The 57,521-nt window shown below is 70.4% G+C and carries 51 protein-coding genes (1 of these 51 running past the window's edge); 16 read left to right on the forward strand and 35 right to left on the reverse strand.

The window, feature by feature from the left end; genetic code table 11:
- Positions 1 to 136 precede the first annotated feature (136 nt).
- The 3 genes from F7R91_RS22360 to F7R91_RS22370 form a co-directional block, all read right to left on the reverse strand.
- Positions 137 to 325, reverse strand: coding sequence for a hypothetical protein (locus F7R91_RS22360; RefSeq protein WP_150950880.1), 189 nt, complete (start codon positions 323 to 325; stop codon positions 137 to 139).
- Between the two features lie 186 nt (positions 326 to 511).
- Positions 512 to 1,012: a DUF6082 family protein gene (locus tag F7R91_RS22365; RefSeq protein ID WP_150950881.1), complete on the reverse strand. Its 501-nt coding sequence runs from the start codon at positions 1,010 to 1,012 to the stop codon at positions 512 to 514.
- A 239-nt stretch (positions 1,013 to 1,251) separates the two neighbouring features.
- A complete protein-coding gene (locus F7R91_RS22370) occupies positions 1,252 to 1,659 on the reverse strand; it encodes a winged helix-turn-helix transcriptional regulator (RefSeq protein WP_150950882.1) in 408 nt (135 codons plus the stop codon).
- 90 nt (positions 1,660 to 1,749) lie between these two features.
- Between F7R91_RS22370 and F7R91_RS22375 the strand changes: the two genes are divergently transcribed.
- The 4 genes from F7R91_RS22375 (at position 1,750) to F7R91_RS22390 (ending at position 5,384) form a co-directional block, all read left to right on the forward strand.
- Positions 1,750 to 2,604, forward strand: coding sequence for an SDR family oxidoreductase (locus F7R91_RS22375; RefSeq protein ID WP_150950883.1), 855 nt, complete (start codon positions 1,750 to 1,752; stop codon positions 2,602 to 2,604).
- 138 nt (positions 2,605 to 2,742) lie between these two features.
- Entirely contained in the window at positions 2,743 to 3,717 is a 975-nt protein-coding gene (rarD, locus tag F7R91_RS22380; protein WP_150950884.1) for an EamA family transporter RarD, read from the forward strand.
- A 95-nt stretch (positions 3,718 to 3,812) separates the two neighbouring features.
- On the forward strand, positions 3,813 to 4,283 hold the full coding sequence (locus F7R91_RS22385; RefSeq protein WP_150950885.1) for a VOC family protein: 471 nt from the start codon (positions 3,813 to 3,815) through the stop codon (positions 4,281 to 4,283).
- Positions 4,284 to 4,433: 150 nt separating this feature from the next.
- On the forward strand, positions 4,434 to 5,384 hold the full coding sequence (locus F7R91_RS22390) for a M28 family metallopeptidase (RefSeq protein WP_150950886.1): 951 nt from the start codon (positions 4,434 to 4,436) through the stop codon (positions 5,382 to 5,384).
- Positions 5,385 to 5,396: 12 nt separating this feature from the next.
- Here the strand turns inward: F7R91_RS22390 and F7R91_RS22395 are convergent, their stop codons facing one another.
- On the reverse strand, positions 5,397 to 6,632 hold the full coding sequence (locus F7R91_RS22395) for a tetratricopeptide repeat protein (protein ID WP_150950887.1): 1,236 nt from the start codon (positions 6,630 to 6,632) through the stop codon (positions 5,397 to 5,399).
- 244 nt (positions 6,633 to 6,876) lie between these two features.
- On the opposite strand from F7R91_RS22395, the gene F7R91_RS22400 reads away from it, so the two are divergent.
- On the forward strand, positions 6,877 to 7,416 hold the full coding sequence (locus tag F7R91_RS22400) for a DUF6668 family protein (RefSeq protein WP_150950888.1): 540 nt from the start codon (positions 6,877 to 6,879) through the stop codon (positions 7,414 to 7,416).
- 10 nt (positions 7,417 to 7,426) lie between these two features.
- Here F7R91_RS22400 and F7R91_RS22405 read toward each other — a convergent pair whose 3' ends face one another.
- The 5 genes from F7R91_RS22405 to F7R91_RS22425 form a co-directional block, all read right to left on the reverse strand.
- Entirely contained in the window at positions 7,427 to 8,320 is an 894-nt protein-coding gene (locus F7R91_RS22405) for an ABC transporter permease (protein WP_150950889.1), read from the reverse strand.
- Positions 8,307 to 9,281 (reverse strand): ABC transporter ATP-binding protein, encoded by a 975-nt coding sequence (locus F7R91_RS22410; RefSeq protein ID WP_150950890.1) that lies wholly within the window; start codon positions 9,279 to 9,281, stop codon positions 8,307 to 8,309. The genes F7R91_RS22405 and F7R91_RS22410 overlap by 14 nt, the downstream gene beginning before the upstream one ends.
- A 51-nt stretch (positions 9,282 to 9,332) precedes the next feature.
- A complete protein-coding gene (locus tag F7R91_RS22415) occupies positions 9,333 to 10,574 on the reverse strand; it encodes a LolA family protein (protein WP_150950891.1) in 1,242 nt (413 codons plus the stop codon).
- 273 nt (positions 10,575 to 10,847) lie between these two features.
- The gene (locus F7R91_RS22420) at positions 10,848 to 11,846 is read right to left on the reverse strand and encodes a CHRD domain-containing protein (protein ID WP_225320742.1); all 999 of its coding nucleotides are present in this window, start codon (positions 11,844 to 11,846) and stop codon (positions 10,848 to 10,850) included.
- A 143-nt stretch (positions 11,847 to 11,989) separates the two neighbouring features.
- The gene (locus tag F7R91_RS22425) at positions 11,990 to 13,000 is read right to left on the reverse strand and encodes a polyprenyl synthetase family protein (protein WP_150950893.1); all 1,011 of its coding nucleotides are present in this window, start codon (positions 12,998 to 13,000) and stop codon (positions 11,990 to 11,992) included.
- Between the two features lie 246 nt (positions 13,001 to 13,246).
- On the opposite strand from F7R91_RS22425, the gene F7R91_RS22430 reads away from it, so the two are divergent.
- Complete coding sequence (locus F7R91_RS22430) at positions 13,247 to 15,241, forward strand: CocE/NonD family hydrolase (RefSeq protein WP_150951041.1); 1,995 nt, start codon at positions 13,247 to 13,249, stop codon at positions 15,239 to 15,241.
- Positions 15,242 to 15,697: 456 nt separating this feature from the next.
- Positions 15,698 to 16,180: a transglycosylase SLT domain-containing protein gene (locus F7R91_RS22435; protein WP_150950894.1), complete on the forward strand. Its 483-nt coding sequence runs from the start codon at positions 15,698 to 15,700 to the stop codon at positions 16,178 to 16,180.
- A gap of 3 nt (positions 16,181 to 16,183) precedes the next feature.
- Here F7R91_RS22435 and F7R91_RS22440 read toward each other — a convergent pair whose 3' ends face one another.
- Positions 16,184 to 16,990 carry an HAD family hydrolase gene (locus F7R91_RS22440; RefSeq protein ID WP_150950895.1) on the reverse strand — a complete coding sequence of 269 codons (807 nt, stop codon included), beginning with the start codon at positions 16,988 to 16,990 and terminating at the stop codon, positions 16,184 to 16,186.
- A 357-nt stretch (positions 16,991 to 17,347) separates the two neighbouring features.
- Here F7R91_RS22440 and F7R91_RS22445 point away from each other — a divergent pair, with 357 nt between their 5' ends.
- From F7R91_RS22445 to F7R91_RS22455, 3 genes are all read left to right on the forward strand, one after another.
- On the forward strand, positions 17,348 to 18,412 hold the full coding sequence (locus tag F7R91_RS22445) for a GNAT family N-acetyltransferase (protein ID WP_191971589.1): 1,065 nt from the start codon (positions 17,348 to 17,350) through the stop codon (positions 18,410 to 18,412).
- 56 nt (positions 18,413 to 18,468) lie between these two features.
- Positions 18,469 to 19,749, forward strand: coding sequence for a glycosyltransferase (locus F7R91_RS22450; protein WP_150950897.1), 1,281 nt, complete (start codon positions 18,469 to 18,471; stop codon positions 19,747 to 19,749).
- 89 nt (positions 19,750 to 19,838) lie between these two features.
- Complete coding sequence (locus tag F7R91_RS22455; RefSeq protein WP_150951042.1) at positions 19,839 to 20,594, forward strand: polysaccharide deacetylase family protein; 756 nt, start codon at positions 19,839 to 19,841, stop codon at positions 20,592 to 20,594.
- 11 nt (positions 20,595 to 20,605) lie between these two features.
- Here the strand turns inward: F7R91_RS22455 and F7R91_RS22460 are convergent, their stop codons facing one another.
- From F7R91_RS22460 to F7R91_RS22480, 5 genes are all read right to left on the reverse strand, one after another.
- Complete coding sequence (locus F7R91_RS22460; RefSeq protein WP_225320743.1) at positions 20,606 to 21,604, reverse strand: glycoside hydrolase family 26 protein; 999 nt, start codon at positions 21,602 to 21,604, stop codon at positions 20,606 to 20,608.
- 221 nt (positions 21,605 to 21,825) lie between these two features.
- The gene (locus tag F7R91_RS22465; protein WP_150950898.1) at positions 21,826 to 22,254 is read right to left on the reverse strand and encodes a hypothetical protein; all 429 of its coding nucleotides are present in this window, start codon (positions 22,252 to 22,254) and stop codon (positions 21,826 to 21,828) included.
- Positions 22,251 to 24,236 carry a glycosyltransferase gene (locus tag F7R91_RS22470; RefSeq protein WP_150950899.1) on the reverse strand — a complete coding sequence of 662 codons (1,986 nt, stop codon included), beginning with the start codon at positions 24,234 to 24,236 and terminating at the stop codon, positions 22,251 to 22,253. Before F7R91_RS22470 ends, F7R91_RS22465 begins: the two co-directional genes overlap by 4 nt.
- An 81-nt stretch (positions 24,237 to 24,317) precedes the next feature.
- Positions 24,318 to 26,615 (reverse strand): lipopolysaccharide biosynthesis protein, encoded by a 2,298-nt coding sequence (locus F7R91_RS22475; RefSeq protein ID WP_150950900.1) that lies wholly within the window; start codon positions 26,613 to 26,615, stop codon positions 24,318 to 24,320.
- The gene (locus F7R91_RS22480) at positions 26,608 to 27,831 is read right to left on the reverse strand and encodes a DegT/DnrJ/EryC1/StrS family aminotransferase (RefSeq protein ID WP_150950901.1); all 1,224 of its coding nucleotides are present in this window, start codon (positions 27,829 to 27,831) and stop codon (positions 26,608 to 26,610) included. The genes F7R91_RS22475 and F7R91_RS22480 overlap by 8 nt, the downstream gene beginning before the upstream one ends.
- Positions 27,832 to 28,091: 260 nt before the next feature.
- Here F7R91_RS22480 and fahA point away from each other — a divergent pair, with 260 nt between their 5' ends.
- Together fahA and F7R91_RS22490 are read left to right on the forward strand one after the other, a co-directional pair.
- Positions 28,092 to 29,306 carry a fumarylacetoacetase gene (fahA, locus tag F7R91_RS22485; protein WP_150950902.1) on the forward strand — a complete coding sequence of 405 codons (1,215 nt, stop codon included), beginning with the start codon at positions 28,092 to 28,094 and terminating at the stop codon, positions 29,304 to 29,306.
- A gap of 110 nt (positions 29,307 to 29,416) precedes the next feature.
- Entirely contained in the window at positions 29,417 to 30,355 is a 939-nt protein-coding gene (locus F7R91_RS22490; RefSeq protein WP_150950903.1) for a M56 family metallopeptidase, read from the forward strand.
- A 91-nt stretch (positions 30,356 to 30,446) separates the two neighbouring features.
- On the opposite strand, the gene recQ is transcribed toward F7R91_RS22490, so the two are convergent.
- Positions 30,447 to 32,471, reverse strand: a complete 2,025-nt coding sequence (recQ, locus tag F7R91_RS22495; RefSeq protein ID WP_150950904.1) for a DNA helicase RecQ — start codon at positions 32,469 to 32,471, stop codon at positions 30,447 to 30,449.
- A gap of 198 nt (positions 32,472 to 32,669) precedes the next feature.
- Here recQ and F7R91_RS22505 point away from each other — a divergent pair, with 198 nt between their 5' ends.
- Entirely contained in the window at positions 32,670 to 33,269 is a 600-nt protein-coding gene (locus F7R91_RS22505; RefSeq protein WP_150950906.1) for a Uma2 family endonuclease, read from the forward strand.
- Positions 33,270 to 33,348: 79 nt separating this feature from the next.
- On the opposite strand, the gene nuoN is transcribed toward F7R91_RS22505, so the two are convergent.
- From nuoN to F7R91_RS22575, 14 genes are read right to left on the reverse strand one after another with little or no spacing between them, the layout of a single operon-like run.
- Positions 33,349 to 34,998, reverse strand: a complete 1,650-nt coding sequence (nuoN, locus tag F7R91_RS22510) for an NADH-quinone oxidoreductase subunit NuoN (protein WP_150950907.1) — start codon at positions 34,996 to 34,998, stop codon at positions 33,349 to 33,351.
- Entirely contained in the window at positions 34,995 to 36,566 is a 1,572-nt protein-coding gene (locus tag F7R91_RS22515; protein ID WP_150950908.1) for an NADH-quinone oxidoreductase subunit M, read from the reverse strand. Before F7R91_RS22515 ends, nuoN begins: the two co-directional genes overlap by 4 nt.
- Before the next feature lie 5 nt (positions 36,567 to 36,571).
- A complete protein-coding gene (gene nuoL, locus F7R91_RS22520; protein WP_150950909.1) occupies positions 36,572 to 38,485 on the reverse strand; it encodes an NADH-quinone oxidoreductase subunit L in 1,914 nt (637 codons plus the stop codon).
- 14 nt (positions 38,486 to 38,499) lie between these two features.
- Positions 38,500 to 38,799 carry an NADH-quinone oxidoreductase subunit NuoK gene (nuoK, locus tag F7R91_RS22525; protein WP_028420845.1) on the reverse strand — a complete coding sequence of 100 codons (300 nt, stop codon included), beginning with the start codon at positions 38,797 to 38,799 and terminating at the stop codon, positions 38,500 to 38,502.
- Positions 38,796 to 39,638 (reverse strand): NADH-quinone oxidoreductase subunit J, encoded by an 843-nt coding sequence (locus F7R91_RS22530; protein ID WP_150950910.1) that lies wholly within the window; start codon positions 39,636 to 39,638, stop codon positions 38,796 to 38,798. Before F7R91_RS22530 ends, nuoK begins: the two co-directional genes overlap by 4 nt.
- Positions 39,635 to 40,246, reverse strand: coding sequence for an NADH-quinone oxidoreductase subunit NuoI (nuoI, locus tag F7R91_RS22535; RefSeq protein WP_150950911.1), 612 nt, complete (start codon positions 40,244 to 40,246; stop codon positions 39,635 to 39,637). The genes F7R91_RS22530 and nuoI overlap by 4 nt, the downstream gene beginning before the upstream one ends.
- The gene (gene nuoH, locus F7R91_RS22540) at positions 40,239 to 41,618 is read right to left on the reverse strand and encodes an NADH-quinone oxidoreductase subunit NuoH (protein ID WP_150950912.1); all 1,380 of its coding nucleotides are present in this window, start codon (positions 41,616 to 41,618) and stop codon (positions 40,239 to 40,241) included. The genes nuoI and nuoH overlap by 8 nt, the downstream gene beginning before the upstream one ends.
- Positions 41,615 to 44,119 (reverse strand): NADH-quinone oxidoreductase subunit G, encoded by a 2,505-nt coding sequence (locus tag F7R91_RS22545; protein WP_150950913.1) that lies wholly within the window; start codon positions 44,117 to 44,119, stop codon positions 41,615 to 41,617. Before F7R91_RS22545 ends, nuoH begins: the two co-directional genes overlap by 4 nt.
- Complete coding sequence (nuoF, locus tag F7R91_RS22550; protein WP_191971590.1) at positions 44,116 to 45,465, reverse strand: NADH-quinone oxidoreductase subunit NuoF; 1,350 nt, start codon at positions 45,463 to 45,465, stop codon at positions 44,116 to 44,118. Before nuoF ends, F7R91_RS22545 begins: the two co-directional genes overlap by 4 nt.
- Positions 45,462 to 46,334: an NADH-quinone oxidoreductase subunit NuoE gene (gene nuoE / locus F7R91_RS22555; protein WP_150950915.1), complete on the reverse strand. Its 873-nt coding sequence runs from the start codon at positions 46,332 to 46,334 to the stop codon at positions 45,462 to 45,464. The genes nuoF and nuoE overlap by 4 nt, the downstream gene beginning before the upstream one ends.
- Positions 46,331 to 47,653: an NADH-quinone oxidoreductase subunit D gene (locus tag F7R91_RS22560; protein ID WP_150950916.1), complete on the reverse strand. Its 1,323-nt coding sequence runs from the start codon at positions 47,651 to 47,653 to the stop codon at positions 46,331 to 46,333. The genes nuoE and F7R91_RS22560 overlap by 4 nt, the downstream gene beginning before the upstream one ends.
- Positions 47,650 to 48,414, reverse strand: a complete 765-nt coding sequence (locus tag F7R91_RS22565; protein ID WP_150950917.1) for an NADH-quinone oxidoreductase subunit C — start codon at positions 48,412 to 48,414, stop codon at positions 47,650 to 47,652. The genes F7R91_RS22560 and F7R91_RS22565 overlap by 4 nt, the downstream gene beginning before the upstream one ends.
- Positions 48,411 to 48,965, reverse strand: coding sequence for a NuoB/complex I 20 kDa subunit family protein (locus tag F7R91_RS22570; RefSeq protein WP_056552623.1), 555 nt, complete (start codon positions 48,963 to 48,965; stop codon positions 48,411 to 48,413). Before F7R91_RS22570 ends, F7R91_RS22565 begins: the two co-directional genes overlap by 4 nt.
- Before the next feature lie 14 nt (positions 48,966 to 48,979).
- Positions 48,980 to 49,339, reverse strand: a complete 360-nt coding sequence (locus F7R91_RS22575) for an NADH-quinone oxidoreductase subunit A (protein ID WP_007383963.1) — start codon at positions 49,337 to 49,339, stop codon at positions 48,980 to 48,982.
- A 735-nt stretch (positions 49,340 to 50,074) separates the two neighbouring features.
- On the opposite strand from F7R91_RS22575, the gene F7R91_RS22580 reads away from it, so the two are divergent.
- Positions 50,075 to 50,905: a C40 family peptidase gene (locus tag F7R91_RS22580; protein WP_150950918.1), complete on the forward strand. Its 831-nt coding sequence runs from the start codon at positions 50,075 to 50,077 to the stop codon at positions 50,903 to 50,905.
- A 126-nt stretch (positions 50,906 to 51,031) separates the two neighbouring features.
- On the opposite strand, the gene F7R91_RS22585 is transcribed toward F7R91_RS22580, so the two are convergent.
- The gene (locus F7R91_RS22585) at positions 51,032 to 52,843 is read right to left on the reverse strand and encodes an FAD-dependent oxidoreductase (RefSeq protein WP_150950919.1); all 1,812 of its coding nucleotides are present in this window, start codon (positions 52,841 to 52,843) and stop codon (positions 51,032 to 51,034) included.
- Positions 52,844 to 52,952: 109 nt separating this feature from the next.
- Positions 52,953 to 54,236 (reverse strand): geranylgeranyl reductase family protein, encoded by a 1,284-nt coding sequence (locus F7R91_RS22590; RefSeq protein ID WP_150950920.1) that lies wholly within the window; start codon positions 54,234 to 54,236, stop codon positions 52,953 to 52,955.
- A gap of 98 nt (positions 54,237 to 54,334) precedes the next feature.
- Between F7R91_RS22590 and F7R91_RS22595 the strand changes: the two genes are divergently transcribed.
- Both F7R91_RS22595 and F7R91_RS22600 read left to right on the forward strand, forming a co-directional pair.
- Complete coding sequence (locus F7R91_RS22595; protein WP_150950921.1) at positions 54,335 to 54,859, forward strand: GNAT family N-acetyltransferase; 525 nt, start codon at positions 54,335 to 54,337, stop codon at positions 54,857 to 54,859.
- Positions 54,860 to 54,942: 83 nt separating this feature from the next.
- On the forward strand, positions 54,943 to 55,281 hold the full coding sequence (locus F7R91_RS22600; RefSeq protein WP_225320744.1) for a PASTA domain-containing protein: 339 nt from the start codon (positions 54,943 to 54,945) through the stop codon (positions 55,279 to 55,281).
- Positions 55,282 to 55,356: 75 nt separating this feature from the next.
- Here F7R91_RS22600 and F7R91_RS22605 read toward each other — a convergent pair whose 3' ends face one another.
- From F7R91_RS22605 to mqnC, 3 genes are all read right to left on the reverse strand, one after another.
- On the reverse strand, positions 55,357 to 56,052 hold the full coding sequence (locus F7R91_RS22605; protein ID WP_150950922.1) for a demethylmenaquinone methyltransferase: 696 nt from the start codon (positions 56,050 to 56,052) through the stop codon (positions 55,357 to 55,359).
- 79 nt (positions 56,053 to 56,131) lie between these two features.
- Positions 56,132 to 56,737, reverse strand: a complete 606-nt coding sequence (locus tag F7R91_RS22610) for a hypothetical protein (RefSeq protein ID WP_150950923.1) — start codon at positions 56,735 to 56,737, stop codon at positions 56,132 to 56,134.
- Between the two features lie 7 nt (positions 56,738 to 56,744).
- Positions 56,745 to 57,521, reverse strand: partial view of a cyclic dehypoxanthinyl futalosine synthase gene (mqnC, locus tag F7R91_RS22615; protein WP_150950924.1) — the 3' portion only. It continues 423 nt past the right edge of the window; the window shows 777 of its 1,200 coding nt (coding positions 424-1,200); its start codon lies off the right edge, out of view — the gene reads right to left on this strand; the stop codon is at positions 56,745 to 56,747.

Consider the following 57,521-nt stretch of genomic DNA (forward strand, 5'->3'; position numbering starts at 1 on the left):
TGGCCTCCCGGCCGACCAGCAGGGGCACGGTCTGACCTCAGAAGTCACGTGCTTCAGGCGATGAAAGTGCTCACCTGCTGGCGGCTACGGCACCGAGTCTCTACGCCCCGGCAAGTCCCATTAGGCGTGGGGGAGGTCAGACGTCGGGGATGTCCCGCTTGGCGCGTACGAGGGTCTCGCGGGTGATGACGACGATGCGTTCGTAGTCGGCGCGGGCGGCGTCCGCCGGGAGCAGGGCGTCGAGGTCGTCGGTCCGGTCCGTGCCGATCACGGCGAAGCTGCCGTCGCTCAGCTCGAACAGATCGGGACAGGTCTCGCCCGACATGCTTCCTCGCTGGCGGGGCGAATCCCCGAGGCGGCGGACGATACTGACGGCGGGGAGTTCGCTGTACACGCAGGAGCCCTCTGTCTATGGCCGAGCGGAATGAAGTCCAGCCCTGGGATGGGAAGGTGAAGCGTCGCCCGGCAAAACTTATCAGGCTCCCCATAGGCCACGGGGGGCAAACCTGGTTCACTCGGAAGGGCCCACGACCCACCATTCATCGGGACCGTCGGCGAGTTCCTCCATCATGGCGTCGACGGCCTGCCCCACCCTCGCCTCCAGCGACTGGCGCGGCAGGCTCTTGCGGTGGTCGCCCGTCATCTCCCAGTACTCCTGGAAGACACGGTTCACGCACCACACCCGCAGGTGGCCGATGAGTTCGTTCCAGTCGACGGCACCCAGGCGATGGTTCAGCACGATGGCGCTGTAGTGCGCGTTGACGAACAGCAGTTGCCGGCGCTTGCTCGCCGACACGCCCTGGAGCGTGCTCAGGGCCTCCGACAGCGCCGGATCGGCGAGCGCACGCCCGGTCTGCTCCGCCATGAAGCGATGCAGCTGGATCAGGTTGGCGTTGCGCATCTCCTCGGTGAGGACCGTGAGCTGCTTCAGCAGGCTCTCCAGGAGCTCCTCCTGCCGTCCGCCCCCCGTTGCAGAACCGATCCTTCGCGCATCCGGATTCTCTGTGGCCAAGGCGGAACCCCCGAGTCAGGCGTCCGGCCGCCGGTCGGCTGTCTCGTGGGCGGCACGAGGACCGGCGCGCGGGTGGGCACAGCGTCCCGCCCCCAGCATGCCGGGCGGCACCAGTCGGCGCGGGAGGCGGACGGGGGGCGCATGGATGGACGTACGCTCAGGCCACCCAACGCCGCCCTGCCTTGTCTCTGCCCAGCCAGCGCCGCCCGCATTCGCCCGGCCGGCCCGAGGCGCCCGCGTCAAGCCCGTTCAGAGCCCTCTTTCCGCGCGTCGTACCCCTCCCGCGCCTTCTGCACTGCCCCCATCCGCTCCTCCGTCCACAGCGCAAGGCCCCGCACCTGCTCGGCCGCCTCCCGGCCCAGGTCGGTCAGGGAGTAGTCGACTCTCGGTGGGATCACCGGCTTGGCGTCGCGGTGGACGAGGCCGTCGCGCTCCAGCGTCTGGAGGGTCTGGGTCAGCATCTTCTCGCTGACCCGGCCGATCGCCCGGCGCAGTTCGCTGAAGCGGTACGGGCGCTCCAGGAGCTCGATGAGGACCAGCACTCCCCAGCGGGACGTGATGTGCTCCAGCACCAGGCGGTACGGGCACATCGCCTCGCCGGTGTCGTACTTGCTGTCCTTGCCCACTGCCTGGGTACTTACGGCCATGACAGTACCTTACTTCAAAGTGGGTACTTTCGCTGAGTTAGCGCATCTCCTACGGTTAGCGCAGACGCATCCCACAAGGAGTCCTGAATCATGAGCATCGTTGTCACCGGCGCCACCGGACACCTCGGCCGCCATGTGGTCCGGCAGCTGCTGGAGAAGGTTCCGGCCGACCGGATCACCGCCGTCGTCCGCAGCAAGGAGAAGGCCGCCGACTTCGCCGCCCGCGGTGTGCAGCTCGCGGTCGCCGACTACAACGCTCCCGAGACCTTCGACGGCCTCTTCTCGGCCGGCGACAAGGTGCTGCTGATCTCCGGCAACGAGTTCGACAAGGGCCGTGTCGGCCAGCACAAGGTCGTCATCGACGCCGCCAGGAACGCCGGTGCGGCCCTGCTCGCCTACACCAGCGCCCCCGGCACCCTGAGCGCCGCGCTCGCCGACGACCACCGGGGCACCGAGGAGGCCCTGCTGGCCTCCGGCGTCCCCTACGCCCTGTTGCGCAACGGCTGGTACAACGAGAACTACACCGAGAACCTCGCCCCGGTCCTCCAGCACAACGCCGTCGTCCAGGCGGCCGGCGAGGGCAGGGTCGCCTCCGCCGCCCGGGCCGACTACGCGGGCGCCGCCGTCGCGGTGCTGACCGGCGAGGGCCACGAGAACCAGACGTACGAGCTGGGCGGGGACACCGCCTGGGGCTTTGCCGAGTACGCGGCCGAGCTCAGCAGGCAGACCGGCAAGGAGATCGCCTACCACGCGGTCCCGGTCGAGGCCTTCACCGAGATCCTGGCCGGCGCCGGGCTGCCCGCGCCCTTCGCCGCGATCCTGGCGGGCGTCGACCTGTCCATCGAGAAGGGCGAGCTGGGCACCGTCACCGGCGATCTGTCCCGGCTGACCGGCCGCCCGACCACGCCGATCGCCGATTCGATCGCGGCCGCGCTCAAGAGCTGATCACCCCTTCCACGGGTACGTACCCCCGCCTGTCATGACCGTATGGCGATACGGGCATGACAGGCGGGGGTGTTCGGCGTTACCTTCTTGAAGGCTGCGCGAGAGCAGCAAGGTGAGTGATGAGGTGCGGAGGTACCCGTGACCGGGAAGTCGAAGGGTGAGCGGCGGACAGGCCTGCTGAACGGCTTCGCGGCATACGGGATGTGGGGGCTCGTCCCCCTCTTCTGGCCCCTGCTCAAGCCCGCCGGAGCGGTGGAGATCCTCGCCCACCGGATGGCGTGGTCCCTCGTGTTCGTCGCGGTGGCGCTGGCCTTCGTGCGCCGCTGGGCCTGGGCGGGCGAGCTGCTGCGGCAGCCGCGCCGGCTCGGGCTGATCGCCGTGGCGGCGGGCGTCATCACCGTGAACTGGGGCGTCTACATCTGGGCCGTGAACGCCGGCCATGTGGTCGAGGCCTCGCTCGGCTACTTCATCAACCCCCTGGTCACCATCGCGATGGGCGTGCTGATCCTGAAGGAGCGGCTGCGGCCCGTGCAGTGGGCGGCGGTCGGCGTCGGCTTCGCGGCCGTGCTCGTGCTGACCATCGGATACGGGCAGCCACCGTGGATCTCCCTGACCCTCGCCTTCTCCTTCGCCACGTACGGCCTGGTGAAGAAGAAGGTCAACCTCGGCGGCATCGAGTCGCTGGCTGCCGAGACGGCGATCCAGTTCCTGCCCGCGCTCGGCTATCTGCTCTGGCTCACCGCCCAGGGGAGGTCCAGCTTCACCGGCGAAGGTCCGGGGCATGCGGCGCTGCTCGCGGCGACCGGAATCGTCACCGCGCTGCCCCTGGTGTGCTTCGGTGCGGCCGCGATCCGCGTGCCGCTGTCCACGCTGGGGCTGCTGCAGTATCTGGCGCCCGTCTTCCAGTTCCTGCTCGGTGTTCTCTACTTCCATGAGGCGATGCCGGCCGAGCGGTGGGCCGGATTCGGGCTGGTGTGGCTGGCGTTGACGTTGCTGACGGCGGACGCGTGGCGCGCTGCGCACGGTGGAGCCGGCGCGCACGGGCAAGCCCAGCCCGGCTCCGGTCGACGCCTGATCCTGGGGGCTCCGCCCCCCGGGCGCCGTTCGGCCTGAACGGCCTCGCCCTCAAGCGCCGGACGGGCTGTACAGGCTTGCCCTACGACGAGTTCCGGCCCTTTCCGGTCCCCCGGCCGCTATAAGTGGTCGGCATGACGCAGACACCCGCACCCACCCCCGTGCACTGGAAGCTCGTCGTCGACTCGGCCGACCCGCATGCGCAGGCCGACTTCTGGGCCGCCGCGCTCCACTATGTGGCCGAGGACAACAGCGCCCTCGTCGAACGGCTGCTGGAACTCGGTGCGCTGCCCGGTGCGGCCACCGTGGAGTTCCACGGCCGGGCGGCCTTCCGGGACCTGATCGCCGTACGGCATCCCGATGACCCCTACGACAAGGACAGCGGGACCGGGCTCGGACGCCGGCTGCTGTTCCAGCGGGTGCCGGAGCCGAAGACCGTCAAGAACCGGCTGCATCTCGATCTGCACCCGGGCGAGGGCCGGCGCGAGGCGGAGGTCGAGCGGCTGCGGGCGCTCGGGGCCGGTGTGCTGCGGCGGGTGAAGGAGCCGGCCGGGGAGTGGGTCGTGATGACGGACCCGGAGGGGAACGAGTTCTGCGTGCACTGAGCGGCCTGCACGCGGACCGCGGTGTGGCCCGCTATCCGAACGCCCTGTCCGGATAACGCTCTTGACGGAGAGTCAGTTTCAGCTTCACCATCCTGGCACCCCATTCACTGTGGAATCCCTGTGATTCCCAAGGAATTCGGAGCCCCCCACATGAAGCTCTCCGTTTCCGGGCGGGCGACGGCTGCCGCTGCCGTCGCCGCCGTCACCCTGCTGGCCGGCGGATCCATAGCCGACGCGGCGCCCGCCTCCCGGACCCCGGTGGCCGCCGCGCCCGACCTGCCCGTCGCCAACATCAAGGCACACCTGACCCAGCTCCAGTCCATAGCCACCGCCAACGGCGGCAACCGGGCGCACGGCCGCGCCGGCTACAAGGCCTCGCTCGACTATGTGAAGGCCAGGCTGGACGCGGCCGGGTTCACCACCACGGTCCAGCAGTTCACCTCCTCCGGCCGTACCGGCTACAACCTGATCGCCGACTGGCCCGGCGGCGACACCAACCAGGTGATCATGGCGGGCTCCCATCTCGACGGCGTCAGCGCCGGGCCCGGCATCAACGACAACGGTTCCGGCTCGGCGGCCGTCCTGGAGACCGCGCTCGCGGTGTCCCGGGCCGGCTATCACCCCGCCAAGCACCTGCGATTCGCCTGGTGGGGCGCGGAGGAGCTGGGCATGGTCGGCTCCCGCTACTACGTCAGGAACCTCTCCTCGGCGAACCGCGCGAAGATCAAGGGCTATCTGAACTTCGACATGATCGGCTCGCCGAACCCCGGCTACTTCGTCTACGACGACGACCCGGCGATCGAGAAGACGTTCAAGGACTACTTCACCGGCCTCGGCATCGCCACCGAGCCGGAGACCGAGGGCGACGGCCGCTCCGACCACGCATCCTTCAAGAACGTGGGCATCCCCGTCGGGGGCCTGTTCAGCGGGGCCGACTACCTCAAGACGGCGGCGCAGGCGGCCAAGTGGGGCGGTACGGCGGGACGGGCCTTCGACCGCTGCTACCACTCGTCCTGCGACACGACGGCCAACATCAACGACACGGCGCTGGACCGGAACGGCGACGCGGTCGCCCACGCGGTGTGGCAGCTGTCGTCGTAGCCGGCGTTCGCGTCAGCTTCCCGGAGAGTCCTGCACCGTGCGGGCGCGTTCCGCCAGGCGGGTCATCCGGGACCGGGCCGACTCCAGTTTCTCGATCTCGTCGGCGGCCGGGCCCTCCTCCGCGGTGAGCTCGCTCCACAGGGCGATCAGGTCCACGCCCAGGTCCAGGCCCTGCACGGGGTTGCGTACGGCGCGCCAGGCGGTGGCCGCGCTCTGGATGTTGCCGTACGCGGCCTCGGCGTCCCGCTCACGGCGGTGGATGCGGGCGAGGTCGAGGGAGAGGCGGAAGGAGCGGACCGGTTCGTCGGCCAAGTAGGCGATGTAGGCGGTGAGTTCGCACAGCCGCAGCACCTCGGGGTGCTCCGGCCCCAGCGTCCCGGACGCCTCCGCCACGGTCCGCTCCGCGAGCTCCGAGGCTGCCTCGATCCGGCCCGCCTTGACGGCCTCGTTGATCCGCGCGACCGGCTCCGCGAGAAGCGCGGCCCCCTCACCGGCGGCGCTCAGCGTCCCGTCCCCCAGCACGGCTTCGGCCACGGCGTCGAACCCCCTGGCGGGGGTGGGCTTGGGATCGGGGTCGAGGGCCGGGTCGTGGCGAGGGGTGGGAGGGGGCGCGAGGACGGAGGCGGAGCCGGCCGCGGCCCGCGCCGGGGCGGACTCGGGGATCGGCTGCGGGGCGGGCGGCCACTCCTGATGCAGGGCCGGAGCGGAGTACGGGGCCGGCCAGGTGTGCGTCTGGGAAGCCGGTGTTCCGTCCATCACCGGCGGCGGCCCGAACGTTCCCGTCGGTGCCGCGACCGTGCCGGGTGGGGTGGGGTCGGCCGGGTCCGGGAGCGCTCGCAGGGGAAACGTCGGGGACGGCTCGACGGACGCCTGCGGCTCCGCTTCCCGTACCGGCTCGGGGACCGGGTGCATCACGTGTGTGGGCTTGTCGCGCTGCTCCCCCGGCGGTGCCACCCGTACGGGATCGGCGGCGAACTCGCTGGAGCCGTCCGGATTCACCCGGAGGGGTACGACGTACCCGGTGCGTTCGTCGTGAACCGTGGCAAGGACGGCGTGGCCCATGGCGAGCGCGACACGGTGGAGATGGCTCAGGACGGCGTGCTGGATCTCCTTGCCGGCGGCCGCGACGACCGGTACGCCGCCCACCGACGCGCCGCCCGCCCCCGTGACGCGGACGTCGATCGGTGCGGCTTCTGCGATGGCCGGGCCGGCGGGTGCCCGCTTCGGGTCGCGGCTGAGTCGAGACATCGGTTCCCTCACTCGGATGCGTCGGGGAGTCGCCGTACAGCGCGCTCAGTGTCCATGGTGCTCCCTCCCGCCGCCGGGTGGGCGCTCCCTCAGCGTCAAGATCGGGTCGTACGACTACTGTTGAGTTTCGCCCCTTGCCCGCGATTCCCACGTCACCGTGGCGTCACAGACTCGTTCCAGGAACTCACGCCCTGTCAAGGGCGGCGCGCGGGCGGCGGGCCTCGCGGAGGGAGGAGCACGCGCCATGCGGACGGAGGGCGGGCCGGGTCCTGAGATCTGGCTCCGCGGGCCGGTGGACGCGGAAACCGCGGAGCCGGAGGCCGTACGGCAGCGGGGCGGCCTCCCTCACGCCGCCGTCCGGCGCTACTCCTGGGTCGGCACCCATGGCGGGGCGGGCGTCTCCACGCTCGCCGCCGTCTACGGCGGTCACGACTGCGGCCGTGAATGGCCCGGCCCCGACGCCCCGCACTCGGTGCTGCTCGTCGCCCGTACGCACGCCGCCGGACTGGCGGCGGCCCTGCGCGCCGTGGAGGTGTTCCGGCGCGGGGAGGCTCCGGCGGGGCTGGACCTCGATGCCGTGGTGCTGGTCGCGGACGCGCCGGGGCGGCTGCCGCGCCCTCTGGTCCACCGGGTGAACGTGATCGACTCGGTGATCGACGTGTACCGCGTGCCCTGGGTGCACGCCTGGCGCCTGGGCGAGCCGGGCACGGGGCCACCCCGTGGGACGGAGCCGCTGGTCCGTCTCACCGGGGCGGCCAGGAGCCGCGGAGCCGCTGACGAGTGAGCGGACACGGCTACGTCGTCACGTCCTTGCCCGCGAAGCGTGCCCAGGCAGCCGAGCCGAACACCGCCGCGTACAGGGCCTGGAGGCCGAGGTTCTTCACCAGGTCGTCCCAGTAGACCGGGTCGCGCATGAGATCGGCGAAGGACAGCCAGTGGTGGGAGAACAAGTAGGGATGGATCGCGTGCAGCTGGGGGATCTGGTCGAGGATCTGGACGGTGATCAGCAGGCCCACCGTCGTCGCCATCGCCGCGATGCCGCTGTTCGTCAGGGTGGAGACGAACAGGCCGAGCGCCGCCAGGCCGATCAGTGACGCGGCGACGACCAGGGCGATCAGCACGGCCCGGACCAGGCCGTCGGCGAAGCTGATCCGCGTTCCCGAGATGGTCGTCAGCTCGCCGAGCGGGAACAGCAGGGCGCCGACCGTCAGCGCCGAGACCGCGACCACCAGCGTGGCGACCAGGCAGAAGGACATGACGGTCGCGTACTTGGTGAGCAGCAGACGGGTGCGGCCGGCGGGGGCGACCAGGAGGTAGCGCAGGGTGCCGGCGTTCGCCTCGCCGGCGATCGCGTCGCCCGCGACGACGCCGACGGCCATGGGCAGGAAGAAGGGGAGGGTCGCGGCCAGCGCGGTGAAGACCAGGAAGAGGCCGTTGTTGGTGATCTGCGAGATGAACGCCGGGCCCTCGCCGCCCGAGCCGCCCGCCGCCGAGCCGTCGCTCGTCTCGATCTTCACGGCGATCCCGACCAGGACCGGTACCGCGGCCAGCACAGCGAGCAGCGCGAGCGTGCGCCAGCGGCGGAGGGTGGTGAACAGTTCGCTGCGCAGCAGTCCGAGGGTCCACAACGGGCTCGTCCTGCGCGGGACGTCACGGACGACTTCGCGGACGACCTCAGCCTGCGACATCGAACCCCTCCCCCGTGAGTGCCACGAACGCGTCCTCCAGCGAGGGCCGTTCCACGCCGAAGCCGCGGACCCGGACCCCGGCCGTCACCAGCGCGGCGTTCAGCTCGGCGAGGTCGCGGTCCGGGGGTTCGGCGGTCACCAGGTCGTCGGTGACGACGACGTCCGTGGCGCCCTGTTCCTTGAGCACCCGGGCCGCCTCCCCCGTGTCCGGTGTGGTCACGGCGAGCCGGCCGCGGGTGCCCGCCGCGAGGTCCGCCACCGGGCCCTGCGTGATCAGCCGGCCCTGGGCCATCACCGCGGCATGCGTGCACACCTGCTCGATCTCGTCGAGCAGGTGCGAGGAGAGGAAGACGGTCGTGCCGTCGGAGGCCAGCTCCCGCACCAGGGCGCGGATTTCGCGCATGCCCTGCGGGTCGAGGCCGTTGGTCGGTTCGTCGAGCACGAGGAGTCTGCGCGGCTGGAGCAGCGCGGCCGCGAGGCCCAGGCGCTGCTTCATGCCCAGCGAGTACGCCTTGGCCTTCTTGCCCCCGGCCGCCGCGAGCCCCACCCGGTCCAGCGCGGTGGCGACGCGGGTGCGCCGGGTGCGCGGATCGGAGGTCGGGTCGGCGGCGTCGTACCGGATGAGGTTGTCGCGGCCGGAGAGGAAACCGTAGAGGGCCGGTCCCTCGATGAGGGCGCCGACGTGCGGGAGCACGGCACGCGCGGCGCGGGGCATGGGACGGCCCAGGACGTGTGCCGTGCCCGAGGTCGGTCCGATCAGGCCCATCAGCATGCGGATGGTGGTGGTCTTGCCGGAGCCGTTCGGACCGAGGAAGCCGAAGACGCTGCCCGCCGGGACGGTCAGGTCGAGACCGTCGACGGCGAGCTGTCCGCCGCGGTAGCGCTTGGTGAGCGCACGGGTGGCGATGACGCTGTCACCCGCGCCCTGCGGATCCGGCTCCGTGGCGGACGGTTCGTCCATCGGCTCCCTCGATTCGTCGTACGCCGCTGGGTACCTGCGTGCGTACGGTACTCACCGTGCGGCGTCGGCCGCCTTCACCAGCGCCTCCTTGGTGACCGCTCCGGCGTACACCGTGCCGTCCTCCGTGACCAGGGCGTTGACCAGGCGGGTCGAGAAGACCGTGCCCTTGCCGAAGGTGCCGGTCACCTTGTCGCCGAACGAGCCGAGGAAGCCGCCGAGGTCACCGCCGGCCTCCTCGCCCGAGGGGATGCCCTCGCCGCCGGAGTCGTAGGTGGCGATGGCGGTCCAGCCCTCGCCGATGACCTTCATGCCGTCGCCGTCGAGCTCCTTGCCGAGCTCCTGGTCGAACTCCCTGCCGAAGTCGTCGCCGGACTTCCTGAAGTCCTCGGGCGCCTTCGCGGGCGCGTCGTTCTCCTCCGTGACCTTCGCGCCCTTGGGCGGGGTGAAGTCGAAGGTGGAGGCGGCCGGCCTGGCGAAGCTGACCTGGGTGAACCCGGCGTCGATCACGGCGGCGCCGCCGCTCGCCGGGGTGAGCGTGAACTTCAGCGGCATCCCGGTCTTCGCGTCCACGGCCACGCTGATCGCGCCGATGGTGGAACCGGAGTCCTTCGGCTTGATGACGAGCCGGTACGCGTCCCGTCCGGCGACCTGCGCGGTGCCGTCGACGGTGATGGAGGTGGTGTCGTCGGCCGCCTTCAGTGCCTCTTCGGTGAGGTCCTTGGGCGTGGCCGGGACCTCCTCCTCGTGCTCGTCCCGCGCGTCCGCGCCGTCGGCCGCGGTGGAGTGGTAGACCTCGTTGGCCTTGCTGTCGTAGCCCCAGACGTCCTTGCCGTTGTGGATGACGCTGTATTCGGCGGCGTCCTCCAGCAGGGAGAGCTTCTGCCGGTCGGGGCCGTCCGCCGCGACGCGCAGGGTGTGTGTGCCGGAGGCGAGCTCCATCAGCTTGGCGGACGGGTCGGCGGTGGACTCGTCGCCGCCGGACTGCGTGGCGCCGGACAGCAGGCCGCTCTCCAGGCCGCCCAGGTCGGGCAGTCCGAGATCGGTGCTGATCTTCACGGTGCCGGACAGCTGCTGTACGTCCGACGCGGCGATCTTCTCGACGAGTTGCTGTGCGCTGATCTTCGGCAGGTCGGGATCGCCGGAGTCGGCGAGCGCGGGGACGAGCCCGATGGTCGCCGCAGCCAGCCCCACCACGGTGACCGGGACGACGTACCGCGCCGCCCTGCGCCGTCCGGCGCGGAGGTCCTCGGTCTCCCCGGTGCTCGTGCTGTCATCGGATTCGTACGGTGCCATGTGTGCCTTACCTCCGTCGTCGGCGGCGGCCGCCCGTCTCGTCTCTTCCTCGCACCAGGTCCTGTCGGCCTAGTCCCACCCTGAGCCGCCATTCTCACCCGAATCGGTGAGGAGTGGTGTTTTCCGTTGTCTCCATCTGACCAAATCGGCGCAGGGGATTCGTCAGCCCGCGGGATCAACTCCGTGTACATCTGCGGTATGACGTGAGAGGGCGGCGCCTCCCCCGACCCGTAGGGGTCGTGCCGGGTGACGCCGCCCTCACCAACTGACGGTTCAGCGCTGGATGAACACGTAGTCCGCCTGGTAGGGCACACCGACGATGGTGCCGGGCGTGCAGGAACCGGCCGGGGCGACGCCGCCGACGGTGTTCAGCCGCAGGATCTCCGCGGTGCCGGCGAGCAGGCCGTGGTGCTTACCGGACTGGGTGGCCTTCAGGTCCAGTTCGGGGATGTTCTTGTCCCCGTTCGGGGTCTTGGAGATCAGCGAGCCGGTGACCGCGCTGTGGTCGGGTGCGATCCACTGCGGGGTACCGGAGTTGGGCTTAACGAAGGAGTGCGCTATGTGGCCGCCGAGCCGGGCCCTGACGTCCCGCTGGGCGAAGGCGTATCCGCCACCCTCGGCGGGCTTGCACTGGTAGATCTGCTTGCCCTTGACCACGGACGCCTGGAAGTTGGCGAGGGCGTGCCGGAAGTCGAAGGCGGTGGTGACCTTGTGGAGCTGGCCGCGGACGGCGCCGCCCGGGAACTCGGCCGTGTGCAGGTTGGCGTAGAACGAGCCGGGGTCGGACTTCAGTGCGGCGAGCAGGGCCGGGTCCTCGACCTTGACGGTGCCGGTGACGCTGTGGTGCCTGGTGTTCTCCAGCAGCTTGGTGAAGTCGATCTTGACGCCGCCGTTGGCGCCCTTGGCGCCCTGGTGGATGTGGAGCAGGGTCGGCTTTCCGGTGCGCCGCCAGGTCACGGCGACGGACACCTTGTTGCCCTTGACCCTGATGAACTCGAGCGCGGCGCCGTCCTTGTCCCCGACGGCCGGGCCGCCCGCCACGGGCACCTCGTTGGTGCCCCGGAGACTGGCGGCGAGGATCGTCCCGCCGCTGCCGCCGGCGGCGGTTCCGCTCTGGGTGACGATGGCCTGGCCGCCGTGGCCCGCGTGATCGGCGCGGATGCCCTGGGCGGCGAAGGCGGGAACGACGGCGGCGGCGACCCCGCCGGCGGCGGCCACCGCGACGGCGGTGACGACAAGGCTCTTACGGCGCTTCCAGAACGTCGTGTTCATGCCCATGATTCTTTTTTCTCCCCGTATGTCAGCCGACGCCCCCTGCGTCGACTTCTGGGCATGAATACGGAAGGGATCTCAGATTGGACTCAGTCCACAAGTGTGACGTGCGTCACGCCGGGTTACCCGCCCGCACAGCCACGTCAGCCGGCTCGGTGCACCACCGCGTCGCACAGCTCCAGAAGCGCCGCCTTCGCATCGCACTCCCGCAGCGGAGCCAGGGCCGAGCGGGCCTCCTGGGCGTAGCGCACGGTGTCCCGGCGGGCCTGCTCCAGCGCCGGGTGGGACCGCAGCCCGGCCAGCGCCTCGGCATGGCGGGCGTCGTCGGTCAGATCGGAGTCGAGCAGCTCGCACAGGGCGATGTCCTCGGCCAGGCCCAGCCGGGCCGCGCGCTCGCGCAGGCGCAGCACCGGCAGCGTGGCGATGCCCTCGCGCAGGTCCGTGCCGGGGGTCTTGCCGGACTCGTGGGAGTCGGAGGCGATGTCCAGGACGTCGTCCGCGAGCTGGAAGGCGACGCCGAGCCGCTCGCCGTACTGCGTCAGCACGTCCACGACCGTCTCGTCGGCGCCCGACATCATCGCGCCGAAGCGGCACGACACCGCGACCAGCGAGCCGGTCTTGCCGCCGAGCACGTCGAGGTAGTGGTCGACCGGGTCACGCCCGTCCGTCGGCCCGGCCGTCTCCAGGATCTGCCCGGTCACCAGGCGTTCGAACGCCTCCGCCTGGACACGGACCGCCTCCGGCCCGAGGTCGGCCAGGATGTGCGAGGCACGGGCGAACAGGAAGTCACCCGTCAGGACCGCGACCGAGTTGCCCCAGCGGGTGTTGGCGCTGGCCACACCGCGCCGGACCGCCGCCTCGTCCATCACGTCGTCGTGGTACAGCGTCGCCAGATGCGTCAGCTCGACCACCACCGCCGACGGCACGACCCCCGGCGCGTACGGGTCCCCGAACTGGGCGGCGAGCATCACGAGCAGGGGACGGAACCGCTTCCCGCCCGCCCGCACGAGGTGCTGTGCGGCCTCCGTGATGAAGGGGACCTCACTCTTGGTGGCTTCGAGCAAACCCTCCTCGACGGCCGTCAATCCAGCCTGGACATCGGCTTCCAGAGCCTGGTCCCGCACGCTCAGCCCGAACGGCCCGACGACGGTCACGAGGGGTCTCCTGTCTGCTGGTGTCTACCGGCGATTACACGGTTTGTCGATAGGTCGCTGCCATCACTCAAGTCAGCGTATCCGGTCACGTTTCGATCACCACGAGCGCCCACCTCCCGTGGTGCGGACTTCGCCCGACCGGGAGTGCCCCCGTCAGGCCGGGCGGTTCCCCCTCACGACCGGTATGTTTTCGATCACCCGATATGGACGGACTTCTGTAGATTTGCATGGAAGTAGTGGAACGTGGTGCACATCCGTACGTCCTTCCCTCATGAGACGGCCCATGAGGACCTGCGCATCCCGCTCCCGGACGGGACCCTGCTCCACGCGCGCGCGTGGCGCCCCCTGACGGACGAGCCCGTGCCGGCGCTTCTCGAGTACCTCCCGGGCCGGCTGTCCGACGCGACCGCACCCCGCGACCGGCAGCGCCACCCCTGGTACGCCGGACACGGCTATGTCTCCGTCCGTGTCGACGCCCGCGGGCACGGCAACAGCGAGGGCGTGCCGGCCGACGGGCACTCGGTGACGGAGTACTCCGACGGGGCCGAGGTGGTGACATGGCTCGCCGCGCAGCCGTGGTGCGACGGCAAGGTGGGCATGTTCGGCGTGTCCCGTGGCGGCTTCGACTCCCTTCGGACCGCGGCCCTCGCGCCCGAGCCGCTCAAGGCGGTCGTCACGGTCTGCTCCACGGACGACCGCTATGACAACGACGGGCACTACATGGGAGGTTCCGTCCTCGCGGCCGGCATGCACACCCGGGCCGTCGGACACCTCTCCTCCGTCTGCCTTCCGCCGGACCCGCTGTACGCCGGCAAGGCCTGGCGGGAGCAGTGGCTCGGGCGCCTGGAGTCCGTCGAGTCGTTCCTCCCCACCTGGCTGGAGCGCCAGATCCGGGACGAGCACTGGCGGCGCGCAGGCGTCCGCGAGGACTACGGCGCGATCCGGGCCGCCGTCCTCGCCGTGGGCGGCTGGCACGACCCGCACCGCGACACGGTGCTCCGGCTCGTCGAGCACCTCCCGCCCGACCGTGTCCGCGGCCTGATCGGCCCCTGGTCACACCAGTACCCCGACCGCGGACTGCCCCCGGGCCCGGCGATCGGCTTCCTCCAGGAGACCCTGCGCTGGTGGGACCACTGGCTGAAGGGGGCCGACTCCGGGGCCATGGCCGAGCCGCTGCTGCGGGCCTACGTCAGCGACTCGCATCCCCCGGCGACCCGGTACGAGACCCTGCCGGGCCGCTGGGTCGGCGAGCCGTCCTGGCCCTCCCCCCACGTGACGACCGTCAGGTACGCCCTCCGGGGCGCCCCGCTGCCCGTGCGTTCTCCGCAGCACACCGGTGTCGACGCCGGACGCTTCCTGCCCCTCGGCGAGGAGGCCGACCTGCCTCCGGACCAGCGGGAGGAGGACGCGCGCTCGGCCTGCTTCGACTTCGAGGTGGGCGAGGAGACCTGGATCCTGGGGCGGCCGGGGGTACGGCTGCGGCTGACCTGCGAGGTGCCGCGCGGACAAGTGATCGCCCGGATGTGCGACGTGGCCCCCGACGGCGCCTCGACGCTGGTCACCCGGGGCGTGCTCAACCTGTCGGCGCGACAGGGGCCGGAGCGGGCGGTGCCGTGGACGCCGGGTTCCACGGAGGAGGTCGCCTTCGAGCTGCAGGGCATCGGCCACGCCTTCCCGGCCGGCCATCGCATCCGGCTCGCGGTCTCCTCCGCGTACTGGCCGTGGATCTGGCCCCAGCCCGGCTCGGCGGCGGGCTTCACGCTGGACCCCGCGGGCAGCTTCCTCGAACTGCCGGTCCGCGGCCGCGAGTCGGGCGGAGCAGTCAGGTTCGAGGAGCCGGAGCAGGCGGAGCCGCTCGGTGTGAACTCTCCCGGGACGCTGGACGAACCGCGTCCGCAGCGGCTGGTGGTGCGTGACGTGGCCAAGGGCGAGTGGCGCCTTGAGGCCGATCCGTGCCGGGACGGCACGCGTATGTACCCCGACGGGCTGGAGACCACCGAGGAAGCGCTGGAGACATACACGATCAGTGAGTCGGACCCCCTGTCGGCCCGCACCCGCTGCGACTGGTCGATCCGGCTGCACCGCCCCGAGACGGCGTGGGACACGACGGTCCGCACGCGCTCGGAGATCACCTGCGACGCGGCGGAGTTCGTCACCTCCGAGGAGGCGGTCTGCACCGAGGGCGGCGAGGTGGTCTTCCACCGGACCTGGGAGACGCGGATCCCACGGACGTCTGGTTGACAATGAGTTGGGCCCATTGCCCGATTTGCCACTCTTGTTCATGCCGGTGACTTGCCTCACGTCGCCGCGCGAGCCGACTTGAGCCTCTCCGCGGACGACTCACCTTGACCGCCTGCGAGTTGATGCTTGGCAGTCGCAAAGGATCAAGCGCCCCAAACACCTCAGGCCAAGGTCAATAGGGGCGAGTTGTGCATCAGCCACTTGTTCCGGACATGTGCCCTCGCATACGTTCCGGGCCGTCGGGCGGACGCCGAATCCTGCCGCCGCCCGGCCCGAGCACCGACCACCACACTTCACGTACGGCAGGAGCGGGGGACCCAGGTAAGTCGCCGCACCGGACGCCCCAGGGCGTACCGGGACGGCTGGGGGTGAAGTCGCGGCCCTCTCGGGGCGCGGCCGGGCAGCTCCCGCCCGAACCCGACAGCTCACCTCGCAGGCACCGGAGAGGAACCCGCCATGTCCGCAGCCGGTCAGCCCCGCCGCACCCGCACAGCCCGCCTCGCCCGCAAGCTCGCCGTCGCCGGTACCTCGGTCGCCGTGCTGACGCTCCCGCTGATCGGCGCGACCACCGCGTCCGCGGCCACCCCGCCCGTGACCACCGCCACCTCGCTGGGCTACGCCAACGACCTCGACGGCTGGATCCGGGCATCCCTCCTGGTCATGGCGGGCCACGGGATTCCGGGGACGTACGACGGCATCCATCGCAACATCATCCGCGAGTCCTCGGGCAACCCCTACGCCATCAACCTCTGGGACTCCAACGCGGCCGCGGGCACCCCGTCCAAGGGGCTGCTCCAGGTCATCGCCCCGACCTTCCAGGCATACCACGTCGACGGCACGTCGTGGGACCCGTACGACCCGGTCGCGAACATCACCGCGGCCTGCAACTACGCGGCCGCGCGGTACGGGTCGATCGACAACGTCTTCGGCGCGTACTGAGCGTCAGGGGAAGAGCCTTTCGAGGACGACGGCGATGCCGTCGTCCTCGTTCGACAGGGTGATCTCGTCGGCCACCGACTTGAGTTCGGGGTGGGCGTTGGCCATCGCCACGCCGTAGGCCGCCCAGTCGAACATCGGGATGTCGTTGGGCATGTCGCCGAAGGCGATGGTCCGCTCCGGGCCGAGGCCCAGGTGCTCGGCGGCCAGGGCGAGACCGGTGGCCTTGGTGATGCCGATGGGCTGGAGCTCGACGGTGCCGGGGCCGGACATGGTGACCGTCGCGAGCGAACCGACCACCGAGCGCGCCGTCGCCGCCAACTCGTCGTCGCTCAGGTCGGGATGGCGCAGCAGCACCTTGCTGATGGGCTCGCACCACAGGTCGTCGCGCCGGCCGACCCGCACGGCGGGGAGGGTGGGGTGCGGCATCAGATAGCCCGGCTCGATGAGCGTGAGCCCGTCGACGCCGTCCTGGTCGACCGCCGCGTACACCTGGCCCACCTCGGCCTCGATCTTGCCGAGCGCGGTCTCGGCCAGCTCCCGGTCCAGGGTGACGGACCACAGCAGACGGTCCGCGCCGGCGTCGTACACCTGCGCGCCCTGTCCGCACACCGCGAGCCCCGTGCTGCCGAGGTCGTCGAGAAGCGGCCGCACTCTGGGCGCCGGGCGCCCGGTCACCACGAGATGCCGCGCACCGGCCGCCACCACCTGCTGAAGCGCGTCGACCGACCGGTCGGAGAGGGTGTCGTCCCCACGGAGCAGCGTTCCGTCCAGGTCGGTGGCGATCAGTGAAAATGCGATGGGTGCGGCCATGATCAGAGAATACGGATGGAACACCCCGGTCGACTCGCCCCGATCAGGACGGCTCCCGCCTTCACATCCGTTGACCCCCGTTCCGTTTCCGGGAGTTGGCCCCTCTTTGCCGAGTTTGCCGAGCTCGGCACCACCGGTCTCCGTGGGCAATCTCACGACGGCGGGGACTTCGCCGGAACGGCAAACCGGAACGGCACAAGGGAGCGGAAAGAGACAGCAAAAAGAAATCGCGGCCTCTGCACCGTTTGGACACAGGATGGTCCGGTACCTACCCGAAGCCCCGTTCACGGCGGTACCGTCCAAAGGTGTCCAGGGGGGACTTGATCGGGGGGTCATGTGAACAGTGGACGCATTCGTGTGCTGAGGCCCGAGGAGCTCGGCGCCGGGGACAGAGAACTCTGGCGGGAACTGCGCACCAAGTCGGGGCAGCCGCGGAACCCGTTCATGGAGCCGGAGTTCACCGACGCCGTCGGCCGGGTGCGGCCGAGGACGTGTGTGGCGGTGGTGTACGAGGGGGGCGACGCGGTCGGATTCCTGCCGCACGAGAGAGGGCCGCTGGGACAGGGCCGGGCCCTGGCGTTCGGAGTGTCCGACTGCCAGGGCGCCGTACTTCCGCCGGGCTTCCCGCTGGAGGCCGGCGAGCTGCTGCGGGCCTGTTCGCTGTCGAGCTTCGCCTTCGACAACCTGGAGGCGGAGCAGGACCTGTTCGTTCCGGCCGCGGCCGCGGAGTACTCCGCCTACGTCATCGACGTGGAGAAGGGGTACGAGGCCTACGAGACCGTCCTGCGCGCCCAGGCGCCGAAGTTTCTGAAGACCACGCTCGCCAAGGAGCGCAGGCTCGGCCGCCAGGTGGGCGAGCTGCGGTTCGTGTTCGACGAAACCGATCCCGCCGCGCTGCGCACGCTCATGGAGTGGAAGTCGGCTCAGTACCGCAGGACGGGCCGCCGGGACCGGTTCGCACAGGAGTGGATCGCCCGGCTGGTGCACCAGCTCGCCGGCACCCGGGAGCCCGAGTGCACGGGCACGTTGTCCGTGCTCTACGCCGCCGGCCGACCGGTCGCCGCACACTTCGGACTCCGCTCGTCGACGGTCCTGGCCTGCTGGTTCCCGTCGTACGACCCGGAGTTCGCGAAGTACTCGCCGGGACTGGTGCTGCACTTGAGGATGGCCGAGGCGGCGGCCGCGGCCGGCATCGGTCTGCTGGATCTGGGGCGGGGGGCCGCCGAGTACAAGGACTCTCTGAAGACGGGTGAGTTGACCGTGTACGAGGGAGCGGCGACCCGCCCGGGGGTGGGCGCGGCGATGCACTGGCTGAGCGTCGAACCCGCCCGCCGTGCGCACCACTTCGTACGCAACCGGCCCCGGCTCGCGTCGGCGGCCGCCCGGACGCTGAAGGGCGTGGCCCGGCTGCGCCGGTCGTGACACAAGGGGCAACCGAGGGAGCACCAAGGAAGCAAGGGACACGAGGGGGAGGTCGCATGTCCCGTACGACGCGTGCGCAGGAGGAGATACGGCGGTTCCGGAGCATCACGCCGGTGCAGGTCGCGGAGCTGGACCTGGCGGGGGACGACGCCTGGCTCAGACCGGGGCCGGGCAGCCCGCCCGTGACCCCGGGTGAGGTCTTCGTCCTGGTCAGGAGTCAGGGGCGGCCCGTGGGCACACTGCTCGGCAGCGTGCCCGAGGGAGCGGAGCCGAAGGCCGTACTGATCGCGCTCGCCCGGAAGAGCAGGCTGCGGGGCCCGGCCCCCGGGGAGCCGCCCGAGCCACCGCTCACCAGCGTCGTCGTCGCCACCCGCGAACGCGCCGGGCAGCTCGCCCGGGCGCTCGACTCACTGCTCGCCCAGGACCATCCGGACTTCGAGATCGTCCTGGTCGACAACGCGCCCGTGACGACCGGGACCCGGGACCTCGTGGAACGGAAGTACGGCGAGCGCGTGCGGTATGTGCGCGAGCCCGTCCCCGGACTCGCCGTCGCCCACAACCGGGGCATCGAGGCCGCCCGCGGCAAGGTGATCGCCTTCACCGACGACGACGTCGTCGCCGACCCGCGCTGGCTCACCGAGCTGACCGCGCCGTTCACCGCCGACCCCGGTCTCGGCTGCGTCACCGGCCTGATCCTGCCGGCGCGGCTGAGCACCGCGGCCCAGGTGCTGCTGGAGAGCCACGGAGGCTTCTCCAAGGGCTTCGCCCCGCGTACGTACGACCCCGGTGACCCGCCCGCGGACGAGCCGCTGTTCCCGTTCACCGCCGGGCGGTTCGGCTCCGGCGCCAACATGGCCTTCCGCGCCTCGGTGCTGCGTGCCGTCGGCGGATTCGACCCGGCCACCGGCGCCGGAACGCCCGCCCGCGGCGGCGACGACCTGTACGGGTTCGTCCGCGTCCTCGCCGAGGGACACCGGCTGCGCTACACCCCGCAGGCCCTGGTGTGGCACCACCACCGTGACACCTGGCGGGACCTGGAGACCCAGGCGTACGGCTACGGCGCGGGCCTCACCGCGTACCTCACCGCCGTCCTGGTACACCGCCCCGCCCTGCTGCCGGCGTTCCTCGCCCGGCTCCCCCGCGGCCTGGCCCACGCCCGCGCCCTGACCGCCGCGCGCACGGCGGACGGCACCGGAGCCCCGGGCGACCACGACACCCGCAGCCACCCGTGGCCCGCGCGCCTGTCCCGCCTGCAGCGCAGGGGCATGCTGTACGGCCCCGTCGGCTATGTCCGGGCCCGACGCGCACTGCGCACGACCGGACGGAGGACGCGATGACCGCGCAGGGCACGGACGGCAGAGGCGGGCCGGCGGCGCACGGCACGGGTGACCGCGCCGGCATCCCGGTCTTCCTGTACCACGCCGTGATGGAGGACCCGCCCGACTGGATCGCCGAGTTCACTGTCACACCGAAGCAGTTCGCGGCGCATCTCGACGCTGTCGTCGACAGCGGCCGCACGCCCGTCACCATCAGCGCGGTCGCCGACCATCTCGCGGGGCGGGCGCCACTGCCGCCCCGGCCCGTGCTGCTGACCTTCGACGACGGCTTCGCCGACCTGCCCGGCCCCACCGCCGAGGCGCTCGCCGGGCGGGGGCTGCCGGCCACCGCGTATCTCACGACCGGGGCCGTCACCCCGGGCGGCCGCAGTCTGCTGCCGCCCGCCCCGATGATGCCCCTGGACCGGGCGGCGCGGCTGGAGCACAGCGGCATGGAGGTGGGCAGCCACACCGTGACGCACGCCCAGCTGGACACGCTGTCCGGCCGGGACCTGGCGTACGAACTGCGCACCTCCAAGGCGGTACTGGAGGACTGCCTCGGCCATCCGGTCCGGCATCTCGCCTATCCGCACGGCTACAACAGCTCACGGGTGCGGACGATGTCCGCCGACGCCGGGTACGAGACGGCGACGGCGGTGCGGCACGCGCTCAGTTCGGACCGGGACGAGAGGTACCGCATAGCCCGCCTCATCGTCCGGCAGAGCCACACCCTCGGCGACGTCGAGGACTGGCTGGCGGGCAGGGGCGCCCGTATCGCGCCGTACCGGGACGGGCCGAAGACGGTCGCCTGGCGCTGGTACCGGCGGGCCCGCGCCGTGCTGCGCGGGCCCGTGTTCGCGGGCTGAATCCCACGCTGTCACCGCAGCGGCTGGTTGAGGTACGGATCCGAGACAGCCTTGCGCAGGCTCGCCCAGGCGTCGTCGTCGGCGACCGCCAGATCGCAGTCCGGCCCCGGGTCACGGTAGTTCCACTGGAGGGCGGCCTTGACCCCGTCCAGGCTCTTGAGCACCCGGGGCACCTGCGCGTACCAGCCGGCTTGCCGCTCGGGACGGGACGGGTCGTTCGCGGTGCCGAACTCGGACAGCATCAGCGGCTTGTCGTCGGAGAGATGCGCGCGGATCCAGTCGTGGGTGGCGGTCTGCGTCTGCCGGAAGGACAGCCAGTCGGCGTTGTGGCAGCGGTAGTAGTTGTACTGGTTGTAGCCGATCCAGTCGACGTAGTCGTCGCCCGGGTACAGCCGAGTGAACAGGTCGGCGTGGTCCAGGTATCCGGTGATGATCCAGGTCCACACGACGTTGTCGACACCCAGTTCCCGGAACCGGTCGTGGATGTGCCGGTACGCCCGGACGTAGTCCTCGGGTGTGCCGCTGGCCGGGGTGCGGGTGTCCATCTCCAGGTCGAAGGAGAGGAACACCTTCTTCCCGTACGCCTTGACGCGCCGGGCCTGGACGTCGATCACCGACGCGTCCAGGTCCCCGGCCGCGATCTGCTTCCAGGTGGGCTGCTGCTGTGGGGTGCCGCCCCACCACTTGCTCTCCCAGGACAGCAGCAGCATGCGGTCCCGGCCGACGGCCTGTTCGTCCTCGGTGAGCAGCCGGCCCTCCAGACGGACGCCCTCGACGCGGGACATGTCGTGGTACGTGTAGACGATGTCGAGCCTGCGGCCCACGCGTTTCTCGTAGTCGAGGACCTGCTGACGCAGATCGTGCTTGTTGTGCGGCACGAAGGCGCCGAACCAGGCTCCGCAGGGCGGTTCGAGCAGCGCGGTGGGCCGGCACTCGCCGCCCGGTGCGGAGGACCGCGAGCCCGGCCCCTCGGCCGGCCCGGAGGCGTCCCGGAGAGCCAGGACTCCCACCAGGACCGCGCAGGCGACGGTGGCGGAGCTGATCAGCAGGCGACGGCGCCCCGGTGCCGCAGGGCCGGCCGGGTCCCGGTGCGGCTTCGGCGTGCGGTGGTGTCCGGCGGCCCTGCGGCGAAAACGACGGGCGAGCGAACGGACGAGCGAACGGGCGAGGGTCCGGGGAGAAGTACGGGGAGAAGTACGGGGAGAAGTACGGGAAGAGGTACGGGCAGACCTCACGGAGCGGAACCCTTCCGTGTCCTCGGCGGCGGGGACGCGCGCAGCGGCGGGCAGAACGCGGCGAGCGTGGTCAGCACGGTGAGTGCCAGCAGCACGCGCTGCCCGCTGAAGGCGTGGCCGGCGATCAGCACCGTCGCGGCGATCAGTACGACGCCCACGCTCAGGAAGACCACCAGCATCAGCCGCTCCAGCAGGTCGGAGTGGCGTGCGAAGTCGGGGTCCCGTCGGTCGACGGGGCTTTCGGCGGGCCGCGAGCGCAGCGCGGGCCCGCCGATTCTGACCACGGCCGCGCCCGGGCCCGCCGCCAGGAAGACCGCGACCGCGGCAGCCCGCAGCGGTGACGCGTCGGGCAGGGTCAGCGCGGCCAGCGCCAGCCAGCCGCCGAACGGAGGCAGCATGCGGATCACGAGTTCCTGCGGTGTCATCGGCTCGCTCCCTTCAGCACGTACACCACTCCGGCGCCATTGCCCGCCACCCGTTCGAAGAGGGGCGAGGCGGCGACCGACCGCTCGATGCGTCTCAACTCGGCGCCGGAGAGCAGGCCGTTCATCTCGGAGTCGGCGAACTGCCCCTGGGTGAGGAGGAAGTAGGCACGGCCCGGCGGCTCCACCACGGACATGTCCCGGGCGAGCGTGGCGGCCGGGTTCTCGAGGATCTGGTCCACATGACCGCGGGTGTCCTCCAGGAACCAGTAGTGGTCCACATTCCAGTACGAAGCGTACGCCAACGGGTAGTTACGGTCGGCCGCTACGACGAGAGAACCCTTCGGCGCCCGGTCGAACACCTCGCGGACGAGGTCCACCTCCCGCGGGGGGAAGTAACTCATCCGGTCCTTGCCCGAGTAGCTCGGCACGAACGCAAGCGTTCCGGCGACCAGCGCGAGCAGCGGCACCCAGGTTCCGAACCGGAGACCCTGAGGGACGGTCTGCGGCCGTCCCTCCCGCGCGGCGGCGTCGGCGGCCAGGGTGCACACCCTGGGCAGCAGCGCGGCGGCGGCGAAGAAGCAGGCGCCGGGCAGCATGAACATCAGCACCCGGAAGATCATTTCGTCGCCGTAGCTGCTAGCCGCGAACATCGGCAGCGGGGCCGCCGCGAGCAGCACCAGCGGCAGGGCCCGGTGGCGCAGCACGCGCTGGCGCAGCACGCCGAACACCGCCAGCAGCAGCACCGAGCCCGACAGCAGCCGGGCCACCCAGGACGTCGCCACCGCTCCGGTGCCGGTCGGGGTCGCCTCGTAACCGGTGGAGAGGTTGCCGCCGATGTCGCCGACGGAACGGATCATGTCGGGCAGCGCGGCGGACAGGAAGGGCAGAGCGGCCGTGAGACACCAGGCCAGGAAGATCACGACTGTGGTGATCAGCGGGGTCCAGTCGCGGTAGCGGCGGGTGAGGCAGAGCGCGGCCAGCGACACCGCCAGCATGCCGGGGGTGAGCTGGTGCGAGATGACGATCGCCACGACCATGACGGTGATCACCAGCGTCCACAGCGCGGACCGCTGCCCACCGGCGCCGGTGCCGGTGGGGCCGTACCGGCGCAGCACCACGGCCAGGACGCCGAGATGCAGGGCGAACGCCACCGACTGCGGGGAGAAGTAGTCCTGGCCCACCCAGTTGGCGACGTAGAAGATCCACACCGCGGTCCAGATCAGCCGCCGGTCCGCGGTGAAGGTGCGGTAGATCAACAGCAGCGGGAGCAGCAGCATCAGGCTGGACACCAGCGGCCACCAGGCCATGTACATCGCGGCGGAGTCCACGCCCACCAGCCGCACCAGCGCCGCCTGGGCGGCGAAGAAGCCCGGCCACTGGTCGTACACCGCCAAGTCGCCGAGTTCCCTGGACGTCTGGAGCCCGCCGGACGTCAGCAGATGGTCGACGACCGCGTCGTGCTTCCACGCCCAGGCGTACAGCGGGGTCGGGTAGACGACGGCCTGGGTGGCCCGCTCCATCACCAGCAGCCCGAGGACGTACGCCAGTGACCAGGAGTGGCTGCGGCGCGGGTCACGGACGGTGAACCAGAAGCCGGCCACGAGAACGGCCAGGCCGAGCCAGAACGTCGGGTGCAGGGCGGAGACCAGACCGAAGTCGTCGAGCTCGGAGACATCGGTGTGCGTGACCGCGTACCCCCACAGGGCGAGCGCGGCCGGCAACGGCGCGGCCGGCCAGGCGGCCCGGCCGACGCGGGGCGGCCACGCCGGGAGGTCGGAGAGGTCCGAGAGATCGGAGAGGTCCGTCACGGCTTCTTCGGTGTGTCCGTGCGACTCCTGGGAGGAGCGGTCCGGTGCCTTCCGCGCGGGCAGGCCGGCCGCTTCCGGCTCGGCCCCGGACTGCGTCTCCTGGCGGCCGGGGGTCTGCTGCCCGGGTACGGGCTCCGGCTCGGATCTCTCCCGTGAAGTTGCTGGCGGACGCACGGTGATTCCCCCCTGGCGGCTCGGCTCCGTTGGCGCGGCTCGGTCTTGTACTCGTTTCTTGTGCTCGGTTCTTGTGCCTGGTCAGTTCCTGGTTGTGTTATTCGGTCCGGTGGGGTGCGCGGGTTCCGTCGCCCGGGTGTCGCGGCGCAGCGACAGGAGCAGGGCGAGGACGACCAGCAGGACGAGGAGGACGAACAGGGGCAGGGCCAGCGGCGCGAGCTCCTGCCGCCACCCCCAGCCGCCGACCGCGGCGAGATACATGACCCCCCAGCACCCCGCCCACGGCAGCCGTCCGCCCGCACGCGCGAGCAGCGACCACAGCGGTACGAGGCACAGCATCAGCAGGACGGGCGGGGCCCAGCGCACCAGCGGACCGGGGCCGTCGAGGCCCAGTGCCCTCGCGAGGGAACCGGCCGTCTCCGCGTACCACGCCCCGCCGACCGGCCGCGGTTCCCGGCCCAGGGCCACCGGAGCGGCGTACAGCGCGAGCGTGAAGGCACCCAGCGCGCTGCCGGGCAGCCATACGTCGCCCGGGGAACACAGCGTCGCCGCTGCCACGTACACCAGCAGCATCAGTACCGCGGCGGCCGTGGCACCCAGCGGCAGCGCTTCCAGCAACTCCCGCCCGCCGAGAGCGGCCTGGGACGCGGCGGACAGCCACGGCAGTCCGCGTACGGCCGCGCAGAAGAGCAGGACGCAGGCGCCGAGCAGTGCCCACAGACCGAGCCGGAGGCGCCGCTCCCAGGCTGCGGTGGTAGTTCCGGGCCCCTCGTGCCGTACGCGCTCGTCGTCCGTGGCGGACGTGTCCGCTTCCGTGCCCTGTTCGGTGGTTGCCGCCTCTGGGTTCGGGCGGACTATCAGGGCCAGCGTGTCCGCCTCCAGTGCCTCGCGTTCGTACCCGAGGTGGCCGATGAACAGGGTGACCGTGTCCTCGGGGGGCTCCCCGTGTTCGTACGCCGCCCGGCGGGCCCAGCTCGTGCCGTACCCGGCGGTCTCGTTGAGCCGGGCCCAGCGGGTGCCGTAGGCGGGCGTGGCGGGAGCGCGGCCCAGGTCGGCGCGCATACGGTCACCGGTGCCGCGCAGCGCGGTCCGCAGACCGGGCACGCAGACGAGGGCCATCAGCGTCATGCTGCCGAGCACCGCCCACCCGGCGCCCGCGATACCGGCCGACGCGAACAGCGCCGCCGCGCTGCCCAGCACCAGCGTGCACATGGTGCCCTGGAGCAGGGCGAGCGCACCGGTGCGCCCCTGGACGCGCAGCACCCCGATGTACAGCTCCACGGCCACCCTCGGCAGCGCACCGGCGGCGAGCAGCCGCAGCACCGTCGATCCGTGCTCGGCGTAGTCCTCGTCGAAGGGGGCGAGGATCTGCGGCGCGAAGACCACCAGGACCAGGATCACCGGCACCAGCAGCAGGGCCATCCGGCGCAGCGCTCCGCGGACTCCGTCGGCGAGCCGGCGCGGGTCGTGCGAGGCATGGGCGGTGAGCGACGAGGCCATGTTGATGGCCATGAACTCCATCGTGCCGCCGACGGTGTACGCCACGTAGAAGAAGCCGTTCTCCGCGGCGCTGAAACGGACCGCGACCATCACCGGCAGCAGGTTGATCATCGCCAGGCTGAACAGGGCGCCGAGCGAGTCACCGGCCAGGAACCGTCCCATGTCGCGCAGTCGCGGCGGCTCCATGTGGCGGTCCGCCGCGGCCTGGCGCGGGATGAGTCTGCGGAAGATCAGCCAGCCCAGCGGCAGGGTGGAGAACGCGATCGCCACGGCCCAGGACACGAAGATGCCGAGAGCCGGCAGCGTGGTGGCGAAGACGATCAGAAGGCCCAGTTTCCCGGCTGAGAACACCGCGTTGCCGGCCGGAACCCACTCGGCCTTGCGCAGCCCGGTGAGAACCCCGTCCTGAAGGGTGAGCAGCGCCCAGGCCACACAGGCCGCGACGAACAGCACCCCCGCACCGGTCGTGCCGAGCGGCGCGTACGACGCCCCCCACAGGTCGAGCGTGAGCAGGAAGACGACGGCGGCCACGGCGACGACCACCGAACTGGCCGCGTAGGCACGCCACACCAGCGAGGCGGTCGTACGGCCGGCGAGCGGCACGAAGCGCACCACCGCGCCGATCATCGTGGTCGCCGTGATGCTGGCGAGCAGCCGCATCGCGGCGATGGCGGCGGAGCCCTGGCCGACCGCCTCCTCCGCGTAGTAGCGGGCCGCCACCAGCCAGAAGCCCAGGCCGAGCACGGCGGACACACCGGTGCTGAGCATCAGGAAGTAGGCGTTCTTGAACATCGAGTCGGATGCGGGAGGGCTCTTGGGCGTCGTCGGGCCGCCGTCGGCGCGGGCCGCGGCGGGCTCGTGCACCTGTGTCTCAGACACGGGACGAACCAAGTCCTCTCGGCACCTCCACCGGCCGCGCCCCCGACTCCTCCAGCACCTCGACGACCCGGGGAGCCCGCAGCGGATCCACGGGCAGGGCGTGCCGCGCGAACCAGCGGGCCCCCTCGGGCGCGGGCGACGGGTCGGTGAACTCCGCACCCGCGTAGTCGTCCAGGGGCGGGTCGTAGAGGTAGCCGACGAGGATGCCGCGGCGGGCCAGCGCGGCGATCGCGGCGTCCCGGTCCTCGACGAAGAGCGGTACACGGAACAGCGGTTGGACGGCGCCGCGCGGCTTCGCCCACCTCGTCGACAGGAGCAGCTCCGTGCCCGAGCGGCAGGCGGCCAGGGTCTCGTCCAGCCGGTCGAGCCTGCGGCCGATGCGGCCGAGCCGCAGCCGGCCGGACCGCAGACGGTAGTCGTGCAGGTCGACGCGCACCCACGAGTCGTACGCCCCGAGATCCGGGGCAAGGGCGCCTGCGCGGGCCAGTTCGTCCGGACGCAGCGGCATCCGGATCTCCTCGCGCTCCATCCGGCCCAGCAGCCGCATAGTGGCCCAGGCGGCGCGCCGCAGCCGCAGCCCGCGCACGGCCGCCTCCGCGCAGGGGCGGACGGCGTAGGCCAGTTCGGAGGTGGTCCGCACCGGAGCGAGCAGGTCACGGCCGGCCTTCTCCAGCGCCTCGCGCAGTCCGGGGTCGGCGACGGCCAGCATCCCGCCGGCCTTGGCCGCGGCATGCTTGGACAGGCTGAAGACGGAGGCGTCGCCCCAGGCGCCGACCGGACGCCCGCCCACCTCGCTGCCGATGGCGTGCGCCGCGTCCTCGAACAGCGGTATCCCCAACGCGTCGCAGCGGGTGCGCAGTCCGGGTGCCGGATCCGGATTGCCGTACAGGTTCGTGGTCAGTACGGCGGACAGCGAACCCCACACCTCGTCGGGCACGGCGTCGACGTCGATGGACGCGTCCAGCGGATTCAGCGGCGCCTGCACGGGCCGCAGGCCCGCCGCCAGGACGACGAAGAAGATGACGTCGTCGTTGACCGGCGACATCAGCACCCGGCCGCCGGGCGGGCACCAGTGGCGCAGCGCCAGATACAGGCCGAACCGGCACGACGGTACGTACACGCATTCCCGGCCGAGTCGCCCGCGCAGGCTCTCTTCCAGCCGCTTCGGCTGTGAGCCCCGGCGCGCCGACGTGCGGCCGGCCTCCCCAATGGCCATCCGCCCCCCTGATGTGCCATCGGAACACCCCCTCCCCGAGGTGTTCCGGCACCCGCCCAGAGTCTCCCTGTTCGCACCACTCCGTCAAGATTGCGGACCGGCCTGTGGACAACGTCCCGCACACAAGCGAAAGCGGAGCGCCACATGGGGCGGCCGCCTCAGGTGGCACTGCCCAGGAACGGGGTCCCGGACGTAACGTGTGCCGCGACCACCTGACAGATCAGGTGACCACGGAACGCACGAAAGTGAGGCAGCACCCCATGCCCCCCTTCGATGTCGCCGAGGGCGACCCTTTCGGCCCGCACAACCTTCCGTACGGCGTGTTTTCGCTCCCCGGCTCCACCGAGCGGAGGGTCGGCGTGCGGCTCGGCGACACCATCCTGGACGCGGGCGCGGCGGCCGCCGCGCTCGGCTCCCCGTACGTCTCCCTTCTCGCCCGCCCGACCCTGAACCCGCTGCTGGCCGCGGGCCGCACCGCCTGGTCGGACGTGCGGCGCGCGCTGACGGCGTGGGTCACGGTGCCGTCCCACCGGGAGACCATCGAGCCCCTGTTCCACCCGCTGTCGTCGGTGACCCTGCACCTGCCCTTCGAGGTCGCGGACTACGTCGACTTCTACGCCTCCGAGAACCACGCCCGGAACGTGGGCCAGATCTTCCGCCCGGACGCCGAGGACTCCCTGACCCCCAACTGGAAGCACCTGCCCATCGGTTACCACGGCCGCTCGGGCACGGTGGTGGTGTCGGGAACGGACGTCGTACGGCCGTCAGGGCAGCGCAAGGCCCCCTCCGACCCCGCGCCCGTCTTCGGCCCCTCCGTCCGCCTGGACATCGAGGCGGAGGTCGGCTTCGTGGTCGGCACGCCGTCGCAGCTGGGCAGCCCGGTGCCGCTCGCCGCCTTCCGCGACCATGTCTTCGGGCTCTGCCTGCTCAACGACTGGTCCGCGCGGGACGTCCAGGCCTGGGAGTACGTCCCCCTCGGCCCATTCCTCGGCAAGTCCTTCACCACCTCGGTGTCGGCGTGGATCACACCGCTGGACGCGCTGGAGGAGGCGCGCGTGGCCCCGCCGGAGCGCACACACGCGCTGCTGCCGTATCTCGACGACTCACAGGAGGAGCCCGCCGGTTACGACCTGCGGATCTCGGTCGCGATCAACGGTCACATCGTCTCCGAACCTCCCTTCTCCACGATGTACTGGACGGCCGCGCAGCAACTCGCCCACATGACCGTCAACGGCGCCTCCCTGCGCACCGGCGACCTGTACGGCTCCGGCACGGTGAGCGGTCCGACCCAGCGGGAGCGGGGTTCCCTGCTGGAACTGACCTGGAACGGCCGCGACCCGCTCGACCTCCCCGACGGCAAGCGCACGTTCCTGGAGGACGGGGACGTGGTGACGCTGACGGCCTGGGCACCGGGGCCGGACGGCGTCCGGGTCGGGCTCGGTGAGGTCACCGGGCGGATCGTGGCCGGGAGTTGAGACATGCCCCAGGGGGTGAGCATGGTTCGCCCCCCTGACTCCTGGCGTCCGCGCCGTCATACTTACGAGCCGTAGCCTCCCTTCTTCCGACCAGGATCCGGAGCCCGTGGATGACTGTCTGCCTGCTCCTGCTGAGTGCTGTCGCCGTGACGGCCGCCGTGCCGGTCCCACGTGCGCTGACCCGGGCCCGGTGGCCGCAGCGGGAACCGGTGGTCGCGCTGTGGGTGTGGCAGTGCCTGGTCGCCACGGTGCTGCTGTGCTGTCTGACGGCCCTGGTGCTGGGTGCGGCGGCGGTGTTCCACACCGTCCGCGACCATGTCTTCGCCCCGGCCCCGCCGTCCGTGACCGCGGCGTACGACCTGTCGGCCGCCCCGCCCTGGGCCATCGCCCTCACGCTGCTGCTGGCCGGCGGGGCCGCCTGGACGACGGCGATGCTCGCCCGGGAACTCGTCGAGGCGTTCCGGCGGCGCGGCCGGGCCCGGGCGCAGCTGCGTGAGCGTGCTCCCGACCTGCCGGCCGGACTGCCCGCCGCCCGCGGACCCCTGCTGGTCCTGGAGGACGAGTACCCGGACGCCTGGTGGATGCCGGGTCACCCGCCCCAACTGGTCGTCACGACCGGGGCGCTGCACCGCCTCACCGACCACCAGCTCGACGCCGTCCTCACCCATGAGCGCGGCCATGCGCGGGCCCGCCACGACTGGCTGCTGCATCTGTCCACCGCGCTGGCCACCGGCTTTCCCGGCATCCCGCTCTTCGCCCACTTCTGCGACCAGACCCACCGGCTGGTGGAACTGGCCGCCGACGACACCGCGTCCCGCCGCTGCGGCCATCTGACCACCGCGCTGGCCCTCATCGAACTCAACCAGCACCGAGGCGTTCTGTCCTGCGCGTCCAGCAACCGCCTCCTGGGCGAACGCGTCAACCGTCTCCTCCACCCCCCGCCCCGCCTGGACCGCCGACACCGGGCCCTGACGACAGCGGTGGCGGCGCTCGTGCCGTTGCTGCCCCTCCTGATCACGTTCGCACCGGGTCTGACGGCGCTGCCGTAGCCGGCGGCAGGCTGAAGCCGAGTGGGGGAGGGTTGAAGGGAAAGGTGGGCGCAGGCGGCACCCCGTCAGCGCCGGGCTGCTCAGCCCGTGTCTATATCCAGTCGTCCGGCTCCGGCTCCGGCTCCGGTTCCGGTTCCGTGTCCCGCTCGGGCCAGTCGTCCGGTTCCGGGCTCGCCCCGCCGGCCGGGCTCTGGCCGTCCGGCCCCGCCGGGCCCGACGCCGCCCCGGCCGGTGCGCCCAGCCCGGCGAGCACCGCGAGCACACCCTCCCCGTAGGTCGCCAGCTTCTTCTCGCCCACCCCGCTGATGCCGCCGAGCTGGGTCACCGAGGTGGGCCAGACCGTGGCGATCTCCCGCAGCGTGGCGTCGTGGAAGATGACGTACGCCGGGACGCCCTGTTCGCGGGCCTGCTCGGCACGCCAGGCGCGCAGGGCCTCGAAGGCGGGCTGAAGCTCCTCGGGCAGCTCGGCCGCCGCAGCCTTGGGTTTGCGCTCGCTCCGGCCCGAGCCTCCCGAAGCCGTCCGTGAGGTCTCCGGCTTCTTCGGCTCCTTGCGCAGGGGCACCTCCCGCTCGCGCCGCAGCACCGATCCGCTGGCCTCGGTCAGCACCAGCGTGCCGTACTCCCCCTCGACCGCCAGCAGACTCTGGGCCAGCAACTGCCGTACGACGCCACGCCATTCGCCCTCAGTGAGCTCCTCGCCGATGCCGAACACGGACAGCTGGTCGTGGTCGAACTGGATCACCTTGGCCGTGCGCCGCCCCAGCAGGATGTCCACGATCTGCACGGCACCGAACTTCTGACCGCGCTCGCGCTGGAGCCGCACCACCGTCGACAGCACCTTCTGGGCCGCCACCGTGCCGTCCCAGGTCTCGGGCGGGGTGAGGCAGGTGTCGCAGTTGCCGCAGCCGGCCGGATCGGGGTCCTGGCCGAAGTAGGCGAGGAGCTGTCCCCGGCGGCAGGTGGCCGTCTCGCACAGCGCGAGCATCGAGTCGAGGTGGGCGGCGGCCCGGCGCCGGAACGCCTCGTCGCCCTCGCTCGACTGGATCAGCTTGCGCTGCTGTATGACGTCGTTGAGGCCGTACGCCATCCAGGCCGTCGACGGCAGTCCGTCACGGCCGGCGCGGCCCGTCTCCTGGTAGTAGCCCTCGACCGACTTGGGCAGGTCGAGGTGGGCGACGAAGCGGACGTCCGGCTTGTCGATGCCCATGCCGAAGGCGATGGTCGCCACCACGACCAGGCCGTCCTCCCGCAGGAACCGGGACTGGTGGGCCGCTCGGGTGCCCGCGTCGAGGCCCGCGTGATACGGCACCGCCTCTACGCCGTTGCGCGACAGGAACTCCGCCGTCTTCTCCACGGAGTTGCGGGAGAGGCAGTACACGATGCCCGCGTCGCCCGCATGTTCCCCGCGCAGGAAGGACAGCAGCTGCTTCTTCGGGTCCGCCTTCGGCACGATCCGATACTGGATGTTGGGCCGGTCGAAGCTCGCCACGAAGTGCCGGGCCGTCGGCATGTTCAGCCGCTGGGTGAGCTCCTGGTGCGTCGCATGCGTGGCCGTCGCGGTGAGGGCGATCCGCGGGACGTCCGGCCAGCGCTCCCCGAGGAGGGAGAGGGCCAGATAGTCGGGGCGGAAATCGTGGCCCCACTGGGAGACACAGTGCGCCTCGTCGATTGCGAAGAGCGCGATCTTGCCGCGGGACAGGAGGTCCAGCGTGGAGTCCAGTCTGAGCCGCTCCGGCGCGAGATACAGCAGGTCCAGTTCGCCGGCCAGGAACTCGGCCTCGACCACCCGGCGCTCGTCGAAGTCCTGCGTGGAGTTCATGAATCCGGCGCGCACGCCGAGCGCCCGCAGCGCGTCCACCTGGTCCTGCATGAGCGCGATGAGCGGGGAGACGACGACTCCCGTGCCGGGTCTGACCAGCGCCGGGATCTGGTAGCACAGCGACTTGCCGCCACCGGTCGGCATGAGCACGACGGCGTCACCGCCCGCCACCACATGCTCGATGACCGCTTGCTGCTCACCGCGGAAGCCCTCGTACCCGAAGACCCGGTGCAGCGTGGCCAGCGCCTCGCTCTCCCTCACCCCTGGCATCTCCCTGATCCCGCCCGTCCCACCCATCACCGTGCCCCCGTACGTCGTCCCTCGACCACTGCCTCCACGATAGGGGCCCGCACCGACAGCGCCGGAGTTATCCACAAGCTGCCGATGCGACCTAGGTCAACGGCGCGACACTCGTTCACACGTACGTGGACGACCCGCCCGTTTCCGCCCGATAGTCTGAAAGCACCGGCGAGACTCCGTCCCATGGGAGCACTGATGAGCGTCGCACCGAAGGCGTCCACGCCCAGCTGGCCGACCCCGCCGGAGGGCGGCTGGACCGCCGACGACCTGGACCGCCTCCCGAATCTTCCTCCGCACACGGAATTGATCGACGGGAGCCTGGTCTTCGTGAGTCCGCAGACCTTCTTTCACGTACGCACTGCGAGCTTCCTCGAATGGCAGCTTCAGTCCGTAGCCCCTGCCGATCTTGAGGTCGTCCGCGAATTCACGATCGACATCGATCGCCAGAACAGGCCCGAGCCCGACGTGGTCGTAGTGCGCGCGGAGGAGGTGGACCCACAGCAGACCCGATTCCCGGCGGAGGCCGTCGTCCTCGCCATCGAGGTTGTCTCCGAGGACTCCCTCTCCCGGGACCGGGAGACCAAGCCCCTGAAGTACGCCAGGGCCGAGATCCCCCATTTCTGGCGGGTCGAGAACGAGAACGGCCGTGCCGCGGTACACGTCTTCGAACTGGAGCCCACCACCGGCACCTACACCAGCACCGGCATCTTCCGTGGGCGCATGAAACTGGACGTCCCGTTCACAGTGGACCTGGACCTGACGGCGATCAAGGCACGCCGGGTCAAAGACCAGTAGCCCGCCCCACCGCACCACAGCGGCCCGGCTCCCCCGAGAGAGCCGGGCCGCTGTGGCACCAGTAGAGGCGAGCGCCGCGTCAGCGCACGAACACCCCCGCCTGACTCGCCAGGTCCAGGAAGTACTGCGGTGCCACTCCGAGGACCAGTGTGACTGCCACGCCGACCCCGATCGCGGTCGTCGTCAAGGGCGACGGGACCGCGACCGTCGGGCCCTCGGGGCTCGGCTCGCTGAAGAACATCAGCACGATCACGCGGATGTAGAAGAACGCCGCGATGGCCGACGAGATCACACCGATCACGACCAGCGGAGCCGCTCCGCCCTCCGCCGCCGCCTTGAACACGGCGAACTTTCCGGCGAAACCGGAGGTCAGCGGAATGCCCGCAAAGGCCAGCAGGAACACCGCGAACACGGCCGCCACCAGCGGCGACCTGCGCCCCAGCCCGGCCCACTTGGACAGGTGGGTCGCCTCGCCGCCCGCGTCACGCACCAGCGTCACCACGGCGAAGGCGCCGATCGTCACGAACGAGTACGCGGCCAGATAGAAGAGGACGGACGACACTCCGTCCGGCGTGGTCGCGATGACACCGGCGAGGATGAAGCCCGCGTGCGCGATGGACGAGTACGCCAGCATCCGCTTGATGTCGGTCTGCGTGATCGCGACGATCGCACCGCCGAGCATGGTGACGACCGCGACGCCCCACATCACCGGCCGCCAGTCCCAGCGCAGCCCGGGCAGCACGACGTACAGGATCCGCAGCAGTGCGCCGAACGCGGCCACCTTGGTCGCCGCCGCCATGAACCCGGTCACCGGGGTCGGCGCGCCCTGGTAGACGTCCGGCGTCCACATGTGGAACGGCACGGCGCCCACCTTGAACAGCAGCCCCATGACGATCATCGCGGCGCCGATCAGCAGCAGCGCGTCGTTGCCCATGGTGTCCACCAGGGCCGGGTCGACGGTGGTGACCGTGCCGTCGACGACCTGCGCGATCTTCGCGTACGTCACGGAGCCCGCGTAACCGTACAGCAGCGCGATGCCGAAGAGCGTGAACGCGGAGGCGAACGCGCCGAGCAGGAAGTACTTGACCGCCGCCTCCTGCGACATGAGCCGCTTGCGGCGGGCCAGCGCGCACATCAGATACAGCGGCAGCGAGAAGACTTCCAGGGCCACGAAGAGCGTCAGCAGATCGTTGGCCGCGGGGAAGATCAGCATGCCCGCGACGGCGAAGAGCAGCAGCGGGAACACCTCGGTCGTGGTGAACCCGGCCTTCACCGCGGCCTTTTCACTGTCGCTGCCCGGCACGGAGGCGGCCTGCGCGGCGAACGAGTCGACCCGGTTGCCGTGCGCCGCCGGATCGAGCCGCCGCTCGGCGAAGGTGAACAGGCCGACCAGGCCCGCCAGCAGGATCGTGCCCTGCAGGAAGAGGGCCGGCCCGTCGACCGCGATCGCGCCCATCGCCGCGATGCGCGCCTTGGTCGTGCCGTACCCGTCCGCCGCGAGCGCGACGACCGCGGCGAAGGCGGCGGCGAGCGCGACGGCGGAAACGAACACCTGCGCGTAGTAACGGAACTTGCGCGGTACGAACGCCTCGACCAGCACCCCGACGATCGCCGCGCCGACGACGATCAGGGTGGGTGACATCTGTCCGTACTCGAACTTCGGCGCGTCGATCTTCGAGATCGGATCGGCCGCGGTTGTCCACAGGCTGTGGACGGCTACTGCGCTCACTTGGCCGCCTCCACCTCGGGCTGGGGGTCCTTCTTCTGTACGTCGGACATGGTCTGCTGGACCGCCGGGTTGACGATGTCCGTGACGGGCTTCGGATAGACGCCCAGGAAGATCAGCAGCACCACCAGCGGGGCCACGACCACGAGCTCCCGCGCCCGCAGGTCGGGCATCTTCGCGACCTCCGTCTTCACCGGGCCCGTCATCGTCCGCTGGTAGAGGACGAGGGTGTAGAGCGCGGCGAGGACGATGCCGAAGGTGGCGATGATGCCGATCGCCGGATAGCGCGCGAACGTGCCGACCAGGACCAGGAACTCACTCACGAAGGGCGCGAGGCCCGGCAGCGACAGGGTCGCGAGGCCGCCGATCAGGAAGGTGCCGGCGAGCACCGGGGCGACCTTCTGCACCCCGCCGTAGTCGGCGATGAGCCGGGAGCCGCGCCGGGAGATCAGGAAGCCGGCGACCAGCATCAGCGCGGCCGTCGAAATCCCGTGGTTGACCATGTACAGCGTCGCGCCCGACTGGCCCTGGCTGGTCATCGCGAAGATGCCCAGGATGATGAACCCGAAGTGCGAGATCGACGCGTACGCCACCAGCCGTTTGATGTCCCGCTGGCCGACGGCGAGCAGCGCCCCGTAGATGATGCTGATCAGCGCCAGGACGAGGATGACGGGCGTCGCCCACTTGCTCGCCTCCGGGAACAGCTGGAGGCAGAAGCGGAGCATCGCGAAGGTGCCCACCTTGTCCACGACCGCCGTGATCAGCACGGCGACCGGGGCGGTGGCCTCCCCCATGGCGTTGGGCAGCCAGGTGTGCAGCGGCCACAGCGGCGCCTTCACCGCGAAGGCGAAGAAGAAGCCGAGGAACAGCCAGCGTTCGGTGTCGGTCGCCATGTCCAGCGAGCCGTTCGCCCGGGCCTCGGCGATCTCCTGGAGGCTGAAGTTCCCGGCGACCACATAGAGCCCGATCACCGCGGCCAGCATGATCAGACCGCCGACCAGGTTGTAGAGGAGGAACTTCACGGCCGCGTACGACCGTTGCGTCGACGCCACCTCCTCGCCGTGCTCATGGGCTCGGTCCCCGAAGCCGCCGATGAGGAAGTACATCGGGATCAGCATGGCTTCGAAGAAGATGTAGAAGAGGAAGACGTCGGTGGCCTCGAAGGAGAGGATCACCATCGCCTCGACGGCCAGGATCAGGGCGAAGAAGCCCTGCGTGGGCCGCCAGCGCCTGCTGCCCGTCTCCATCGGGTCGGCGTCGTGCCAGCCCGCGAGGACGATGAACGGGATCAGCAGCGCCGTGAGCGCGACGAGCACGGCCCCGATGCCGTCCACGCCCAGCTCGTAGCGGACCCCGAAGTCCTTGATCCAGGCGTGGGATTCGGTGAGCTGGTAGCGGGCTCCGTCCGGGTCGAAGCGCACCAGGACGACGACCGCGAGGACCAGCGTGGCGAGCGAGACGAGCAGCGCCAGCCACTTGGCGGCGTCGCGCTTGGCGGCCGGTACGGCGGCCGTGGCGACGGCCCCGATCGCGGGGAGCACCGCCGTCGCTGTCAGCAGAGGAAAGGACATCGGTATCAGACCGCCCTCATCAGCAAGGTCGCGGCGATGAGGATCGCCGCACCGCCGAACATCGAGACCGCGTACGAACGCACGAAGCCGTTCTGCACCCTGCGCATCCGGCCGGAGAGGCCGCCGACCGAGGCCGCCGTGCCGTTGACGACGCCGTCGACCAGGGTGTGGTCGACGTACACCAGGGACCGTGTGAGGTGTTCGCCGCCGCGGACCAGGACGACGTGGTTGAAGTCGTCCTGGAGCAGATCGCGCCGGGCGGCCCGGGTGAGCATCGACCCGCGCGGGGCGACGACCGGGACCGGGCGGCGGCCGTACTGGCCGTAGGCGATGGCGACGCCGACGACCAGAACGACCATGGTGGCCAGGGTGACCGTCGTCGCGCTGAGCGGCGAATGGCCGTGGTCGTCCCCGGTGACGGGCTCCAGCCAGTTCAGGAAGCGGTCGCCGATGGTGAAGAAGGCGCCCGCGAAGACCGATCCGAAGGCCAGCACGATCATGGGGATCGTCATGGACCTCGGTGACTCGTGCGGGTGCGGCTCATGGCCGTCCGCGTCCGGCTGCCAGCGCTTCTCGCCGAAGAACGTCATCAGCATCACGCGCGTCATGTAGTACGCCGTGATGGCCGCGCCGAGCAGGGCCGCGCCGCCGAGGATCCAGCCCTCGGTGCCGCCCTTGGCGAACGCCGCCTCGATGATCTTGTCCTTGGAGAAGAAGCCCGACAGGCCCGGGAAGCCGATGATGGCGAGGTAGCCGAGGCCGAAGGTGACGAAGGTGATCGGCATGTACTTCCTGAGGCCGCCGTACCGGCGCATGTCGACCTCGTCGTTCATGCCGTGCATGACCGAACCGGCACCGAGGAACAGCCCGGCCTTGAAGAAGCCGTGCGTCACCAGGTGCATGATCGCCCAGACGTAGCCGATGGGGCCGAGGCCCGCGGCGAGCACCATGTAGCCGATCTGCGACATGGTCGAGCCGGCCAGTGCCTTCTTGATGTCGTCCTTCGCGCAACCGACGATCGCACCGAACAGGAGCGTGACGGCGCCGACGACCGTGACCACGAGTTGGGCATCGGGCGCCGCGTTGAAGATGGCGCCCGAGCGGACGATCAGGTACACGCCCGCGGTCACCATCGTCGCGGCGTGGATGAGGGCCGAGACCGGGGTCGGGCCCTCCATCGCGTCCCCGAGCCAGGACTGCAGCGGCACCTGGGCGGACTTGCCGCAGGCGGCGAGCAGCAGCAGCAGGGCGATGCCGGTCAGCGTGCCCTCGCTCGCGTCACCGGCGATCCCCGGTTCCTCCTGGGTGCCGAGCAGCGGGGCGAAGGCGAAGGTCCCGAAGGTCGTGAACATCAGCATGACGGCGATCGACAGGCCCATGTCGCCGACGCGGTTGACCAGGAAGGCCTTCTTCGCCGCGGTGGCCGCGCTGGGCTTGTGCTGCCAGAAGCCGATCAGCAGGTAGGACGCCAGGCCGACGCCTTCCCAGCCGACGTACAGCAGGAGGTAGTTGTCGGCGAGGACCAGCAGCAGCATCGCCGCGAGGAACAGGTTCAGATAGCCGAAGAAGCGGCGGCGCCGCTCGTCGTGCTCCATGTACCCGACCGAGTACAGGTGGATCAGCGAGCCGACGCCCGTGATCAGCAGCACGAAGGTCATCGACAGCTGGTCGAGCTGGAAGGCGACGTCCGCCTTGAAGCCCTCGACGGGGATCCAGGACCACAGATGCTGCGTCAGGGTGCGGTCGTCGGCGCTCCTGCCGAGCAGATCGGCGAAGAGGACGACGCCGATCACGAAGGAGACGGCGGCGAGGACCGTGCCGATCCAGTGGCCGACGGCGTCCAGTCTCCGGCCGCCGCACAGCAGGACCGCCGCTCCGAGCAGAGGCGCCGCAATCAGCAGCGCAATCAGGTTCTCCACGATTCAGCGACCCCTTACAGCTTCATCAGGCTGGCGTCGTCGACCGAGGCCGAGTGGCGGGTACGGAACAGCGACACGATGATCGCGAGCCCGACCACGACCTCCGCGGCGGCGACGACCATCGTGAAGAAGGCGATGATCTGGCCGTCGAGATTGCCGTGCATCCGGGAGAAGGCGACGAACGCGAGGTTGCAGGCGTTGAGCATGAGCTCGATGCACATGAACACGACGATCGCGTTGCGCCTGATCAGTACGCCGGTCGCGCCGATCGTGAACAACAGGGCGGCGAGATACAGGTAGTTGACCGGGTTCACTTCGACGCCTCCTCTGCCCTCTTGACGTTCACCGGGTCGATCGCGGTCCGTTCCAGGCGCTCTTCGGCGCGCTGTTCCAGGGCCCGCAGATCGTTGAGCGCCTCGGCCGACACATCGCGGATCTGCCCGCGCTCGCGCAGCGTCTTGTTGACGGTGAGCTCGGACGGGGTGCCGTCGGGCAGCAGGCCCGCGATGTCCACCGCGTTGTGCCGGGCGTACACGCCGGGCGCCGGGAGCGGCGGCAGGTGCTTGCCCTCCCGTACCCGCTGCTCGGCCAGCTCGCGCTGGGTCCTGGCCCGCTCGGTGCGCTCGCGGTGGGTGAGCACCATGGCGCCGACGGCGGCCGTGATCAGCAGGGCGCCGGTGATTTCGAAGGCGAAGACGTACTTGGTGAAGATGAGGGCGGCGAGGCCCTCCACATTGCCGTTCGCGTTGGCCTGTGTGAGGCCGTTGAACTCCTTGATGGAGGCGTGGCCGATGCCGCCCATCAGCAGGATGCCGAAGCCGAGCCCGCACAGCAGGGCCAGCCAGCGCTGGCCCCTGATGGTCTCCCTCAGGGAGTCGGCGGCGGTGACGCCGACGAGCATCACCACGAACAGGAACAGCATCATGATCGCGCCGGTGTAGACGACGATCTGCACGATGCCCAGGAAGTAGGCGCCGTTGGCGAGGTAGAAGACCGCCAGGACGATCATGGTGCCGGCCAGACAGAGCGCGCTGTGCACGGCCTTCTTCATGAAGACGGTGCACAGGGCGCCGATCACGGCGACCGTGCCGAGGACCCAGAACTGGAAGGCCTCGCCCGTGGAGGTGGTGTAGGCGGCGAGCTGCCCGCTCATGCGTCCACCTCCTCTTGCGAGGGCTCCTCGCCCTTGGAGACGGCGACCTGGCGTTCCGTGCCGGGTGCGGCCTCCGTCACCAGGCCCCGGTAGTAGGCCTGCTCGTCCGTGCCCGGGTAGATGGCGTGCGGGGTGTCGACCATGCCCTCTTCGAGGCCGGCGAGCAGCTGCTCCTTGGTGTAGATGAGGTTGGCGCGGCTGCTGTCGGCGAGTTCGAACTCGTTGGTCATCGTCAACGCGCGCGTGGGGCACGCCTCGATGCACAGGCCGCACAGGATGCAGCGGGCGTAGTTGATCTGGTAGACGCGGCCGTACCGCTCGCCCGGGGAGTAGCGCTCCTCGTCCGTGTTGTCGGCGCCCTCCACATAGATGGCGTCGGCGGGGCAGGCCCAGGCGCACAGTTCGCAGCCGATGCACTTCTCCAGGCCGTCCGGATGGCGGTTGAGCTGGTGCCGTCCGTGGAAGCGCGGAGCGGTGGTCTTCCGCTGCTCCGGGTACTGCTCGGTCAGCCGCTTCTTGAACATGGCCTTGAAGGTCACGCCGAAGCCGGCCACGGGGTTCTGGAAGCCGGGCGACGTGTGCCCGGCCTCCTTGGGCTCCTCAGCCATCGGACGCCTCCTTTCCGTCACGAGTTCCGCCCATCGATCCGTCACTCGCAGTATCCGACCCACCACTGACAATCAACTCCCGCTCGCGGCGCGGGCGGCGCCGCGGCACCGGCGGCAGCTCCTGTCCCGGCAGCGGCGGTACGGGGAATCCGCCCGCCATCGCGTCGAAGCCCGCGCTCTTGGCGGCGGCGGGCCGCTCGGCGCTCTTCGCCTTCTCGCGGAACATGTCGGCGACGAAGGAGAGCAGCAGCAGCGCGAGGACGCCGCCGCCGATGTAGAGGGCGATGTCGGCGAAGTCGTAGTTCTCGTTCCTGAGGGTCCGTACGGTCGCGACGAGCATCAGCCAGACCACGGAGACCGGGATGAGGACCTTCCAGCCGAGCTTCATCAGCTGGTCGTAGCGGACGCGGGGCAGCGTGCCGCGCAGCCAGATGAAGAAGAACAGCAGCAGCTGGACCTTGACGACGAACCAGAGCAGCGGCCACCAGCCGTGGTTCGCGCCCTCCCAGAACGTGCTGACCGGCCACGGGGCCCGCCAGCCGCCCAGGAAGAGCGTCGTGGCGACGGCCGAGACCGTCACCATGTTCACGTACTCGGCCAGCATGAACATCGCGAACTTGATCGACGAGTACTCGGTGTTGAAACCGCCGACCAGGTCGCCCTCGGACTCCGGCATGTCGAAGGGAGCGCGGTTGGTCTCGCCGACCATCGTCACGATGTAGATCAGGAAGGAGACCGGCAGCAGGACGATGTACCAGCGGTCGTGCTGCTGCTCGACGATCGTCGAGGTCGACATCGACCCCGAGTAGAGGAACACCGAGGCGAAGGCGGCGCCCATGGCGATCTCGTACGAGATCATCTGCGCGCAGGAGCGCAGTCCGCCGAGCAGCGGATAGGTGGATCCGGAGCTCCAGCCCGCCAGCACGATGCCGTAGATGCCGACCGAGGCGATCGCGAGGATGTAGAGGACCGCGATCGGCAGGTCGGTGAGCTGCATCGTGGTGCGCTGGCCGAAGATCGAGATCTCGTTGCCGGCGGGTCCGAAGGGGATCACCGCGATCGCCATGAAGGCCGGGATGGCCGCGACGATCGGCGCGAGGACGTAGACCACCTTGTCCGCGCGCTTGACGATGATGTCTTCCTTGAGCATCAGCTTCATGCCGTCGGCGAGCGACTGGAGCATGCCCCACGGGCCGTGCCGGTTGGGGCCGATGCGCAGCTGCATCCAGGCGACGACCTTGCGCTCCCACACGATGGAGAACAGCACGGTCAGCATCAGGAAGGCGAAGCAGAAGACGGCCTTGATGCCGACGAGCCACCAGGGGTCGCGGCCGAACAACGAGAGGTCTTCAGCGGCGAGGTACAAGCTCATGCCTCCACCTCCTTGGGGGCCTCGCCGGCGGGCTGCGCCGGGCCGATGCGGACGAGGGAGCCCGGCAGCGAGCCGGTGTCGGAGGCGACGCCGCCGCCGGCGGAGTTCAGCGGGAGCCAGACCACCCGGTCGGGCATCTCCGTGATCAGCAGCGGGAGTCCGACCGTGCCGGCGGGGCCGGTCACGGCGAGGACGTCGCCGTCCTTGACGCCGGCTTCGGCGGCCGTGGCGGCCGACACGCGCGCGTGGGCGGCGTGCCGGGTGCCGGCGAGGGCCGCGTCGCCCTGCTGGAGGACGCCCTGGTCGAGCAGCAGACGGTGCCCGGCCAGCACGGCTTCGCCGGCGGCCGGCCGCGGCAGCACGGCCGCCGTCTCCAGTGGGTCGGTGCCCCGCGGGCCGTCCCAGGCGCCGAGCCGGTCCATCTCCGCACGCGCAGTGCGCAGATCCGGCAGACCCAGGTGTACGTCCATGGCGTCGGCCAGCATCTGCAGTACGCGCGCGTCGGTGGGCGCCGGGCGGCGGGTCATCTGGTCGGGCTTGAGCGCGGCCTCGAACAGGCGCGCGCGGCCTTCCCAGTTGAGGAAGGTGCCGGCCTTCTCGGCGGCCGCGGCCACCGGCAGGACGACGTCCGCGTGCTCGGTGACCTCGCCGGGCCGCAGCTCCAGCGACACCAGGAAGTCCACCTCGTGCAGCGCTTCCCGCGCGCGTGCGGGGTCGGGCAGGTCGGCGATCTCCACGCCCGCGACCACGAGGGCCTGAAGTTCGCCCCGGGCGGCTGCCTCGATGATCTGGCCGGTGTCCCGCCCGTAGCGGTCGGGGAGTTCGGCGACACCCCAGGCGGCGGCGACCTCCTCACGCGCGCGTGCGTCGATGGCCGGACGCCCGCCCGGCAGCAGCGACGGCAGCGCGCCCGCCTCGATCGCCCCGCGCTCCCCTGCCCGGCGCGGAATCCACACCAGCTGGGCGCCGATCGCGGACGCGGCCCGTACGGCGGCGGTGAGGCCCCCGGTGACCGCCGCCAGCCGCTCACCGACGACGATCACGGCGCCCTCGGCGCGCAGCGCCTCGGCCGCCTCCGTTCCGCCGTCCTCCAGGCCGACGCCGCTCGCGAGCGCGTCCAGCCACTCGGTCTCGGTGCCGGGAGCCGCGGGCAGCAGGGTGCCGCCCGCCTTCTCCAGACCGCGCGTCGCGTGCGTGGCGAGGGAGAACACCTTCTGCCCGCGCTTGCGCCAGGCCTTCCTCAGCCGCAGGAAGATCCCGGGCGCCTCCTCCTCCGCCTCGAACCCGACCAGCAGGACGGCGGGCGCCTTCTCCAGCGAGGTGTAGGTGACGCCCGTACCGTCGAGGTCCCGGCCGCGCCCGGCGATCCGGGCGGCCAGGAAGTCGGCCTCCTCGCCGCTGTGCACGCGCGCGCGGAAGTCGATGTCGTTGGTGTCGAGCGCCACGCGCGCGAACTTGCTGTACGCGTAGGCGTCCTCGACGGTGAGGCGGCCACCGGTCAGCACGCCGGTGCTGCCGCGCGAGGCGAGCAGCCCCTGAGCGGCGATCTGCAGCGCCTCCGGCCAGGACGCCGGTACGAGCTCGCCCTCGGGGTTGCGCACCAGAGGCGTGTCGAGCCGGTCGCGCTGCTGCGCGTACCGGAACGCGAAACGCCCCTTGTCGCAGATCCACTCCTCGTTGACCTCGGGGTCGTCGGCGGCGAGCTTCCGCATGACCTTGCCGCGCCGGTGGTCGGTGCGGGTGGCACAGCCGCCGGAGCAGTGCTCGCAGACGGAGGGCGAGGAGACGAGGTCGAAGGGCCGGGAGCGGAAGCGGTACGCCGCCGAAGTCAGCGCGCCGACCGGGCAGATCTGGATGGTGTTGCCGGAGAAGTACGACTCGAAGGGGTCGCCCTCACCGGTGCCGACCTGCTGCAGCGCGCCCCGCTCCAGCAGCTCGATCATCGGGTCGCCCGCGACCTGGTTGGAGAAGCGCGTGCAGCGCGCGCACAGCACGCACCGCTCACGGTCGAGCAGCACCTGCGTGGAGATCGGCACGGGCTTCTCGTACGTCCGCTTCTTGCCGTCGAAGCGGGACTCGGCGTTGCCGTGCGACATCGCCTGGTTCTGCAGCGGGCACTCGCCGCCCTTGTCGCAGACCGGGCAGTCCAGCGGGTGGTTGATGAGGAGCAGCTCCATCACACCGTGCTGGGCCTTCTCGGCGACGGGCGAGGTGAGGTGCGTCTTCACCACCATTCCGTCGGTGCAGGTGATGGTGCACGACGCCATCGGCTTGCGCTGGCCCTCCACCTCGACCATGCACTGGCGGCAGGCGCCGACCGGGTCGAGGAGCGGGTGGTCGCAGAAGCGGGGGACCTCGATGCCGAGCAGCTCGGCGGCCCGGATGACCAGGGTGCCCTTGGGCACGCTGATCTCGGCGCCGTCGATCGTCAGTGAGACGAGGTCCTCCGGCGGGACCGCCGCCTCTCCCCCTCCGGAGGGAGCGCTGGTGGTCACGGTCATGCGTTCACCTCCGTGCGGTCGGCCCAGGCCGTCGACCGGGCAGGGTCGAAGGGGCAGCCGCGGCCCGTGATGTGCTGCTCGTACTCCTCGCGGAAGTACTTGAGCGAGGAGAAGATCGGCGAGGCGGCACCGTCGCCGAGGGCGCAGAACGACTTGCCGTTGATGTTGTCGGCGATGTCGTTGAGCTTGTCGAGGTCGGACATGACGCCCTTGCCCGCTTCGATGTCGCGCATCAACTGCACGAGCCAGTACGTCCCTTCGCGGCAGGGTGTGCACTTGCCGCAGGACTCATGGGCGTAGAACTCGGTCCAGCGGGTGACGGCGCGCACGACGCAGGTCGTCTCGTCGAAGCACTGGAGAGCTTTTGTGCCGAGCATGGAACCCGCGGCGCCCACTCCTTCGTAATCAAGAGGGACGTCGAGATGCTCGTCGGTGAACATCGGGGTCGAGGAGCCGCCCGGCGTCCAGAACTTGAGGCGATGCCCGGGTCGCATTCCACCGCTCATGTCCAGGAGCTGACGGAGCGTGATGCCGAGCGGAGCCTCGTACTGGCCCGGACTGGCGACATGGCCGCTGAGCGAGTAGAGCGTGAAGCCCGGGGACTTCTCGCTGCCCATCGACCTGAACCAGTCTTTGCCCTTGTGCAGGATCGCGGGAACCGACGCGATGGACTCGACGTTGTTCACCACAGTCGGGCAGGCATAGAGGCCTGCCACAGCAGGGAAGGGGGGACGGAGCCGCGGTTGACCCCGGCGGCCTTCGAGCGAGTCGAGCAGCGCGGTCTCCTCACCGCAGATGTACGCACCCGCGCCCGCGTGCACGGTGAGCTGGAGGTCGAGCCCGCTGCCGAGGATGTTCTCGCCGAGGTAGCCCGCCGCGTAGGCCTCAGCGACGGCCGAGTGCAACCGCCGCAGCACGGGGACGACTTCACCACGCAGATAGATGAAGGCATGCGAAGACCTGATGGCGTAACACGCGATGACGATGCCCTCGATGAGGCTGTGCGGGTTCGCGAAGAGGAGCGGGATGTCCTTGCAGGTTCCCGGCTCCGACTCGTCGGCGTTGACAACTAGATAGTGCGGCTTTCCATCCCCCTGGGGAATGAACTGCCATTTCATTCCCGTGGGGAATCCCGCGCCGCCGCGGCCGCGCAGACCGGAGTCCTTGACGTACGCGATGAGGTCGTCCGGCGACATGGCCAGCGCCTTGCGGAGTCCCTCGTACCCCTCGTGCCTTCGGTAGGCGTCCAGCGTCCAGGACTTGTCCTCGTCCCAGAAGGCCGACAGCACGGGTGCGAGCAGCTTCTCGGGGCTGGTGTCTTTGATCTCGGGTGCCAAGGTCATCACTCCCCCTCCTCGGCGACAGGCCCTGCCGGGTGGGCGGGGTCGGAGGCCGATGTCTCCTCCGGCGCGTCGTGCGAGCTGAGGTGCTCGGTCGGCGACGGCTCGTGCACCGCCCTGTCCTGCGGCTCCTCGTGCGGACCGCCGTCCCGCGGATGGACCACGCGCGCGGGTGCGGCCTCTCCCCTGGCCAGGCGGAGGCCCACCAGCGAGGCGGGTCCCGCGCTGCCGCTCGCCTCGACGGCTCCGTCCCGCTCGTCGGGGAAGCCCGCGAGGATCCGCGAGGTCTCCTTGAAGGTGCACAGCGGCGCCCCGCGCGTGGGCTCGACCGGCCGTCCCGCGCGGAGGTCGTCGACCAGGCGTGTGGCGCTCTGCGGGGTCTGGTTGTCGAAGAACTCCCAGTTGACCATCATGACGGGCGCGAAGTCGCAGGCCGCGTTGCACTCGATGTGCTCCAGGGTGACCTTGCCGTCGTCGGTGGTCTCGCCGTTGCCGACGCCCAGGTGCTCCTGCAGGCTCTCGAAGATCGCGTCGCCGCCCATCACCGCGCACAGCGTGTTGGTGCAGACGCCGACCTGGTAGTCACCGCCGGGCCGCCGCCGGTACATGGTGTAGAAGGTGGCGACCGCGGTGACCTCGGCCGAGGTCAGGCCGAGCACCTCCGCGCAGAACTGCATCCCGGTGCGCGAGACATGGCCCTCCTCCGACTGCACGAGATGCAGCAACGGCAGCAGGGCCGAGCGGGAGTCCGGGTAGCGGGCGATGATCTCCCGCGCGTCCGTCTCCAGCCGGGCTCGAACGTCGTCCGGGTAGGCGGGTGCGGGCAGTTCGGGCATGCCCAGGCTGACGCCCCGGTCAGAAGAACTGGTGGTCACCGGTCGACGCCTCCCATCACGGGGTCGATGGACGCGACGGCGACGATGACGTCGGCGACCTGGCCGCCCTCGCACATCGCCGCCATGGCCTGCAGATTGGTGAAGGACGGGTCGCGGAAGTGGACCCGGTAGGGGCGGGTGCCGCCGTCGGACACGGCATGCACCCCGAGTTCGCCCTTGGGCGACTCGACCGCCACGTACGCCTGTCCCGGCGGGACGCGGAAGCCTTCGGTCACCAGCTTGAAGTGGTGGATCAGGGCCTCCATGGAGGTGCCCATGATCTTCTTGATGTGGTCGAGGGAGTTGCCGAGCCCGTCGGGTCCCAGGGCAAGCTGGGCGGGCCAGGCGATCTTCTTGTCGGCGACCATGACCGGGCCGGGCTGCAGCCGGTCCAGGCACTGCTCGACGATCCTGAGCGACTGGCGCATCTCCTCCAGACGCACCAGGAAGCGGCCGTAGGAGTCGCAGCTGTCGGCGGTCGGGACGTCGAAGTCGTACGTCTCGTAGCCGCAGTACGGCTGTGCCTTGCGCAGGTCGTGCGGCAGGCCGGCGGAGCGCAGGATCGGGCCGGTGGCGCCGAGGGCCATGCAGCCGGCCAGGTCGAGATGGCCGATCTCCTGCATACGGGCCTTGAAGATGGGGTTCCCGGTGGCGAGCTTGTCGTACTCCGGGAGGTTCTTCTTCATCTTCTTCACGAACTCGCGGATGTGGTCCACCGCGCCGGGCGGCAGGTCCTGGGCGAGTCCGCCGGGGCGGATGTACGCGTGGTTCATCCTGAGGCCCGTGATGAGCTCGTAGATGTCGAGAATCATTTCACGATCACGGAATCCGTAGATCATGATCGTGGTGGCGCCGAGCTCCATACCGCCGGTGGCGATGCAGACCAGGTGCGAGGACATCCGGTTCAGCTCCATCAGGAGCACCCGGATGATCTCGGCCCGCTCGGTGATCTGGTCCTCGATGCCGAGGAGCTTCTCGACGGCGAGGCAGTAGGCGGTCTCGTTGAAGAAGGACGTCAGGTAGTCCATGCGCGTCACGAACGTGGTGCCCTGCGTCCATGTGCGGTACTCGAGGTTCTTCTCGATGCCGGTGTGGAGGTAGCCGATGCCGCAGCGGGCCTCGGTGACCGTCTCGCCCTCGATCTCCAGGATCAGGCGGAGCACTCCATGGGTGGAGGGGTGCTGCGGACCCATGTTGACGACGATGCGCTCGTCGTCGGCGCGGGCCGCGGACTGGACGACCTCGTCCCAGTCGCCACCGGTCACCGTATATACGGTGCCCTCGGTGGTCTCACGGGCCGATGCTGACTGCGTGCTCACGAGTACGACCTCCGCTGGTCCGGAGCCGGGATCTGGGCGCCCTTGTACTCGACGGGGATGCCGCCGAGGGGGTAGTCCTTGCGCTGCGGGTGGCCCTGCCAGTCGTCCGGCATCATGATCCGCGTCAGCGCCGGGTGGCCGTCGAAGACGATGCCGAAGAAGTCGTAGGTCTCGCGCTCGTGCCAGTCGTTGGTCGGGTAGACGGGGACCAGGGACGGGATGCGCGGGTCGGCGTCCGGTGCGCTGACTTCGAGGCGGATCAGCCGGTTGTGGGTGATCGAGCGCAGGTGGTAGACGGCGTGCAGCTCGCGGCCCTTGTCCTGCGGGTAGTGGACACCGCTCACGCCGGTGCAGAGCTCGAAGCGCAGGGCGGGATCGTCGCGCAGGGTCCGGGCGACGCGCAGCAGATGCTCGCGCTCGATGTGGAAGGTCAGCTCGCCGCGGTCGACGATCGTCTTCTCGATCGCGTTGTCGGGCAGCAGGCCCTGTTCCTCCAGGGCGCCCTCGAGTTCGTCGGCGACCTCGTCGAACCAGCCGCCGTAGGGGCGGCTCGCCGGTCCCGGGAGGCGGACCGAGCGGACCAGGCCGCCGTAGCCGGAGGTGTCGCCGCCGTTGTTGGCGCCGAACATGCCGCGCTGGACGCGGATCTCCTCGCCGCCCTCGCCGCGCTGGCCGGGGAGGTTGGAGGCGCCGAGGTCCTTCTCGGGGTTCACCCCGTCCGCGGAACCGTTCGCGCCGTTGGTGCCGTTCGCGTCGCTCACCGCAGCAGCCCCTTCATCTCGATCGTCGGCAGGGCCTTGAGTGCCGCTTCCTCCGCCTCGCGGGCCGCTTCCTCGGCGTTCACGCCGAGCTTGGAGGTCTGGATCTTCTGGTGGAGCTTGAGGATCGCGTCCAGCAGCATCTCCGGCCGTGGCGGGCAGCCGGGCAGATAGATGTCGACCGGCACGATGTGGTCGACGCCCTGGACGATCGCGTAGTTGTTGAACATGCCGCCCGAGGAGGCGCAGACCCCCATGGAGATCACCCACTTGGGGTTCGGCATCTGGTCGTAGACCTGCCGCAGCACCGGCGCCATCTTCTGGCTGACCCGGCCGGCGACGATCATCAGGTCCGCCTGGCGCGGTGAGCCGCGGAAGACCTCCATGCCGAAGCGCGCCAGGTCGTAGCGGCCGGCGCCGGTGGTCATCATCTCGATGGCGCAGCAGGCGAGGCCGAATGTGGCGGGGAAGACGGACGCCTTGCGCACCCAGCCCGCGGCCTGCTCGACGGTGGTCAGCAGGAAGCCGCTCGGCAGCTTTTCTTCGAGTCCCATGTCCTAAATGCCCCTCAGTCCCATTCCAGACCGCCGCGCCGCCATACGTACGCGTACGCGACGAAGACGGTGAGCACGAAGAGCAGCATCTCCACGAGCCCGAAAACACCCAGGGCGTCGAAAGTGACGGCCCAGGGATAGAGGAAGACGATCTCGATGTCGAAGACGATGAAGAGCATCGCCGTCAGGTAGTACTTGATGGGGAAACGCCCGCCGCCGGCCGGCGTGGGGGTCGGCTCGATACCGCACTCGTAAGCCTCGAGCTTGGCCCGGTTGTACCGCTTCGGACCGATCAGCGTGGCCATGACCACGGAGAAGATCGCAAAGCCTGCCCCGAGGGCTCCCAGTACGAGGATGGGCGCATACGCGTTCACCGCTCCTCGCTCCTCTCAGTCGGCACTGACTGCTGGCGATGATGCCTGGCTCACTTGCACCTCACCTGCCCCACGAACCCCGCTCGTCCCCGCGAAGATCGAGAACATGTGAAGCAACTCACAAGCCCAACTGCCTCGCATCTTATGCCTGCCGCTCTGTGATCTGCGACACGGGGTATTACCGAAGCTTTGTGATCTCCACCACCCGACGAACGATCATGAACGGGAATGACCGGCGATCTTCACACAAGAAGCGTCCGAGCGATCACCAGAGGTGACATTTTTGTTCATCCGTGCAGGTAGGGGGGGCGTCTCAATATCAAGAGACTTCCGCTGCATGCAAATTGGTGCTGGACGCACCCCGCTGATACCGGACCGCGTTCACACGTCAGAGGGAGACGGGCGGGTCGATGTGGACGTGTGCACGCGTTCACGAGCGGATCCCGGTCGTGACCCAGCCGCGACCTGGCCGTGATCTCCGCGCGAGACGCGACGCCGGCCGTAATCGTTGCGTGACCTCCGCCACATCCCCGAGGGGGCGGGAGAGGGAGGCTTGGCCACCGACCGCAACAAGTGGTAGGCGGAGGGCAATTAGGACGTAAGGACGAAAGGGCGTGATCACAGGCTTGATCACGTGAGTCCGCTTTGTCCGTTACGGCGTCAATAAAGAGTGAGGGACGGGGAATTTGGGGCTCCCATTGAGCAACTGTGGCGCACCACACGTTTCTTGAAGGTATGGAGGAGCCCCTGATACCGCTTGTACCCATGTCCCACACCGCTCACATACGAAGCCACCGGAAGCCCCGCCGCAGCGCGTCGAAAATCGCGATGCGGGCCGGAGTTGCCGGTGGCGTCCTCAGCACCCTGGCAGTGGCCGGGGCGTCCGGCGCGGCGAACGCTGCCGAGCCGGTGACGCAGACCCTTGAACTGCCCACCCTGACGGCCGACCTGGCCGCTCAGGTCGCCCAGTCCGCGGACGCCACCCAGCAGGCCGCCGCGAACTACGAGCTTGAGGCCGAGCGTGACGCGGCCGCCGCAAAGGCCGCGAAAGAGGCCAAGGCGGACCTCGCTGTGGCGAAGAAGAAGGCGGAGGCCAAGAAGAAGGCCGCCGAGGCCGCGCGCAAGGCAGCCGCGGAGCAGGCCGTGTCGCGCTCCTCGGAGCGGACCACCCTCTCGACCTCCACCAGCACGACCGCGTCGGCCCCCGCCAGCGGCAGCGTCGGCACGGTCATCGCCTTCCTCAAGGCCCAGGTGGGCGACGCATATGTCCTGGGTGCCACCGGCCCCAGCGCGTGGGACTGCTCCAGCCTCGTCCAGGCCGCGTTCAAGCAGGTCGGTGTCGATCTGCCGCGCGTCTCGCAGGACCAGTCGATGGCCGGCACCGACGTGCCGCTGTCGAGCATCCAGGTCGGCGACATCCTCTACTGGGGTGGCAAGGGCTCCGCGTACCACGTGGGCGTGTACATCGGGAACGGTCAGTACCTGGACGCCGCCAACCCCTCCAAGGGCGTTGTCATCCAGCAGCTGTCCGGGTATCCGGCCTCGGGCGCGGTCCGCGTCCTCTGAGCCGTACGACTCGCCGGAAGGGCCGCAGCCGCTCGGGGGCAGCGGCCCTTCGGGCTCATTCCCGGCCGGGCTTCGGGTTCGTGTCCCGGCCTGGCTTCGGGTTCATGTCCCGGCCGGGCTTCCGGCTCATCCCAAGTCGAAGGTGTTGGGCAGGCCCAGCCGGTAGCGCACCTCGTCGATCCGTTTCAGGGGTTCCATCTCCGGCGGGCGGTAGAGCTCCTGGACGCGACACCGCTCGGCGTCCGAATTATCCGCATCCAGCAGCGCGTTGACGGCCCGGCGCGCGGACTCGTTGGCGCCCTCCATCGTCGCGAGGTCCACATCGGTGCGGACGTAGTCGCCCGCGAGGAAGAAGTTGGGAACCCGGGTGGCCGCCGAAGGCCGGTTGTAGAGCGTGCCCGTGGGGTGGATGAGGAGCTGTTCGCGGTTCTGCGGGTCGGGGCCGCCGAGGCCCGTCACCGCCGGGTCCATGAACCAGCCGAGACGGTCGTCGTCCGTGAGCGTCGTCTTGCCGGCGTCGTTCAGGCCGTCCTTCAGCTGGGCCCAGAGCTCGGCGACGACCTCCTCCTTGGTGCACTCCTTGGCCGTCTTGCCGTACAGGATGCCGGGCCTGTCCCACTCGGAGATGATCGCGGACAGACAGTCGCGGGCCCGCCCGTCGCCGTAGTCGCGTGAAAAGTCCCGTACGTCCCAGAACTGGGCCTGTCCGACGCCCGTCACCGACCAGGGTGAGTCGAGGCAGTTGATGTGGCCGTGCACGACGGGCGTGGGTGTGCGCAGGTAGAACATCACGCCGGTCATCCAGTCCGTCCGCAGGGCGTCACAGCGCGCGAGCTGCGGGTCGGCCGCGCGCAGGGCCCGCCCCCAGGTCGTACGCGCGTGCTCGACGGGCAGCGCACAGACGTAGTGATCGGCCGTGACCGTGCGCTCCTGGCCGCCGTCGGGGGCGGACACCCGTACGCCGGTCACCCGCCCGCCCTCGTACAGCACCTCGCGCACCTGGGCGCCGAGGACGAACTCGACACCGAGGGAGCGCAGATACGTCTCCCAGGGATCGATCCACGCCTCGTTCGTGGGGGCGTTGAGGACCCGGTCGATGTCGGCGTCACCGTCCAGGCCGCGGCCGAGCACGCCCCAGAGGATGAGGGCCTCGATGATGATCCGGCCGACCGTTCTCGTCGACGCCACCTCCGCGCGGGTGGCGACGAGATTGCGGGTCTGGCCGATGCCGAGAAGCGTCCGGTACTCCTCGCTCATCTCCTCCGCCCGGATGAAGTCCCACCACGACACCTTCTCCCACTGGCCCTCGCGGCGGGCGTCGCAGCTCGTGAGGTGGACGAGGACCCGGTCGGCGAAGTAGGCCGCCTCGTGGGCCGGCAGGCGGGTGCCCAGGTCCAGGACGGACAGGATCTGGTCGCGGATCCAGGACAGAGTGAGGAAGCCGGGGGCGGGCGGGCTCGTGACACGGCGCAGGGGGACGTGCAGGTCCGGGCGGCCCGAGTCGCGCGCGAACAACTCCTCGGTGCCGTTGCGGAGGTTGTCGTGGACGCCGTTCGCGTTGCCGGGGAAGGGGATGCGGCGCATCGTGTCCGGCAGGTTCCGGTAGAAGCCGGGGAAGAAGCGGAAGCCGTGCTCGGCGGGAAGGGGCCCCCGGCCGCCGGCCGCCGTGCCGGGGACGTCCATCGAGCGGGCCTTGCCGCCGAGGGTGTCGTAGTACTCGTAGACGGTGACGCCGTAGCCGCGTTCGGCGAGTTCATGGGCGGCGCTGAGGCCCGAGACACCGCCGCCGAGCACGGCGACACGTCTGCCGGAGGCGGCACTCGCGCCTCCGGCAGGCCATAAGGCGAGGGTGCCCGCCACTCCCCCGGCACCCGCGAGGAAGGATCTGCGGGTGCGGCCGGTGCGGTCCTGGGGCTGCTCGGTGTGTTCTGTTGTCATGAGTACCGGAGGGTAGGGAGGGGCGGCGGAGGCCGGAACCCCGTTTCCCGGCCACCCACAGCACCCTCACAAACCCGGCGGATTCAGGGGCACCTGCCGCCGTCGGCGCTCACGCCTTGGGCGCCACCTTGCTCAGCCCGTTGATGATCCGGTCCATCGCGTCGCCGCCCGTCGGGTCGGTGAGGTTGGCGAGGAGCTTGAGGGTGAACTTCATCAGGAGCGGGTGGGTCAGGCCGCGCTGGGTCGCGATCTTCATGACTTTCGGGTTGCCGATGAGCTTCACGAAGGCGCGGCCCAGCGTGTAGTAGCCGCCGTAGGTCTCCTTGAGGATGCGCGGGTAGTGCTGCAGGGCCGTCTCCCGCTGCGCGGGCGTGGAGCGGGCGTGGGCCTGGACGATGACGTCGGCGGCGATCTGGCCGGACTCCATGGCGTAGGCGATGCCCTCGCCGTTGAAGGGGTTCACCAGCCCGCCGGCGTCGCCGACCAGCAGCAGCCCCCGTGTGTAGTGGGGTTGCCGGTTGAAGGCCATGGGGAGCGCGGCACCGCGGATCGGGCCAGTCATGTTGTCCGGGGTGTAGCCCCAGTCCTCCGGCATGGACGCACACCACGCCTTCAGGACCTCGCGCCAGTCCAGTTCCTTGAAGGAGTCGGAGGTGTTGAGCACACCCAGTCCGACGTTGGAGGTCCCGTCGCCCATGCCGAAGATCCAGCCGTAGCCCGGCAGCAGCCGGTCCTCGGCTCCGCGCCGGTCCCACAGTTCGAGCCAGGACTCCAGGTAGTCGTCCTCATGGCGCGGCGAGGTGAAGTACGTACGGACCGCCACGCCCATCGGACGGTCCTCGCGGCGGTGCAGGCCCATCGCGAGGGACAGCCGGGTGGAGTTGCCGTCGGCCGCCACGACGAGGGGCGCGTGGAAGGTGACCTCCCGCTTCTCCTCGCCGAGTTTGGCGTGGACGCCGGTGATACGGCCGGTGCGGTCGTCGACGATCGGCGCGCCCACGTTGCAGCGCTCGTACAGCCGTGCCCCCGCCTTCTGGGCCTGGCGGGCGAGCTGCTCGTCGAAGTCGTCGCGCTTGCGGACGAGGCCGTAGTCGGGGAAGGAGGCGAGATCCGGCCAGTCCAGTTGGAGGCGGACGCCGCCGCCGATGATGCGCAGACCCTTGTTGCGCAGCCAGCCGGCCTCCTCCGAGACGTCGATGCCCATCGCCACGAGCTGCTTGACCGCACGTGGGGTGAGCCCGTCGCCGCAGACCTTCTCGCGCGGGAACTCGGTCTTCTCCAGGAGGAGTACGTCGAGACCGGACTTGGCGAGGTGATACGCGGTCGTGGAGCCGGCAGGCCCCGCGCCGACGACGATCACATCGGCAGTGTTCTCGGAGAGGGGCTCGGTCACGGCGGGATCTCCCCATGTTCAAAATCAGCGTGCCGACCGGCACCGGACATGGGCAGTCTATTCAGCGATACCGATCACCCGGCTGAAGGGCTGCCCCCATGAACCGAGCTCTGCCCGTAGTACGGCTGCGCGTACCCACCGACGAGGACGCCGTCACCTGGCACCGGATCTTCGACGACCCGGATGTCATGGAGTTTCACGGCGGTAAGCCGTCGGAATTGTCCGTCTACGAGGAGCTCACCGCCCGCCAGCGCCGGCACGACGCCGAGCTCGGCTTCTGTCTGTGGACCATGCTCGACGCGTCGGATCGGGTCATGGGTTTCACCGGTGCACAGCCGTGGCCGCAGGACTGGGGCCCGAAGGGCGAGATCGAGATCGGCTGGCGGCTGGGCCGGGAGTACTGGGGCAAGGGGTACGCCACCGCGGCCGCGCGGATGACGCTGGAGCGGGTGCGCGCCGCGGGCGTGCCGACCGTGGTGGCGATGGTGCTCGCCCGCAACACCCGGTCGATCGCGGTGACGCGGCGGCTGGGCATGCGTCTCGACGAGGTGTTCGTGACGCCGGCGCCGGAGCAGGAGGGGCACTGCTATCGGCTCGATCTCGCAGATGGTGACGCAGGGTAATCGACTGTTACAGAAAGACATCTGCCGCTTCCGGACGGTACCCGGCGGGAGTTACCCTGCCGGTACCGCTGGGGGTGACGTCTGTGCATATATCGCCCAAGACACCCGAAGTGCGCGTACCGCGACTCGTCGGTCTCATGGCCGTGGACGCGCGCAGAACCGCCGACGCACGCGGGGTACTGCTCGCCGCGCCCGACCGGCCCGACTTCCATCTGACCGTCGTCGACTACGTCGTACGGCAGTACCCGCTGCCCGGCGTCGAGGTGCCGCGCGGGGCCGTCGTCACGGTGTGGTTCGACTTCGGCGAGGGTGAGGGCGGCGGGGGCGCAGGAGTGCGCGAGCCGCGCCTGCCGCGTCCGCCGAGCGGCGGGCTCCAGCGGGAGCTCGACGAGCCGGGCGATCCGTACGCGGTCGTGGTGTGACGGGGCCGAGCGCGGTCGTGGTGTGACGGGCCGTACGCCGTCCTCGTACGACCTCGTACGACGGAGCGGCGGGGCTCAGCTCTCCTTGTACCCCCGGTGCAGGGCCACGATCCCGCCCGTCAGGTTCCGCCAGGCCACCTTCGACCAGCCGGCCTTCTGCAGACGCTCGGCGAGGGCGGGCTGGTCGGGCCAGGCGCGGATGGATTCGGCGAGGTAGACGTATGCGTCGGGGTTCGAGGACACGGCGCGGGCGACCGGCGGGAGGGCGCGCATCAGGTACTCGGTGTAGACCGTACGGAAGGGCGCCCAGGTCGGGTGCGAGAACTCGCAGATCACCACCCGGCCGCCCGGCTTGGTCACCCGGTACATCTCGCGCAGCCCGGCGTCCGTGTCCTGCACGTTGCGCAGCCCGAAGGAGATGGTGACGGCGTCGAAGGTGTCGTCCCGGAACGGCAGCTTCGTCGCGTCGCCCGCGGTGAACGGCAGCCAGGGGTGCCGCTGCTTGCCCACCCGCAGCATGCCGAGGGAGAAGTCGCAGGGGACGACATACGCGCCGGTACGGGCGAACGGCAGCGAGGAGGTGGCCGTACCGGCGGCCAGGTCCAGGACCTTCTGGGCCGGCCGGGCGTCGACGGCCCTCGCGACCTCCTTGCGCCACACCCGGTCCTGGCCGAGCGACAGCACGTCGTTGGTCAGGTCGTACCGTTCCGCCACGTCGTCGAACATCGAGGCGACTTCGTGCGGCTGCTTGTTCAGGGAAGCGCGGGTCACCCCGCCATTCTTGCAGCACGCCCGCACGGGACTCACGGGAGGAGTGCGGCACGGTGCGGCACGGCGGCTCGCTGGATGGTCAGCGGCGCCGGTACACCAGCCGCCCGTCCACCACGGTGGCCACGCACGTTCCCGCGCCGCGCTCCGCGAGTTCGGCCTCGTCCCGTACGTCGAACACGGCGAACCGGGCGGCGGAGTTCCGCTCCCTCGGGGCCGCGAACTCCACCGGCAGCCCGGAGTCGTACGGGTCGAGGGCGGGTGTCCCACCGGGGCGTCCGACCCGGCCCACGATCAGGAACCCGGAGCGGCGCACGGCGTCCCGCACCGCGCGGATGCGCAGTTCCTCACAGGCTGCCCCGACCGTTCCGTGGGCCAGCATGCGCTGCACCGCGCGCCGGGCGCCGGCACCCCAGCGGGCGTCGTCCATGGCGAGCGCCGCCAGCGCGTCCCCGGTCAGCGGCTCGGTGCCCAGCTCGTCGGCCTCGCGCGGATCCGGGTGGTAGGCCTCCTCCAGCAGCTCACTGCCGTGCGGATTGATCAGTCCGGGCGTCAGGATGCCGGGCCATTTCCGCACCCTCGCCGCCGGATGGGCGGCGACGAGCTCCTCCAGCGGCCCGGCGCCGGCGATCCAGACGCCCTCGACAGCGAGCGCCCGGCCGTGGGAGTCCGCGTGAATCGTCAGCACGAGTACGTCAGTTGGAGGCGAGCAGCTTCAGCTCGGGGTGCGCGGTCCCGCCCTCGATCGCGGTGGACGAGATGTGGGACATGACCCGCTCGTCGACGGGGTCGTTCGCCGGGTCGTCGTGCACGACGAGGTGCTCGTACGTCGTCGAGCGCTGGGCCGGCACCCGCCCCGCCTTGCGGATCAGATCGATGATCTCCAGCCGGTTGGAGCGGTGCTTGGCGCCGGCGGAGGAGACGACGTTCTCCTCCAGCATGATCGAGCCGAGGTCGTCGGCGCCGTAGTGCAGGGAGAGCTGGCCGACCTCCTTGCCCGTCGTCAGCCAGGAGCCCTGGATATGGGCGATGTTGTCCATGAACAGCCGCGCGATCGCGATCATCCGCAGATACTCGAACAGCGTGGTTTGCGTGCGGCCCTTCAGGTGGTTGTTCTCGGGCTGGTAGGTGTACGGGATGAAGGCCCGGAAGCCGCCGGTGCGGTCCTGCACGTCCCGGATCATCCGCAGATGCTCGATGCGCTCGGCGTTGGTCTCGCCCGTGCCCATGAGCATCGTCGACGTGGACTCGACGCCCAGCCTGTGCGCCGCCTCCATGATCTCCAGCCAGCGCTCGCCGCTCTCCTTCAGCGGGGCGATTGCCTTGCGGGGCCGCTCGGGAAGGAGCTCGGCGCCGGCACCGGCGAAGGAGTCGAGGCCGGCGGCGTGGATCCGGGTGATGGCCTCCTCGACCGACACCTTGGAGATCCGGGCCATGTGCTCGACCTCGCTCGCCCCCAGGCTGTGGATGAC

This window comes from Streptomyces luteolifulvus (genome assembly GCF_008806595.1).
Lineage (GTDB): Bacteria > Actinomycetota > Actinomycetes > Streptomycetales > Streptomycetaceae > Streptomyces > Streptomyces luteolifulvus.

Coding starts and splice junctions, on each gene's coding strand:
- F7R91_RS22360 (WP_150950880.1), bottom strand. CDS start 325: ATGTCGGGCGAGACCTGTCCCGATCTGTTCGAGCTGAGCGACGGCAGC.
- F7R91_RS22370 (WP_150950882.1), bottom strand. CDS start 1,659: ATGGCCGTAAGTACCCAGGCAGTGGGCAAGGACAGCAAGTACGACACC.
- F7R91_RS22375 (WP_150950883.1), top strand. CDS start 1,750: ATGAGCATCGTTGTCACCGGCGCCACCGGACACCTCGGCCGCCATGTG.
- F7R91_RS22385 (WP_150950885.1), top strand. CDS start 3,813: ATGACGCAGACACCCGCACCCACCCCCGTGCACTGGAAGCTCGTCGTC.
- F7R91_RS22390 (WP_150950886.1), top strand. CDS start 4,434: ATGAAGCTCTCCGTTTCCGGGCGGGCGACGGCTGCCGCTGCCGTCGCC.
- F7R91_RS22395 (WP_150950887.1), bottom strand. CDS start 6,632: ATGTCTCGACTCAGCCGCGACCCGAAGCGGGCACCCGCCGGCCCGGCC.
- F7R91_RS22400 (WP_150950888.1), top strand. CDS start 6,877: ATGCGGACGGAGGGCGGGCCGGGTCCTGAGATCTGGCTCCGCGGGCCG.
- F7R91_RS22405 (WP_150950889.1), bottom strand. CDS start 8,320: ATGTCGCAGGCTGAGGTCGTCCGCGAAGTCGTCCGTGACGTCCCGCGC.
- F7R91_RS22410 (WP_150950890.1), bottom strand. CDS start 9,281: ATGGACGAACCGTCCGCCACGGAGCCGGATCCGCAGGGCGCGGGTGAC.
- F7R91_RS22415 (WP_150950891.1), bottom strand. CDS start 10,574: ATGGCACCGTACGAATCCGATGACAGCACGAGCACCGGGGAGACCGAG.
- F7R91_RS22420 (WP_225320742.1), bottom strand. CDS start 11,846: ATGAACACGACGTTCTGGAAGCGCCGTAAGAGCCTTGTCGTCACCGCC.
- F7R91_RS22435 (WP_150950894.1), top strand. CDS start 15,698: ATGTCCGCAGCCGGTCAGCCCCGCCGCACCCGCACAGCCCGCCTCGCC.
- F7R91_RS22440 (WP_150950895.1), bottom strand. CDS start 16,990: ATGGCCGCACCCATCGCATTTTCACTGATCGCCACCGACCTGGACGGA.
- F7R91_RS22450 (WP_150950897.1), top strand. CDS start 18,469: ATGTCCCGTACGACGCGTGCGCAGGAGGAGATACGGCGGTTCCGGAGC.
- F7R91_RS22455 (WP_150951042.1), top strand. CDS start 19,839: ATGGAGGACCCGCCCGACTGGATCGCCGAGTTCACTGTCACACCGAAG.
- F7R91_RS22465 (WP_150950898.1), bottom strand. CDS start 22,254: ATGACACCGCAGGAACTCGTGATCCGCATGCTGCCTCCGTTCGGCGGC.
- F7R91_RS22480 (WP_150950901.1), bottom strand. CDS start 27,831: ATGGCCATTGGGGAGGCCGGCCGCACGTCGGCGCGCCGGGGCTCACAG.
- fahA (WP_150950902.1), top strand. CDS start 28,092: ATGCCCCCCTTCGATGTCGCCGAGGGCGACCCTTTCGGCCCGCACAAC.
- F7R91_RS22490 (WP_150950903.1), top strand. CDS start 29,417: ATGACTGTCTGCCTGCTCCTGCTGAGTGCTGTCGCCGTGACGGCCGCC.
- recQ (WP_150950904.1), bottom strand. CDS start 32,471: ATGGGTGGGACGGGCGGGATCAGGGAGATGCCAGGGGTGAGGGAGAGC.
- F7R91_RS22505 (WP_150950906.1), top strand. CDS start 32,670: ATGAGCGTCGCACCGAAGGCGTCCACGCCCAGCTGGCCGACCCCGCCG.
- F7R91_RS22515 (WP_150950908.1), bottom strand. CDS start 36,566: ATGTCCTTTCCTCTGCTGACAGCGACGGCGGTGCTCCCCGCGATCGGG.
- F7R91_RS22530 (WP_150950910.1), bottom strand. CDS start 39,638: ATGAGCGGGCAGCTCGCCGCCTACACCACCTCCACGGGCGAGGCCTTC.
- nuoI (WP_150950911.1), bottom strand. CDS start 40,246: ATGGCTGAGGAGCCCAAGGAGGCCGGGCACACGTCGCCCGGCTTCCAG.
- nuoH (WP_150950912.1), bottom strand. CDS start 41,618: ATGAGCTTGTACCTCGCCGCTGAAGACCTCTCGTTGTTCGGCCGCGAC.
- F7R91_RS22545 (WP_150950913.1), bottom strand. CDS start 44,119: ATGACCGTGACCACCAGCGCTCCCTCCGGAGGGGGAGAGGCGGCGGTC.
- F7R91_RS22570 (WP_056552623.1), bottom strand. CDS start 48,965: ATGGGACTCGAAGAAAAGCTGCCGAGCGGCTTCCTGCTGACCACCGTC.
- F7R91_RS22580 (WP_150950918.1), top strand. CDS start 50,075: ATGGAGGAGCCCCTGATACCGCTTGTACCCATGTCCCACACCGCTCAC.
- F7R91_RS22585 (WP_150950919.1), bottom strand. CDS start 52,843: ATGACAACAGAACACACCGAGCAGCCCCAGGACCGCACCGGCCGCACC.
- F7R91_RS22595 (WP_150950921.1), top strand. CDS start 54,335: ATGAACCGAGCTCTGCCCGTAGTACGGCTGCGCGTACCCACCGACGAG.